Genomic DNA, 57671 nt, shown 5'->3' on the forward strand with positions numbered 1-57671 from the left:
CTTCTCTTCCGCGTCCTTCTTCTCCGCGGCGAACACCGGGCGCACCTTCTCGGTGCCCGGCTTGCCCACGCCGAGGTCCTCGCGGCTGTACAACGCAGGATCGCGGATGATCTCGGCGGCGAGCGCGGCGACCGACTGGCGGGTGACCACCGTGCCCCGGAACTCCTCGTCGCGTTTGGTTACCGCGTAATCGACCTCGTCGCCCTCGATGAACCACGCCGGCCGCAGCACCGTGTAGTCGATCGCTGAGCCCGCGATCTCCTCCACGGCCTTGCGGTACGGCTCCAGCGCCCCGCCGAGCTGCTCGCGGTTCCACTCGCCGAACTCCCCGGGCACCTCGTCGTGGATGCCGAGCGCGGCGGTGAAGATCAGCCTGGTCACGCCCCGGCCGGTCATGGTGGTCACGATCGCCTCGGCCATCTTGTCGACCTCGCCGACCAGGCCTGCGTAGACGACCTCCTGGCCGCCGACGGCCTCCCAGAGCGCCTCCTTGTCGAGCACGTCGCCCTCGATGACGTCCACACCCTCGGGGACCTCGCCCAGCCGGTCGCGCGAGCGCGCGAACAGGGTCAGGTGCACGGAGTTGTCATCTGCCAGGAGCTTGGTCAGGCGCCGCGCGATCCGTCCGCCGGCGCCGAGGATCAGGACGTTGCGCATGTTTCCCACGTTACCGACGCCCCGGTGGACAATGGCCCCATGGACATCGAACGTGGCGCGGGCGGCACCCGCCCCGCCATCCACGGCCGGGGCGTCGACGCCGAGGGGCGCTGTGCGCACTACGGCGGGACGAGGGACGTCGTCGGAAATCTGTGTGTGACCTGCGGGAAGTACTGGTCCTGCCACCGCTGCCACGAGGAGGCGTGCAACCACTCCTTCGGGCGCGCGCCGCTGGACGCGCCGGCCGTGGTGTGTGGTGTGTGCGGGCACCTGATGAATTACACGGAGTACTCCTCCACAGACTCGTGCCCGGCGTGCGCCCACGGTTTTAATCCGGGCTGCTCACTGCACACCCACCTCTACTTCCAGGTGTGAGCCCCGCCCGCGCCGCGTGCCCGGGACGCCGCGGCGGCACAATGGGGGAGTGGTGCCCGGCCTGGCCCCGCACCCCGATAACCACAACTTTTAGACACGAAGGACCCGGCCCGTGACCGACCCCGCCGCAACCGACACCGCAGACTCGCGCCTGCGCACCCTCTTCGACGCCCTCGGGCCCACCCGCGCCGAGCGCGAGGAGCTCTACAAGTGGTTCCACCGGCACCCCGAGACCGCCTTCACTGAGTACGAGACCTCGCGACGCATCGGCGAGGAGCTCTCCGCCCTCGGGCTCTCCCCGGTCAGTGTGGGCACCACCGGCAAGGTCGCCGTGCTGGCCAACGGCGAGGGCCCCGTGGTGATGATGCGCGCCGACTTCGACGCGCTGCCGTGCGCCGAGGAGTCCGGCAAGGACTACGCGGCCGACCCGCAGCTGGGTCGCATGCACGCCTGCGGCCACGACCTGCACACCACCGCGCTGCTCGGCGCCGTGCGCGCGCTGGTGGAGAACCGCGACGCCTGGCGGGGCACCTTCATCGCGCTCTTCCAGCCGGCCGAGGAGATCGGCCAGGGGGCCTCCGAGATGGTCGCCGCGGGGCTGACCGAGAAGGTCCCGCACCCCGACGTCGTGCTCGGCCAGCACGTCTTCTCCACCCTGCCCGGCGGCACCGTCGGCGCGCGCCGGGGGCCGGCGCTGTCGACGACGACGCAGCTGCGCGTGGTCATTCACGGCCGCGGCGGCCACGGCTCGATGCCGCACACCACGATCGACCCTGTGGTCATCGCCGCCGCGGTGATCGGCCGGATCCAGACGATCGTCTCCCGCGAGCTCGAGCCGGGCACCTTCGGCGTGGTCACCGTCGGCTCCGTGCACGCCGGCGACGCCCCGAACACCGTCGCCGACTCCGCCACGCTGCGGCTGAGCACGCGTGCCTACGACGAGGACGTCGACGCCCGCCTGCTCGCCTCCGTCGAGCGCATCGTGCGCGCCGAGTGTGCGGCGGCCGGCGCCGAGCGCGAGCCCGAGTTCACCGTCGAGGGCCGCGGGCCCCTGACGACTAACGACGCCGCGGTCACCGGCGCCGTGATGGGCTCCTTCCGCTCGGCGTTCGGCGAGGCGGGTGTGCACGAGCCGGGGCGGTGGACCGGCTCGGAGGACTTCTCCAACATCCCGCGCGCCTTCGGCGCGCCGTACTGCTTCTGGGCGCTCGGCGGCTTCTCCGACTGGGAGAACGCGCCGTCGAACCACTCGCCGCAGTTCGCCCCCGACCTGCAGCCGAGCCTGGACCGCGGCACCGAGGCGATCCTCGCGGGGGCTGCGCCCTGGCTGATCCGCTGATCCGCTGGGGCGGGCGGGAGCGGCGCGGGCGGGCGCGGCGCAGACGCGCGGCCGGCCTGCGTGCGGCGCCGGGGCGGCGCGGCGCCCGTCCGGCCGGTGCGCGCCGGGGCGGCGTATCGCACCTGGTAGTTGACGTGTCAACACAACCGAATTAACCTATAAAGGAGTGGACGGGCGCCACGCCGCGCACCGCCTCGCGCGCCGTTACCGCGCGGGGGAGGGGCGCGGCGTCGGCAATCGCCCGGTAGAGACGCACCCGCGAGAGGAATCCCCAGACAATGAGCATCGCATCGACCATCCTGCGCGCCGTGACCGGCGCGTTCATTCTCAACTCCGGCTGGAACAAGAAGGACCTGCCCGCCGAGGCCGCCGGCGGCCTGCAGGAGATGGCCGCCACCGGCATCCCGCAGCTGAAGGACATGGACGCCGACACCTTCGGCAAGTTCATCTCCTACTCCGAGATGGGTGTCGGCGCCGCGCTGCTGGCCCCGTTCGTCTCCAACCGTCTCGCCGGCGCCGCGCTGACGACCTTCGGTTCCGGCCTGCTGACCATGTACTTCGGCAACGACGACATGACCGAGTCCGACGGCATCCGCCCCTCGCAGGAGGGCACCGCGCTGGCCAAGGACTCCTGGCTCGTCGCCATCGGCGCGGCGCTGCTGCTGTGGCCGAACGACAAGGCCCGCGCCAAGAAGGCCGAGAAGCGCGCGAAGAAGGCCGAGAAGAAGGCCGACAAGGCTGTCAAGGCCGCGAAGTAGCCCTTCAGTAGCTTCGCCTTCCGGGGTCTTCCCCGTCCCGCCCCCCGTCACCTCCCGCGAGGTGGCGGGGGCGCTTTCCTTTGGGTGGCGGCGGGGTGTGGCGTGCCGGCGGGGTGTGGCGTGGCGGTGGGGTGTGGCGTGCCGGCGGGTCGGGCGGAGGGTCGGGCCGCCGGGTCGCGCTGGTGTCGTCCGCCGATCCGCGCCTCCTCCGGCTCGACCCAGCAAGGCCCCGTATAGCAAGGGCGGTTTTCTACCCAGCAAGGCGTCCGCCTGCTGGGTAGGGGCTTGCTGGGTAGGGGCGCGGCGCCCGTCCTCGTTCGCTCGCGCCTCGCCCGCAGCCCGGGCCCGCCCCGCTCCATCTTCCGCATGACCGCAACCAGGGGTGAACTCTGTTCAAGTCGAATTGAACAGCGTTCTGGCGCAGTCGTATGCTGCACCGTGAAGACTCGCTTTCTCGTCACTAAGGAGCACCACCGTGTCCACTCCGGAAACCGCGGCCGGCCCCGAGCCCGCCATCCTCACCAAGGCCCGCGAGCTCGCCCTCGAGCGCGGCGAGGGCCTCAGCGAGGCCCAGATCCTCGAGATCCTCCAGCTCGACGAGGAGCACATCCCCGCTCTCCTCGAGCTCGCCCACCAGGTCCGCCTGCGCTGGTGCGGCGACATGATCGAGGTCGAGGGCATCATCTCGCTCAAGACCGGCGGCTGCCCCGAGGACTGCCACTTCTGCTCGCAGTCCGGCGTCTTCTCCGAGTCGCCCGTGCGCGCGGCCCGCCTCGACATCGAGGAGCTGGTCGAGGCCGCCAAGCAGACCGCGAAGTCCGGCGCGACCGAGTTCTGCATCGTCGCCGCGGTCAAGGGCCCCGACGAGCGCCTGATGCGCGAGGTCGAGGCCGCCGTCGACGCGGTGGCCGCGGAGGTGGACATCAACATCTCCGTCTCGATCGGGATCCTGACCCCCGAGCAGGCCCACCGCCTGGCCGAGCGCGGCGTGCACCGCTACAACCACAACGTCGAGACCGCGCGCAGCTACTTCCCCGAGATCGTGACCACCCACACCTGGGAGGAGCGCCGCGAGACCCTCAACCTGGTCCGCGCCGAGGGCATCGAGGTCTGCTGCGGCGGCATCGTCGGCCTGGGTGAGTCGCTGGCCCAGCGCGCCGAGTTCTTCGCCCAGCTCGCCGAGATCGACCCCGAGGAGGTGCCGATCAACTTCCTCGACCCGCGCCCGGGCACCCCGCTCGAGGACCAGGAGGTCATCGACACCCCCGACGCGCTGCGTGCGATCGGCGCGCTGCGCCTGGCGCTGCCCAAGGCCGTCATCCGTTACGCGGGCGGCCGTGAGCTGGCACTGGGTCAGGACGGCACCGAGGCCGGCCTGCTCGGCGGCATCAACGCGCTGATCGCGGGCAACTACCTGACCACGCTCGGCGACCCCGCCGAGCGCGACCTCGACATGCTCGGCCGCATGCAGCTGCCGCTGAAGGTGCTCAACCGTGTCGTCTAGGGGACTGCGCGAGGTCTCCGACGAGCTCGCCGCCGCCGTGCTGGCCGGCGAGCGCCTGCCGTTCGACCTCTTCACCGGCGTGCGCCTCGAGATTGACGACGCCGCGCCTGCCGCCCCAGCTGCGTCCGTCGCCGCGGGCGCGGGTTCCGGTGTGGACGAGGGCGCCGGCGCTGCCGGTGCCGAAGGCGCCGCCTCAGCCTCGGAGTTCGGCGAGGGACCGCGCAACGCGGCCGGCGCTGTTGGCGTGGACCCTGCGCCGGAGTTCGGCGAGGGACCGCGCAACGCGGCCGGTCGCCTGCTGCCCGAGGCCTGGCAGGCCGCCTACCTGGGCGCCTACGAGGGCACCAACCCCGGGGTGCGGGCCGGGTTCGACCCGCCGCGCTACTGCGGGCTGTGTGGCCGGCGCATGATCGTGCAGGTGCGTCCGGACGGTTGGTCGGCGCGCTGCTCCCGCCACGGCGAGCTCGACTCGGCCTGGCTGGAGCGCTGAGGTGGAGAGGCAACCATGAGCCTGCATATGCTCGTCGTCCTCGTCCTGGCCGTCGTCGTGCCGGTCGTCGGCCTGGTGTTGAGCCGGAGGCGCACCGACGCGGGCCCGCGGCGCATGTGGGTCGGCGCCACGGCGCTGTTCGCGTTGCCGGCGGCGGTTCTGCTCGGCGTGGCCTGGACCCGCGGATGGAATGACCTCTCGCTGGGCACCTGGCTGGTCGTCGCGGTCTGCGCGATGGCGGTCAGCGTCGTCCCGGGCCTGCTGGACAGGGGCTCGACCGGCCGTTAGGCGCACCCACCTGGTGCGCCTATACGCTCGACGAGCCGCCCGCGCCCGGAGGACCGTCCGGTTACGCCTAGAAGCTCGACGAGCCGCCCGCGCCCGAGAACCCCGAGGAGAACGAGGTGTTGACCGCCCCCGAGGTGCCCGCGGCAGCCTGGGTCTGCGTGTTGGAGGTGTGCCAGGCGGCCATGGTCCAGAACGGCACGAAATTGTACACGCCGTAGCCGGGCCGGTAGTCAGGCTCGTAGATGGCCGGGGCGCGCAGCTCGGTGGCCTCGGACTCGTCGATGTCGTCGAACTTCTCGTCCTTAAGCCGGGCCAGCGCGGTGCGGTAATCGCCGAGTAGCTGCATGTAGGAGTCGAGGAACGCGGCGTCCTCGTTCGCGGGGGAGGCTACCGCACCGGTGCCGTCGCCCTCGCGCGTGGCCAGGTCGGCGTCCATCCACTCGGCGCGTTCGCGCAGCGTCTGCAGCTCGCGGTAGAGCCCGGAGCCGGCGTCCTTGATCTCGACCTGGGCGGCCACGATGTCCTCGCGCAGCGCCTGCAGCTCCTCGCGGCGCACCGTGGCGTCGCCGTTCTCCATGCGGAACAGTCGGTCGATGTTGTCCTCGGCGTAGGAGACCCGGCGCACCGCCCGGGCGGCCTCGGTGATCTCCCCGCGGCGCTCGTAGAGCGCCTTGTCCGCCTCCTCGGCGGCGCGCCGGTCCGCCGCCGGGCCGGTGTGCCCGGCGGCCGTACCTGCGCCCGCACCCATGGCCGGGGAATCGCCCGCACCCACGGCGCGGGAACCGCCCGCGCCGGGCCGCGCGGGCGTCGTCAATTGCAGGGCACCGAGGCGGTCGACGTCGTCGTGCAGGGACAGGAAGCGGTCGCGCACCTCCTCCCACTGGCGGCGCATCGTGGCGTCGACCAGCGGGGAGGTCAGAGAGTGGGCGCGCACGTCGATCGCGTCGAGGCGCCCCGCCAGCTCGCCGTACTCGCGGGTGAGAAGGTCCAGTTCGGCGCGGGCCTGGGCGAGCGCGCGGGCGCGTTTGTTGCGGCCCGCGATGAAGAGCCCGGAGGCGGTCATGCCCCCGACGGCGCCGCCGACCGAGCCCAGCACGACCCCGACGGTGCGGTCCTCGCGGGCGGTCTCGTAGGCGCGCTCACCGGCGGTCTCGGCGTCGGCGGCCTCGTGTGCGCCGGCGAAGAGCCCGCCGCGCAGGTTGCCGTCCTTCACACCCGGCTTGATCGCCTCAATGCTCGCCTCGAGGTGGTCGCTGTCGTCCCTCAGATCGAGATCGTCGGCGACGTCCTCACCGGCGAAGACGAACGCCTGGCGCGGGTCGAGGCCCACGCCGACGACGAGCACGCCGTCGGCGAAGTGGTCCTCGCCGATGAGCTCCGGCTCGTTGTCGCGCAGGTAGTTCTCCACCGTGTCGTTGACGTTGGAGTCGTTTTTGGCGAAGACGAGGTAGCGCAGCTCGCGCACGACCTCGGGGGCGTGGATGCGCGCGGCGTCGGCGACGATGCCGCGCTCCTCGTCGTCCGAGAGCACGTCGTCCGGGTCCGAGACCTCCGCGTGCAGCTCCTGGGCCGCCGGGGCGACCACGTAGTCCTCCCGGACCGGCCGGTCGATGCCCAGCGCGATGGGCCCGCCGACGAGCGCGGCCCCGGCGATGCCCGCGCCGAGGAACGCCGCGAGCGAGCGGCCGCGCCAGCCGCCGACTCCCTTGGTGGCGGCCTGGTACTCCTCGTCGGTCAGCGCGGTCTCCGGAGTGGCCTGCGCGGTGTCGCCGGCCTGGTCGCGGCGCTCCTGCCGGTCGTGCTGCCGGGCCCGCTCCGCTCGCACGGCCTGGGAGCGTTCCCGGCGGTCCGCGCGTGCCTGCCTGCGGATCTCCTGGCGCCGGGCGCGCCGGGCTCTTCTGGGGTTGTCCTCCGCGTTCATGGGAAAAGAGTAGCGCCGCGGGCGGGGCGGCGCAGGGGTCGGCAGGCGGGGCCTCAGAAGTGGGAGGAGCCGCCCGCCCCGGAGAACCCCGAGTCGGAGAACGAGCCGCCCGACTCGCCGGTGTTGGTGCTGTCGCCGGGCGCGCGCCAGGAGTAGGCCTTCTTCATCGCCTCGAAGGGCACGAAGCCGACGGCTGGGTAGCCGGGGCGGTAGCCCTCCTCGAAGAGCGCCGGCGAGTGCGGTGGCGTCGCCTTCGAGCCGGGAGACTTGGCCTCGCGCAGCCGGTCCAGCGCGGCGCGGTAGTCGCCGAGCAGCGCGACGTAGGCGCGCAGGAACGCGCTGTCGAGCTCAACGCTGACCTGACTCGGTGCGTCCGCCGGACCCTGCGCGTCGGCCTGACGGGTCACGGTGCCGCGCAGCCGTGCGGTCCGCTTGCGGATCCCCACCAGCTCCCGGTGGACCGCCGTCTCCTCCTCGGGCGCGGAGTCGTGCGTGGCGTTGGGGGCGGCCAGCTGCGCGGCGACGACGCTGTCGCGCAGGTCGTCGAGCTCCTCGAGGCGCGTCGTGGTGTCCCCGCGCTCCATCAGGTCGATGCGCCCGATGCTCTCCGCGGCCCGGCCCAGGTCGCGCACCGTGCGCGCCGCCTGCGCGATCTCCCCGCGGGCGTCGTGGAAGGCCCGTCGGCGGCCTGCCGCCGGCGCCGCTCGGCGCGCGACGCCTTCTTCCGCGCCCGCGGGCTGACCGGGACGATCGTGCGGGGCCTCGTCAGCCGGCGCCTCCCCGCGCCCGTCCTCCCCGTCGGGATCCGTGGCGGCCTCCAGACCGACGAACCGGTCGATCTCGGGGCCCACGTCGTGGAAGCGGTCGCGCACTTCGGCCCACTGGCGGTGCATGGTCTCGTCGGCCAGCGCCGAGGCGAGCGCGCCCACCTGCGCGTCGACGCGGTCGAGGCGTTCGGCCAGCGGCGCGTATTCGTCGGTGATCACGTCGAGTTCGGCGCGCGTCCGGGTCAGGCGGCGGCCGCGGATGTGGCGGCGGGTGCCGATGAGCCCCACCGAGCCACCCGCCAGGACCAGGCCCACCGCCCCGGAGACCCCGGTGGCGCGCAGGCGCTCCTCGGCGGCCGCGTCGTGGCGGGCCTGCGCGATGGCGTCGGGGTCGACGACCTCGCCCAGTCCGGCGAGCAGTCCGCCGGTGAGGTCGCCCGCGCGCACGTCCGGTTTGATCGCCTCCAGGGCGGCGTCGAGGTGGGCGTCCCCGGCGTTGAGTCCCAGCCGGTCGGCGACGTCGTCACCGGCGAAGACGAAGGACTGCCGCGGGCTGAGCCCGACGCCGACGATGAGGACGCCGTCGGCGAAGCGGTCCCCGTCGATCAGCCCGGGCTCGCCGCCGCGCAGGTGGTCGACCACCGTGCCGATGACCTCGTACTCGTTCTGTTCGAAGACCATGAAGCGCAGCTCGTGGACCACCTCGGGCATCTCGAGGCGCGCCGCCTCTCCGAGCAGGCGGTCCTGGTCACCTGCGTCGAGCAGACCGTCCGGGTCGTCGACGCGCGCCGTGGGTGCGGTCTGTGCGAAGTCGACGGAGATTTCCGACGCCGCGGGCACCGGGTTCTTGAAGAAGGCGCCGCCGGCCGCGATGCCGGCGCCGAGCACCGCGGCGGCCGCCGCGGTGGCGATGACCCGGGTGCGCGAGGGGCGGGTGGCGTCGGGTTGGGTGTGGCCGGGTTGCAGGCGCGATGACCCGGGTGCGCGAGGGGCGGGTGCGCGCGTCGGCGGCCGCGAGCTCGTCCGCCGTCAGGGCGGAGTCCGCCGAGCCTGGGCCGGGGCGGTCACCACCGGCGGACTGCGCGCCGTTCATGGTGCTCAAGGATAGTGCGCGCACCCGGTCCCCGCGCGCGTCGGAAATCACGCCCCCAGGAAGCGCTCCACCAGACGGGAGTAGGCGCCCACGGTCAGGCGCAGGTCCTCGAGGTGCAGGTGCTCGTCGTGGGCGTGCAGCTGGCGGTTGGCCGCCGCCAGGTCGCGGCCGCGTGCGTGCAGCGCGAAGCCGTAGCCGTTGCCGCCGAGGCGGCGGGCGAAGCGCAGGTCAGAGCCGCCGGTGGCGTAGACGGGCACCACCACGGCGTCGGGGAACTCCTCGTGGATGGTGGCCACCATCGCGTCCCACAGCGGGCCCTCGGCCGGCGACTCGGTCGCCGGCTCGGTGATCAGGTGATCGATCTCGACCTCGTCGGCGAGATCGCCCAGACCCTCACGGATCAGCTCGTCGATGCCCTCCTGGGTGTGCCCGGGCAGCGGGCGGATGTCCATCTCCAGGCTGGCCTTCGACGGCAGCACGTTGATCGCCCCGCCGGCGCGCAGCACGGTCTGGGCCAGCGTGAGGTGGGAGAAGGCGTGCGCGTAGCCGGCCAGGTCGCCGAAGACGGCGTAGTCGGCGGCGTCCGAGCCGGTCAGCAGGGCCTTCTCGGTGACCGGGTCGAAGCGGAAGGCACGCACGAAGCCCTGCCAGATCGGGTTGTCGGTCACCGGCGGCTCGATGGCGGCGATGCGCGCGGCGACCTCGCCGATCTTCGCGACCGCCGAGTCGCGCCCGTAGGGTGTGGAACCGTGGCCGGCCTCGCCGCGCACGGTCAGGCGGCGCTGTCCGGCGCCCTTCTCGCCGACGTAGACGACGACGGCGTCCGAGCCGTCGGCCACCGGAAGGTGCGCCCCGCCGGTCTCCGAGAGGCAGTTGCGCCAGCTGAACGCCTCGGCCGCGTTCTCTGAGAGCCACTTGCCGCCCAGGCCGCCGCGCGCCTCCTCGTCGGCGAGCGCGGCGAAGGTCAGCTCCCCGCGCGCGCCGCCGCGCTTAGCGACGTCGCGGGTGACCGCGGCCATCGTCGCGGTGATGAAGAGCATGTCCACCGAGCCGCGGCCGTAGAGGACCTCCTCGCCGGCGGTATTGGTGACGATCTCGGCGCCGAAGGGCTCGTGCTCCCAGGCGTCCTCGTCGACGGGCACGACGTCGGTGTGGCCCATCAGGGTCAGCGGCTCGGCGTCGGGGTCGGTGCCCGGCACGGTGAAGATGACCGAGACGCGGCCCGGGTGCGGCTCGAACTCCTGGACGCGGACGTTCGGGGTCTGCGCGAAGAAGGCCTTGAGGGTCTCGGCGTTGCGGCGCTCCTCGCTTGAGTCCGCGGTCAGGTCGTTGACGCAGGCGTTGCGGATGAGCTCGCGCAGCAGGTCGAGGGTCTCGGTGTACAGGGCTTCAGTGGTGGCCATGGCTCCGGAGTCTACGCGGGGCGGGCGGTGGTCCGAGGACCGGGGCGTACCGCTCGGACTGTCAGTGATGGACCGGTCGGTCTAGTAGGTGGTGGGTGGTTGTTGGTCGCCGGACTACGGGCGGCCGGACCAGCCCTGCGGGCCGTCGGGCGGGGAGCCGCCCGCCCAGCCGGGGTTGCCGCCCGGCTGCGGGCCGCCCGCGGGGAAGCCGCCGGGCTGGCCGCCGAACGGCGCACCGCCGGGGCCGGGCCGAGCCGGCTGACCGGGCTGATCGGGCTGGCCGCCGCCGAACGGCGCACCGCCGGGGCCGGGCCGAGCGGTCGCCGCGGCGTGGCTCTTCTTCTTGAGAGCGCCCGGCCACGCGAGCAAGGAGATGACGCCCCAAGCGATCGCCGCGACGGCCAGCAGGAGCATGAGCCACGCGCCCAGGTTCAGGTCGTAGGTGTAGTCCATGCCGCCGGTGTCGGTGGTGATCTCCGAGAGATCCGCCTCGATGGAGGCCTTCGTGCCGGCCATCAGGAACACGTAGTAGCCGGCCAGCGCCACGCCGGAGACGATCGTGACGATCGCGGCGGCGAGCCGGAGGCGCAGCGCCCACAGCACGGCCGCGGCGATGAGCGCGAGCACGATCAGGATCATGGCGACGATGCCGGCACCGACGCCCGACTCCTCCTCGAGGGACTGCTCCAGTTCCGTTTCCATCTGGTCCTGGTACTGCTGCATCTCCTGTTCGAGCTGCTGGTTCAGGCCGTCAGTGAAGCCCTCGAGGGAATCCTCGCCGAAATCGTCGCTGTAGGGGTCCTGCTGCACCGGAACGAAGGAGGGCGCCGGGGAGCCGTGGGAACCGAAGCCGAATTCACTCGAGTCGAAGCTGTCGGAACCGCCGTAGGAGTCCAGGTCGCCGAAGGACTCGGACTCGAGATCGGAGAAGGGGTCGGAACCGAGGCCGGACCCGTAGTCCTCGAGGCCCTCGAAGGGGTCGATCTCGCCCATGTCGAAGGAGCCCGTGAGCTCGGACGAGACGTTGTTCCAGCCGTTCTGGGTGACCTTGACCTCCACGCCGAACATCGACAGGATGGTCGTGTTGACCGGCAGGAACGCCGCCAGGGCGACGAAGATCGCGAGCACACCGGTGATCGCCGCGGCGACGAAATCGGAGGAGCCGCCGGAGCCCGCGCCGGCCTGGGCGGGCGCGCCGGGACCCGCGGGGCCACCGGGGGCGCCCGCACCGATGGGGCCGACGGGCGCGCCGGGAGTCGAGGGGTTTGCGGGGTACCCGGATCCGCCCGGGAAGGCGTTTTGGTCCGGGGTGCCGGGGCGTCCCGGCTGGTCCTGCCATCCACCTGGTCGGCTCACAAGGCTCTCCTAGATAAGTTGTGGGGAATTTGTCCCACAACTTATCGGAGTGTGAGTGTCTTCGTCAGCTGAACCTTCCGCGGCCTCGCGGAGACCGCGGGCCGAAGGGCGGCGGCAGCGGCGATTCGCGCCCGGCGAGCCGCGGCCGCGCCTACCGCAGGATCCGCTTGCCGAACTTCAGCGCCGCCGTCACCGTCTTGGCGAAGACGTCCGGGTCCACCACCGTGTTGCCCGAGATCGACATAAGATGCTGGACGGCCACCGTGCGCGCCTCGGTGTACTTGAGCATGCCGCCGTCGCCGTGGCGGCGGCCGACACCGGAGTCCTTCCAGCCGCCCATCGGCGCGCCCACCGAGGACCACGCGGCGGCGAAGCCCTCGTTGACGTTGACCGTGCCCGCGTGCAGCCGCGAGGCCAGCTTCGAACCGGTCACGGGATTGGCCCACACGCTGGCGTTGAGCCCGTAGCGGGTGTCGTTGGCCTTGATCACGGCCTCGTCGAGCGAGTCGACGACCTCGATGGCAACCACCGGGCCGAAGGTCTCCTCGCGGAAGAGTTCGGCGTCCTCGGGCACGTCGGCCAGCAGCGTCGGCGCGTAGAAGGCCGGGCCCAGGTCCGTCAGGCGCCGCCCGCCGGTGAGCACGCGCGCGCCCTTCGCCACCGCGTCGTCGACCATCGCGGCGACGTGCTCGCAGTGCTCCTCGGAGATCAGCGAGCCCATGTCGGTCTCCCAGTCGTGCCCGCCGCCGATGCGCATGCCGGCCACCGAGTCGACGAAGGCGGGGATGAACTCGTCGGCGATGCCGCGGTGGACGTAGAGCCGCTCGATCGAGATGCACAGCTGGCCCGAGTTGGAGAAGCACGCCGCCCGCGCACCGGGGACCGTGCGCTCGAGGTCGGCGTCGTCGGCGATGATCATCGGGTTCTTGCCGCCGAGCTCCGCCGAGTAGCCGATCAGCCGCTCGCCGGCCTGTTTGCCCAGCATCCGGCCGGTGGCCGTCGAGCCGGTGAACATCAGGTAGTCGCACTGGGCGACGATCTCCTGGCCGACCACCGAGCCGGAGCCGGTGACCGCCTGGAAGACGTTCTCCGGCAGTCCCGCCTCGCGCAGCAGGTCGGCGACGAGCAGGCCGGTGTAGGGCGTCTGGGAGTCCGGCTTGAGCACCACGGCGTTGCCCATGGCCAGCGCGGCGATCGCGTCGCCGGCGGTCAGGGAGAACGGGTAGTTCCACGGGGAGATCATGCCCACCACGCCCACCGGGTCGTGCTCGACGCGGGTGCGCGTCAGCCCCGGCAGCGAGGTCTTCGCGCGCTTGGGGCGCAGCAGCCGCCCGGCGGCGTAGCCGCAGTGGCGCGCGGTGATGGCGACGTCCATGACCTCCTCGAACGCGCTGGTGCGGTTCTTGCCGGTCTCGTCCTGGATCAGGTCCAGGATCTCGTCGCGGCGTTCGAGGACCAGGTCGTGCAGTTTCAGCAGTACCTTGCGGCGCTCCTTGACGGAGGTCGCCTGCCAGCGCCGCTGTGCGGGCCGGGCGCGGTCGAAGGCGTGACGGGTGTCTTCGGCGGTGTGCGCGGTGACCTCGCCGAGTTCCGCGCCGGAACTCGGGGACACAACTGTGATGGTTGTCATATCGTTGACTATATGTCATCCATCTTCATTTCTGGGGCCGCCGAGGGAATCGGTCGTGCGGTCGCCCACCGTTTCCTCACCGAGGGCTGGACCGTCGGCGCCTACGACATCGCCCCCGTCTCCTACTCCCACCCGAACCTGGTCGCCGGCCACCTCGACGCCTCCGACGTCGAGAGCTGGGACGCCGCCCTCGCCGACTTCACCGCCCACACCGGCGGCACGCTCGACGTGCTCGACAACAACGCCGGGGTAATTGCCGCCGGCGCGCTCGCCTCACTGCCGGCGACCAAGGTCGCCGCCCAGATCCAGGTCAACGCCCTGGGCGTCACGCTCGGCGCGCGGGCCGCGCACCGCTACCTGGCGGCCACCGAGGGCTCGCAGCTGGTGAACATGGCCTCCGCCTCGGCGATCTACGGCCAGCCGGACATCGCCGTCTACTCGGCGACGAAGTCCTACGTCGGCGGGCTGACCGAGGCCCTCGGCCTGGAGTGGGAGCTCGACGGCATCCGCGTGATCGACATCTGGCCGCTGTGGGCCAAGACCAAGCTCAGCGACAACGACGCGACCTCGGTGCGCCGCCTCGGCGTGCACATCACCCCGGAGCAGATCGCCGAGGTCATCTGGGACGCCACCCACCCGGCCAACCGCTGGCAGCGCGGCAAGATCCACTACGGCGTCTCGCTGCTGGACAAGGCGATGTACTGGGCGCGCTCGGTCAGCCCGGACCGCACGGCCCGCTTCGTCAACCGCTTCATCTCCGCCTAGGGCGGGGGTCCGCCCCGCCCGGGGAAACCGCCGCCCGGCCCCGAACACAGCCCCGCCCGGGGAAACCGCCACCCGGCCCCGCAGACGCCGAGACGCCCCGCACACCGGTGATGTGCGGGGCGTCGGCAATTGAAGGGCGTCAGCGCACGTCGACGAACTTGCGCAGCACCCACGGGCGCAGCGCGATGAGGATGACGCCGAGCACGATCGCGGCGATGGCGACCGTGATGAAGAACGCGCGCTCCGCGGACGGGTCGGTCGGGTCGTAGAACTGACCCAGCACGCCCGACAGCGAGGTGCCCATGGCCACGGCCATCAGCCACACGGCGAAGAGGCGCGACTTGAACGCCTGCGGGGCGACCTTGGTCGCCAGCGCGTTGCCCACCGGGGACAGCAGCAGCTCGCCCATGGTGAACAGGAAGAGGATCCACACGATGACCAGCAGCGGGGTGCCGTTCTCGCCGGCGGACGAGTACGGCAGGAAGAAGACCAGCGAGACACCGATGATCAGGTTGGCCACGCCGAACTTGACCGGCGAGGACCACTGCCGGTCGCCCAGCTTGGTCCACAGCGCGGCGAAGACGCCCGCGAAGATGATGATGAACAGCGGGTTGAAGGCCTGCACCTGGCTCGGGGTGATCTCGAAGCCGAAGAGGCTGCGGTCCAGGCGCTGGTCGGAGTAGACGGCCAGCACGGTGAACTGCGACTGGAAGATGGCGAAGAAGAGCACGCCGCCGATCAGCAGCGGGATGTAACCGATCAGGCGCGAGCGCTCGACGGCGGTGGTCAGCGGGGACATGCACATCTCGACGAGCAGCACGGCCGCGGCGACGAAGGCGATGACGGCCATGATCGTCGAGAGCCACTGGACCTTGATCAGGCCCGTGCCGATGGCCAGGCTCACCGCGACGATGACGACGACGGTGCCCACGGCCCACGGCATGTACTGCTTGCGCGGCAGCGGGTTGGGCACCTCGGAGCCGGCGGCGCCGATGGTGGTCTTGCGCATCAGGATGTACTGGGTCAGGCCGGCGGCCATGCCGATGGCGGCCAGGCCGAAGCCCCAGTGGAAGCCCTGCATGCCCCAGACCCAGCCGGTGAGCAGCGGGCCAAAGAACGCGCCGATGTTGACGGCCATGTAGAAGATGGAGAAGCCGGCGTCGCGGCGCGGGTCCTCACGTGCGTAGAGGTCGCCGAGCACGACCTGCGAGGCGGTCTTGACGCCGCCGGAGCCGACACCGATGCACACCAGGCCGATGGCCAGGCCGGCGAAGGAGGGGATCAGGGCCAGGGCGATGTGGCCGCACATGACCAGGATCGCCGAGTAGAACAGCGTGCGCTCCGCGCCGAGCAGGCGGTCGGAGACGAACGAGGCGACCAGCGAGCAGACGTAGACGAAGCCGCCGTACGCGCCGACCAGGGAGACCGCCTCCGCCTCGGACATGCCGAGGCCGCCCTCGGAGGCCGAGTAGTACAGGTAGAAGGTCAGCAGGCCCTGCATGCCGTAGAAGCTGAAGCGCTCCCACATCTCGATGCCGAAGAGGTTGGCCAGGCCCCACGGCTGGCCGAGGAACTTGCGGCTCTTCTTCACCGTGGCGGTCAGGGAGGTCACGTCGCTGCCGTGGAAGCCGGAGTCGGCGTCGGTGGCGGACTCGGTGGTGGCGGCGCCCGCGCCGTGCACGCCGGCCGTGTGGGTCCCGGTGTACGCGGCGTCGTGGGCGTGCGGGTCCGCGGCGGCGTCTGCGTGCGAGGCGTCAGCCGCCGGATCGCCGGACCCGGGCTGTCTGGGGTCTTGGGGTGTGGAAGTCATCGCGGCTTATTATCCGCCCTTCACCAGGGGCAGAGGCAACTTAGGCCGCGGTGTAAGCCGGCTGGACGCGGGCTTCGAGTGTCGTGACGGGTGCGTGCGTGGTGCGCATCTGTGCAGGTCGCGTGCCTGCGTGGGTTGCTTGACGACGCCGCGTCGTCTTACCTCTGTGGTCTTGGTCCTGTTGTGTCCTGTACCTCGGGAAAGTGGACGTCCGCGCAGGCTGCCCCGCTTGTCAGGCCCGCGGTTTACCGGTGCGGGAGTCGCGCGCACGGGAGTCGCAGATGGTCCAGGGGTCGCCCACGCGGCAGAGCCGGTCCAGGTCGGCGCGCACCAGCTGGCGCGCCGGGCGGGCGCGGGTCATCTGGTCGTGGGTGATCACCGCGGTCTCGTCGAGCGAGTCGACCCACAGGTTGCGCACCGTGTCGTCGCCCGGGTCGCGCAGGAACACCGAGTTCGGCGGCTGGATCAGGGTGTCGAAGCGGGTGGCCAGGCACGTGTAGGTCACGCCCTCGACCAGCTCGTCGCCGGCGTTGACCGCCTCGACGACTCCGCTGCCCGCGTCGCCGCGGATCTGGTCGAAGCCGGCCGGACCGAACCAGCTGGTCACCAGCTCGCGCATGAGGCCCGCGGCCACCGGGCCGCGCACGGCCGAACTGACGATCCCGCCCATCGTCGTGCCGTGGTTCGGCGTCGCCAGGCAGACCAGGTGGCGGATCTTGCCGGCGCCGCCGCCGAAGCGCAGCCACCAGCGGGCCAGCAGCCCGCCCTGCGAGTGGCCCACGACGACGACCTTTTGCGAGCCGGTGACCTGTAGGACCGCGTCGATGTAGGCGCCGAGGTGACCGGCGGTCTCGGCCAGCGGGCCGGTCGCGCGCCCGATGAGGTCCGGGGCGAAGACGGCCCAGCCGTCCGCGCGCAGGTCCGCGCCGAGCTCCTCTCAGTCGCCCTTGGTCGCCCCGGTGCCGTGCACCAGCACCACCGGCCAGGGCCGTTTCTTCGTGGGCCGGGCGCGCCAGTCGTCCTCGAAGCGACCGTTGGGGCGCAGGCGGGACAGCAGCGGCACGCCGCTGGCCCCGCGGTCCAGGGTGGCGTCGGGGTGGTCGTCGGCGATGCGTCGGGCCAGTTCGTCGGGGATCTTCATCGAGTGCGGCGTGCCGGGCAGCTTCTCCACGGGCAGGTTGCGCCAGGCACGCCGCAGCAGGCGGACGAGTTCGGTGCGCAGGTCCTCAGCCATGGCCACGAGGATAGAGGCGCCCGGCCGCGCGCGTGCCGGGATTCGCTTTCCGCGCCCGGACGGGCGGGGCGCACGCCGGTACGCTCGGGGGCATGACTGGAGCCCACGGTGAGTTGGTCGAGGTCGACGGGGCACGCGCGGCCGTCGACAAGCTGGTCGAGCTGTACGAGACGGCGACGGCGCGCGCCCGGGAGATCCTGGCGAGCGGCGATTACGTCTCGTGGAACGAGGTGGTCTACCCCAAGCTCGCCGTCAACGTGCTCGAGTGGCGGCCCATCGACCGCTCCGAGCCCTTCGGATACGTCAACGCCGCCGGCCGCTACGTCGCCGAGTTCGCCCGGCCGCAGCTGCTGCGCGGCTACCTGCTCGAGCAGCTCGAGGCCCTGACCGGCAACTACCCCTGCCGCATCCAGGTCGGGCCCAGCCAGACGCGCATCCCGCCGGAGTACATCCGCGGCGTCGGCAACATCGACGAGGCGCGCCGAGCAGGGGACCTCGGCGACGCCGTGCCGCGGCCCACGCTCGACGACGTCCACGACGCCATCGTCGACGGCCACTGGGACGCCTTCCACGGCGAGGAGAAGCCGCTCTTCCAGTTCGGACCGCAGCGCTTCGACCTGGCCTGCGCGCGTATCGAGCACTACACCGGCATCGACGTCGACAGCGTGCAGAAGTACATCCTGTTCACCAACTACGCGATGCACACCTCGGAGTTCGTGCGCTTCGGGCTGCGAGAGATCGACGACCCGGACTCCCGCTACACCCGCCTGCTGCTGCCCAACGGCGAGGTGCTCGAGGCCGGCCACGGCGCCGAACTCGACGAGCTGGACCTGGCCTCGAGCCACCAGATGCCCCGCTACGACCTGGTCACCGAGGCCGGCGACGGGCTGACCATGATCAACATCGGCGTCGGGCCCTCCAACGCGAAGACCATCACGGACTCGCTGGCGGTGCTGCGCCCCGAGGCGTGGATCATGATCGGCCACTGCGCGGGCCTCGACGGGCGCATGCGCATCGGCGACCTCATCCTGGGCAACGCCTACCAGCGCGAGGACTCCATCCTGGACTCCCGGATCGCCCGCGACGTGCCGATCCCCGCGGTGCCCGAGGTGCAGCGTGCCCTCGAGGCCTCCGTCAACGACATCTACGGCGGCGACCGCTCGCTGATGCGTACCGGCACGGTGCTCTCCACCGGGGACCGCAACTGGGAGTGGCACACCCCGCGCGACCTGTGGGAGTGGCTGCGCGGCTCGACCGCCGTGGCCGTGGACATGGAGTCCTGCACGCTCGCGGCCAACGGCTACCGCTTCCGGGTGCCCTACGGCACGCTGCTCTCGGTCTCCGACCTGCCGCTGCACGCGGTGCCGAAGCTGCCCGCCCAGGCGCAGGCCTTCTACACCTCCTCGAAGGAGGCGCACGTGATGTGCGCGGTGCGCGCGATGGAGCGGCTGGCCAAGGACCCGACCAAGCTGCACACCCGCAAGCTGCGCCGCACGATGGGTGAGGTGCCGTTCCGGTAGGGGACGGGGGACCGGGGCGGTTTCGGCGGCGCCGGGAGTGCCGGACCAGGGCTTTCCGGGTTGGGACAGGGGTTTCGGGGCGGTTTCGGCCCCGTTTGCCGCGCTCCCGGGGTCTTGTCGGTGGAGCGCTGTCAGAGTGTGCGACCACAGCGTCGCACACTCTGACGGTCACACGACCGTTACGCGAAAACCCGCAGGTCAGAGCTTCGCCGAAAATCGGGGCGTCAGAATGTGCGACCTAGACGTCGCACAATCTGATTAGGACGGGGACCGCCGGTGGTAGCTGCCCACCGGTGGGCCATGACTCGGTTCGCGGCCGGGCTACGGCCCCGCGACCCACTCGCCGCCGATGCAGAGAAGGACGTGGCCCGCGGCGTCCTGGCCGCCGTGCTCGCCGTCGACGCACTCGCCGCCGACCTCGGCCGTTCCGACACCCTGCGGCTCAGGTCCGTAGACCCACGTGTACTTCGAACCGCCCATGAAGGTGCAGACCAGCGGTTCGCCGGCGCCGTCGCGCGCGGGCATGCCCACCTGCGAGGCTGAGCAACCGACTCCGTACGCGGGCGCCCCGCCGGCGGCCGCGCCTGTCGCGCTGTCGGAGCCGCCGGCGTCCCCGCTGTTCTCCTCCGCGGTCGGAGTGGAGGTGGACGCGGAACCTTCCGCACCTGCGTCGGACTCCGCGGCGTCGGCACCCGTCGTCGGGTGCGGGCCCTTGCCCTTGGGGCGCTCGGAGTCGATGCGGTCGATGGAGATGTAGGTCAGGTCGTCGAAGGAGTACTCGGGGTTCGCGAAGCCGAGCGCCGTGACCTTCCGGTCCTTCGGTACGACGAAAATCCAGGTCATGGTCGTGTCGAAGCCTGCACCGAGGTAATCGCTACATCCCGGGTTGCCGGGCACGCGGTGCAACTCGTGTTCAGGCCCGTATTCGGCCTGCGGCTCGGTGACCAGCTTCGCCTGTACTCCCAAGGAACAGGTCAGGTCCATGTCCTGGGTGCCGTCGTTGCGCACGGTCGTGTCGACCACGACGTACTTGCCGCCCTCGCGGACCTTCTCGGTGACGTTCGGGTCGGCGGTGGAGTGATCGCTGAGGAGCTCGATCGTGTCGGTCTCGGTCACCGCGTCGACGCGGAGCGCGACGCCCTCGGCCTCCACCATCTGACCGACGGTGTGCTCGGCCTGGGTGCTCGACGTGGTCTCGGTGTCGGCCGGCGCATCGGAATCACCGCCCCCGCCACATCCCGCGAGCGTCAGGGAGGCGACGGCGGCGAGCGCGAGAAGCAGGCGTTTCACTGTGGGTCCTTCAGGTCGGCGGACGGGGACGGTCCCGGGCCCGGGGAGGGGGGCACCCCTCCGGCGCAAGCTTGGCGGCACCTGTGCTCCATCGTATCGGAGCCTGGGCAGGGGTGGATTCCGCGAGCGCGCGCAGGGGAGCGGCAGGGCAGGGCCCGCCCTAGGCCTTCCCGCCGAGGGAGACGCTGGCGCGGGCCGGACCGCCGCCGGCCGGAGCGAAGCTGACCTTCTCAGCCTCCGTGTTCTCCGAGAGCAGGAACGCCAGGGCGACGTTGCCCTGCTCACCGGGGTTGACGGCGGCGCCGTCGGTCGGGTTGCCGGTGATGCGCTCGGGCTCGCCGAGCGAGGCGTGCGGGGAGCCCGCCACGTCGGTGACCTTGACGTCCAGCGCCCCGGCGCCGAGGAGGGTGAGAGGCTGGCTGCCCCGGTTGACCTGCTTGATGTTCAGGATCAGGAACCGCTGGCCGCCCGGGGCCATCGCGGTCGAGGCGGGCGAGGAACCGGACTGGGACGGCTCGCCCAGCTGGATCTCGCCGGCGAAGTAGGCGTCGGTGACGGTGACCGCGACGTCGTCGAAGGAGACCTCGTCGCCGATGCCGGCGTCGCCCGGGCTCGCGACGGTGGTCAGCGGGGCGGAGGACACCGCGTCACCGGACCCGCCGAGACCTGCGAGACCGCCGCTCCCGCACCCCACGAGCAGGCCGGTCAGGGAGAGCACGACGGCCGCGGTCACGCGGCGGCGGATCCGGTGGACGCGCATGGGGCTCCTGGGGGTGAGACGGCTGGCTTTCTGTCTGGGAGTTTAGCGTCCGCGGAAAGTGAGATGGCCGTCCGCGCGGAGAATGCTCCGCTTCCGGAAAGCGTCCATACGCCACGACTGAGAGATGGCCGTCCGCGCGGAGAATGCTCCCCGGAGGCTGGGAGGATGTCGCGCGTGCCCGTTAGTGTTTAGGGCATGGACACTACTCGCAGCCGCAGGTTCCCGGCGGCGGTCCTCGCCGCGGTGAGCGCCCTGCTCATCGTGGTGGGCTGCTCGTCCGCCCCGAAGGAACCTGAGATCCTGGCCGCCCCGAACCCGAACATGCCCACCATCGGAGACTTCGTCTCGGTCGGCGATCTCGAGGTGCGCGTCGACGACGTCGACCAGCGCCGCAGCTTCGATCCGGCGGACTACGACATCCCGGACCTCGTGGACCGCGCGGCCGTGACCACGCTCTCGGACCGCAGCCCTGAGCGCGACTCGGACTCTGACTCAGACTCCGATTCGGGGTCGCACGGAGATTCCGACTCGAAGTCCGGTTCCGACCGTGGATCGGACTCCGGATCCGACTCGGGTGCGTCGGCCCATGGGCCGCGTCCGACCCTCGCCGACGGCACGACGGCCACGCGCGGCGACGGTGGCTCGGGAAGCTCGAGCGACTCCGACAAGGACCGGGACAGCGACTCAGGCAGCTCGGACGACCCGCGGGACCGCGACGACGACGGTGACTCCGGCGCCCACGGTGGGGCAGACGCGACGTCGGCAAGCGAGGGTGACACCCCGCCGACCGAGAAGATGGAGGCCGAGGACGGCGGCAGCTTCGGCGTCATCCCCGCATCGGTGTGCCTGGGCGAGGGGCAGTCGGTGGAGCCCGGCGTGCAGCTGGCCATCCACGCGGACCTGTCCACCGTCGCCGCCAGCGGTTATCGGCCGATGTCGGGACTGAACGCGCTCGTGATTGAGCGGGTCGACGGAGACGACGGCAACGACTGCAACGGTCTGATGCTGAGGATCCTGTGGGTCTTTCAGCTGCCCGAGGACGAACGCCCCTCGAGCATCGGCCTGAACGGGGCCGACCAGGGCATCGAGGACCGCAAGGTCGTCGACCTGGGTGCCGGCGGTGGCGAGCAGTGCGAGGAGTACAACCTCGACCTGATGGAGACCGAGCTCGGGTACTGGCTGCAGTCGGGCAGGCTGTGGGTCGATCGGCCTCGCCGCGGTCTCTCGGCGGAGATCCTCAGCAACCAGTTCGACCCCTGCGCGCCGCTGAGCTGGGTGACCGTGCACCTGGAGAGCGACCGGCTCGAGCCGATTGAGACCGTGGTCTTCTTCCACGGTCCCGACCTGGTCACCGACCCCGCCCCGCTCACCGGCTCCAAGGTCATGGATGTCACCCGCGAGGGCGCGGACGCGGTGAGCGTCGGTGTCAAGGGAGGAACCAGCTCGGACGCCCCGACGACGACGGTCGACTACCGGCTCGAGGGCGACAAGCTGGTCGAGAGCGCATGGGACGGGGACGACGCTTACCCGCGCATCGACTTCGATCGTCAGGTCACGCCCGGTGAGGCGCGCATCGGTTACCTGGGCAACGCCCGCAATGCCGCCTATGACTACCGGATCGACTGGGACGGCCGCGGGACGTACGGTGTGCGTGTGCCCGTCGGCGAGGACGGGGAGGCCTACCTGAACTGCCGGCTGGGTGGGCGGGTGACCGTGGCATGTGACGCACCCGACGGCAAGAACTGGACGGCGAAGGATCTGCTGTCCGGGCCGCAGAACGACACCCCGGAGGGCGAACCGGCGAACCGCTTCGAGGTGGCCCTCGGTCTCGGCGGCGGGGCGCGCACCTACGCCGCGGACGGCAGCCTGTCCGACGGCGGCGAGGAGCTGCCGGACGAGTCCGTGATCAGGTTCGGCCCGTACGTCCTGAGCACCCACGGCCCCGGGCTGACGGTGGGCAGCAACTCCATCGGTTACTCGGCAACCCTCGGCGGGCCGGTCGAGGAGACGGATCCTCCGGTGAAGGTGTCGAAGTCGCGGTGGCCGGATCCGGAGTCACTGGAGAGCTGGCAGAGCGCCTAGCGGCCCGTGGGGTCGGGCCACACCGGCCCGGCCCCGCCGGGGTGCGCCTAGGCCTGCGGAATGACGACCCAGGCGACGATGTAGAACAGGATCGGCCAGCCCATCGCCAGTCCGAGGGCGGCGACAGCCAGCCGCACGATGACCGGGTCCCAGCCGTAGGTCTCGGCGATGCCGCCGCACACACCTCCGATCCAGCGGTCGACGGGCGAGCGGTGCAGACGGGAGTTGGACATGGTGGGCCTCCTCTGGCTCCGACCGGGGGCGAATCCGCCGGTTGCGGCTTCCTTTTCCGGTTCACTTCCCAGTGAACCAATTTCCGCCGACGAATGCATCGGGGAGCATCCCGGTCTTACCCCTAGGGGTCGCCCACCTACAGCTGCGCCGCCGGGTAGTCGGTGTAGCCGCGCTCGAGGTGCGCGTGCGGGTTCTCGTAGGGCGGGTAGATCGTGTCGGTGACCAGCTCGTTGAGCTCCACCGACCCGACGCGGCGCGGCCAGCCGTCGCCCGAGGCGTCGGCCGCCCCGGCCCCGACCCCGCCGCGCGCGTCGGCGGCGAGCACCCGCTCGGCCAGGTCCGGGTTCGCGATGTACGCCTTGCCGAAGGCCACCGCGTCCACCGTGTCGGCCTCGATCAGGCGCTGGGCGTCCGCCGCGCTCATCCGCTCATTGCCGATCACCGGCCCGCCGAAGGCCTCCTTGATCGCCCCGACCACCGAATCCTCCGCCTCGTGCTCGCGCACGCACAGGTAGCCGACCTTCCCGGCCAGCGAGCCCGCCACGTGCGTGAACAGTCCGGCGAGGTCGCTGTCACCCATGTCGTGCTCGTCGGCACGCGGCGCGAGGTGCACGCCGACGCGCCCCGGCTCCCAGGCGTCCGAGCACGCGCCGACGACCTCGAGCAGGAAGCGCTCGCGGTTCGACATCGGCCCGCCGTAGGCGTCCGTGCGCCGGTTGGTGGAGTCCTGCAGGAACTGGTCGATCAGGTAGCCGTTGGCCGCGTGGATCTCCACGCCGTCGAAGCCGATCGCGCGCGCCCGCGCGGTGGCCGCGCCGTAGTCGGCGACGGTCGCGTTGATCTCGTCGAGCGTCATTTCCCGCGGGGTGACGTATCCGCGCATCGGCCGCAGCCTGCGCACCCGCCCGGCCGGCAGCACCGCCGAGGGCGCGACCGGGGTCATCCCGCCCAGCAGGTCCGGGTGCGAGATGCGCCCCACGTGCCAGAGCTGCAGCGCGATGCGCCCGCCGGCGTCGTGCACGGCGCGCACCACCGGCTCCCAGGCCTCGGCCTGCTCGTCGCTCCAGATGCCGGGGGTGTCCCGGTAGCCCACCCCCATCGGGGTGACGGCCGTGGCCTCGGAGATGATCAGCCCGGCGCCGGCGCGCTGCCGGTAGTACTCGGCCATCAGCGCGGTGGGCACCTGGTCCACGGCGCGGCTGCGTGTCAGCGGCGCCATGATGATCCGGTTCGGGATCTCGAGTGATCCCAGCGATAACGGTTCGTTCAAGATACTCATGGTCCCGTTTGTACCGCCCGCCGCGGCGTTACGCTGGTGCCATGAACGCCCGCCCCGCCCTCGCCACCGCCGCGCTGCTCGCCGTCGCGGCACTCACCGCGTGCTCCTCGCCCTCCGGCGAGCCCACGCCCGCCCCCCAGGCCGAGGAGGCCAGTGTGCACCCGTCGCCCTCGATTTCCGACGTCCCGTCCGACACCTCGGCGCACCCGACGACGTCGGCGGGGGAGGCCGCGGCTGCGCCGCGGCCGACCGGCGGCGCGCAGGACTGCGCGCCGGGTGCCACGGGCACCGCGGCGCCGGGCTCCGACTCCGCGCACGGCGCAGGGCACGGCGCGGGCGAGTCCGGCGTGTGCACCGGCTCCGGGGGCGCCGGGACCGGCCCGGCGGGCGCGTCGCAGGCGGGTGGCACCGGGGAGCGCACGCTCACGGTGCCGGAGACGGCCTCGGCGCGCGACGCGATCGTCGTCAATCTGGCAGGCCACACGGTGACCTGCAGTCTCTCGGCCTCCGAGGCTAGCGGGGTGTGCACCGCGGATGCGGCGGTGTGGCCGGACGAGTCCGGCACCGCGCGTAATCAGGCGACGTTCTCCTTCACCGGCGGCGGCGTGGACGTCCACGACGGCCAGGGCGGCGGGGGCTACGCGCGCACCGTCGAGCTGCAGCCGGGCGAGACCCTGGTGGCCTACGGCTTCTACCGGGTCACCGCTGGGGCGGACGGGCTGACCATCACCACGCAGACCCCCGACGACGGCTCGCCGGCCGACCCGTCGGTGGTGGGCAAGACCGTGCGGCTGACCGCGAACGCGGCGAGCTACCAGGGGTAAGGCCCGGAGCGCGGGGCCCGGTCGGCCGCGCGCCGGGCCTCGGAGGGCAGACCCCGGGGCGCGGCGCCGCCACGCTCAGGCCCAGCGGGAGGCGTCCAGGCCGTAGGGGTTCGCCGAATTGTCGAGCGGGAGGTCCTGGACCTGGGTCTCGTCGATCCGGAACTCCCGCGCGTTGTCCCGGGTGGCGAAGAACATGCGCACGGCGCCGTCGGTGGTGTCCACGACAAACACCGAGTCGACGAGCACCCGTGAGCCCGGGGGAAAGACGTGGGGATGCCCGATGTTCCTTTCGGCGGGCGCGAGGCCGGGCTTGAGCTCGATCCGCGGGGAATCGGTGATCGCGGTGGAGACCTCGGTGAAGATCGCGCTGGCGGCGTCCCCCTCGGTACCGTCCGGGAAGGACCAGATCTCGGTGAGCGGCTCGGCGGTGTGGGCGTTGCCGAAGGGGATCGGCACGCGGGAGCCGGGACCCGAGACATCGGGCAGCGCCTCCGGGGCGAAGTCGATGCACCCGTTCTCGCGCGGCGGCTCGTCGGGATCGCTCGCGCCCGCGGTCGTATAAGGGACGGTGACGAAGGGGTCGGGCCTGTTGAGATACGCGTTGTAGCTCAGCGTGACCTCGTCGGGGGCCGTGCGTCAGACCTCGCCGATCTCGCGGTAGACGCTCATGTCGAAGTCCACGAGATGCTCGTCGGTGAAGAAGACGACGGCCGTGCGCTCATCGTCGTACGGGTCGCCGCGCGTGTCCCGCATCGGCATGCCGGTGACGGTCACCCAGCTCAGCTCGGCGCACGGGTCGAACGGGTTGTCCACCACGCGCAGGTGGGACAGGTGCGTGAACCCGCTGTCTGCCAGCGGAAGTTCCAGGGCGGCGAGGTAGGCGCCGAATTCGGTCTCGGAGAGGTCGAGGTCCGCCGCCTCGCAGGTGCCCGGGGCGTCCTCGCCGCCGCCGACGTCGGTGGTCGCGGTCTCGCCGGTGGCCGGGTCGGCCCAGCGCACCCAGCCCGGGTCGTCGCCGGCGGGGATGCGGTAGGCGGCCATGCCGGGCATCGCCCCGCCGGGCTCGGCGACCTGGTCCTCGGGGCCGGCTTCGATGAGTGTGCCGCAGGCGGGCGTGGCGCGGGTGCCGCCGACGGTCTGCAGGCTCATCGTCGGCGGCGTGGTCTGACGGAAGTCGACCGGGGAGTCGCCGTTGTTGCGCAGGGTGACCTTCATGATCACCAGGTCGGTGGTGCCGGTGGTGACGGTGCCCTCGCCGCCGCCTTCGCTGCTCGCGCCGGGCTCGGCGAGGCAGCCGGTGACCGCCTCGATGGCGGCCCCGCCCAGGACGGTGCGGTAACCGGCGGCGGCCTCCTCGGCGCCCGCGGGATCCTCCTCGGTGATCTCGTCGACGCGGACCTCGAGGACGCCCAGCGAGACGTAGTCGCCGATGTCGGGCATGTCGTCGGAGCCGAGCGCGAAGACGTCGGGGTCGATGACTTTGCGCGAGAACGCCGTGGTGGCGAGCATCCCGAGCAAGACGAGGAGGACCGCGATGATTGCGATCAGGACACGGTTCCGGCGGTTCTGCAGCACATCTTCAGCCCATCTATGGCTGTTCACCGAGGAAGGGGCCTGTGGGGAGCGCTGCCTAGCTCGACCAGCCTTCCGGGGAGCCCCGGCGAGTACCCGACCCAGCAAGCTCGTACCCAGCAAGGACACGCCTTGCTGGGTACGGAAGAGCCCTTGCTATACGGGGCCTTGCCGGGGAGCCGGGTGGAACGCCCCGCGATCAGGCGACGCGCTCGCCGGTGAGGTAGGTCGCAGCGGTGACCGGCATGCCCGGGCGGTACGCCAGGTCGATCGCGGTGGCCGAGCGCAGCACGTGTAGGTTCGCCGCCGCGCCCTCGACCAGCGTGCCCACGGCCGGGCGGCCCTGGGAGTCACGGCCGCCGCCGACGTCCTGGCGGCGCAGCGCCACCGCACCGCCGTGGGTGCCCGCGGCGATCGCCTCGTCCAGGGAGAGGTGCTGCTGGAGCACCGCCGTGGTCACGCAGAAGTTCATGCTCGACGTGTACGAGGTGCCGGGGTTGAGGTTGCTGGCGATGGCCACCGTGGCCCCCGCGTCCAGCAACCGGCGCGCCGGGGCCAGCGGCATGCGCGTCGACAGGTCGCAGGCGGGCAGGATCGTCGCGACCGTCTTCGAGGCGGCCAGCGCCTCGACATCCGCGTCGGTGAGGAAGTTGACGTGGTCGACGCTCGCGGCGTCGTAGTTCACGGCGAGGCTCACCCCGGGGCCCTCGCCGAGCTGGTTGCCGTGCACGCGCACGCCCAGGCCCTTGGTCTTGCCGGCCTCGATGACCCGGCGCGACTGGTCCTCGTCGAAGGCACCGCGCTCGCAGAAGACGTCGATCCAGCCGACGTGCGGGGCCACCGCGTCGAGCATCTCGCCGCAGACCAGGTCGACGTACTCGCCGGCGTCGGCTCCCGGCGGCACCAGGTGCGCGCCCAGGAAGGTGACCTCGTCGACGTGGCGCCCGGCGATCTCGGCGGCCTGCTTCTCGCTGGCCGTGTCCAGCCCGTAGCCCGTCTTGGTCTCCAGGGTGGTCGTGCCGCCGGCGCGGGCGGCCGCGACGCGAGCGGCCACCAGCTCGTCGAGGCGCTCCGCCCCGGCCGAGCGGGTCGCCTCCATGGTCACCGCGATGCCGCCGGCGGCGTACTCGCCGCCGGACATGCGGGCCTCGAACTCCTCGGCGCGGTTGCCGTCGAAGACCATGTGGGTGTGCGAGTCCACCCAGCCGGGCAGCACGGCTGCCCCGCCGAGGTCCTCGGCCCGGTCGGCCTCGGGGGCCTTGGCGGCTTCGCCGATCCAGGTGATCACGCCGTCCTCGGCGACGATTGCGGCGTCGTTGAGGGTGCCACGCTCGGAGACCGTGCGCAGCTCGCCGATGTTGGTGAACAGGGTGGAGGTCATGGGGTCCTTTCTGGGGTTCGCGGGAGCTAGAAGGGGGCGGGGACGAGGGTCAGGGAACAGGGGTCACACCTACGGTCTATCCGCCCGTGACGAGGAACGCGACCGGGACGGTGATGATCAGGGTCAGGACGACGCGCTGGAACCAGATGACCACCATGTGCCAGATCTTGATCGGGATCTCGGTGCCCAGCACGGCCGGGATCATCGACGAGAAGAAGAAGATCTGTGAGATCGAGACCACGGCGACGATGAAGCGCAGCGTCTCGCTCGGGGCGCCGGCGACCAGGGTGGCCGGCAGGAATAGCTCGGACAGGCCGATGGCCAGCGCCTCGGAGGCCAGCTGCGGGCCTGGGACCTGCAGTGCCCAGGTGAACGGCAGGAAGAGGAAGCCCAGCCAGGTGAACACCGGGGTGTAGAAGGCCAGCGTCAGGCCGATGAAGCCGACCGACATGATGCCCGGCAGGATCTGCATGGTCATCAGCACGCCGTCGGCGAAGTTGACCCACAGCACGCGCAGCACGCCGGGGCAGCGCTTGAGCACCTCCTCGGCCTCGCCCCAGGCGCGGCGCAGGCGGTTGGAGGTGACCTGCTCCTCCGGGTCCGGGTGGGAGCCGGGGTAGTACTCGTCCGGGATGCGCGACAGCGGCGGGATCCACACGATGATCGCGCTGACGATGAAGGTGATGATGAACGTCGCGGCGAAGTAGATGCCCCAGATCGGCATGAGGTCCAGGGTGCGCGCGATGACGACCATGAAGGTCACCGAGGCCGTGGAGAAGCACGAGGTGATGATCGCGGCCTCGCGCGCCGTGTAGCCGCCGGCCTTGTAGACGCGGTTGGTGATCAGCAGTCCCAGCGAGTAGCTGCCCACGAAGGAGGCCACCGCGTCGACCGCGGAGCGCCCGGGCACCCGGTAGGCCGGCCGCATGATCTGCTGGACGAGCACCCCGATGAACTCCATCAGACCGAAGCCGACGAGAAGGCCCAGGAACACGGAGCCGACCGGGACGAGCAGGCCGACCGGGATGACCAGTTTGTCCATCAGGAAGGGGCCGAGGTCCTCGCGGAAGAGGAAGTCCGGGCCGAAGTTGAACACGAGCATCGTCGCGACGGCCGAGCCCAGGACGTTGAGGAAGGCGAAGACCCGGCGGGCCATCGACTGCTTCCAGCGCCCGGAGGCGAACTGGAAGACGGTGCCGGCCAGGATGATCGCGTAGGCGACGAACTTGTTGGCGTCACCGAGCAGGTCGTCGATGACCGTCACCAGGTGGTCCAGGAGGATCGAGTTGGAGCCCTGGTAGGAAAACGGCACGAAGAAGGCGAAGATGCCGATCGCGCTGTAGACGAAAAACCGCCAGCGCCCGCGCACGGGCTTGTCCATCCGGCGCGCGCCGGGCGCCTGCGTGGGCGCCTCCTCGGGACGCACCGGATCAGCGGTGGAGTTCTCGGACATGGTGTCCTCCGTTCGGGGATGGGCCGGGTCAGCGGTCGACGGAACCGGACTCGTCGGGGACGCGCTCAGGCTCGGCGAGCCAATCGGCGATCAGGTCGTTGTGCTCCCCGAGCCCCGGAGCCGGCCGCGGGGCGACGGAGCCGTGCAGCTTGATCGGGGAGGCGAGGGTGCGGAAGCCGTCGGACTCCTCGGCGACGACGCCGCGCTCGCGGCCCAGCTCGCCGGTGAGGGCGTCGTGGACGTCGTGCACGCGCGAGGTCGGGACGCCGTGCTCGGCGAGGTGCTTGAGCGCCTCGTCGGCGGTGTAGTCCGCCAGTTTCTCCTCGAAGAGGCGGCGGACCTCGTCGCGGCGCTCGCGGCGCGCGGCGTTGGTGTTGAAGCGGGGGTCGTCGACCATGTACTCCAGGTCGAGCGCGTCGGCGACGCGGCCGAAGAGGGTCTCGTTGGTCACGGCGATGACGACCTCGCCGTCCTTGGCCGCGTAGGTGCTGAAGGGCACGGTCATCGCGTGGTCGTTGCCCACGGCGGTGGGGGTCTCGTCCTCGTAGAGCTCACGCATGGCCACCGATTCCAGGACAGAGACCAGCGAGTCGTACATGGCCAGGTCGACGTGCTGGCCGTGGCCGGAGTGGTTGCGCTCGAGCACCGCGCCGAGGGTGGCGATCGCAGCGTAGAGGCCCGGGATGAGGTCGCCGAGGCTGACGCCGGTGCGCGTCGGGCGGCCGCCGGGCCAGCCGGTGACGGACATCAGGCCGCTCATCGCCTGCGCGACGAGGTCGTAGGCCGGGGCCTTGCTCATCGAGCCGGTCTGGCCGAAGCCGCTGATGCTCGTGATGATCAGGCCGGGGTTGGCCTCGAGCAGGTCCTCCGGGGCGATGCCGAGGCGCTCCATGACGCCGGGGCGGAAGTTCTCCACCAGCACGTCGGCGCGCTTGGCCAGCTCGATGAGGGTCTCGCGGTCCTCGTCGGACTTCAGGTCGAGGGTGATGCCCTTCTTGGTGCGGTTGAACAGGCGGTAGTAGGCGGAGTGGTCCTCCCAGAACGGGCCGAACTCGCGGGAGTCGTCGCCCCAGGGGGTCTCGATCTTGATCACGTCCGCGCCGAGGTCGGCGAGGATGGAGGCGCAGAACGGTCCGGCGAGGACCCGGGACATGTCGAGGACCCGGATGCCGTCGAGCGCGCTGCGGTGGCCGGCGGTGGTCATGGTGGTCTCCTTTCGGTCGGCCGCGGGCGGGGCCCGATGCCGTAGGGCCCGCCGGCCCGGACTGCGGTGCGGTCCGGGCCGGCGGGCTCGAGGGGGTGGCTAGACGAAGGCGGACTCTCCGGTGATGGAGCGGGCGACGATCAGCTGGTTGATGTCGTAGGTGCCCTCGTAGGAGTAGAGCGCCTCGGCGTCGCAGAAGATCTTGGCCATGTGGTAGTCGGTGACCAGGCCGTTGCCGCCCTGCACCTCGCGGCCGAGGGCGACGGTCTCGCGCATCAGGTGGGTGACCTGGGCCTTGGCCAGGGCGGAGTGCTCGTTGTGGTCGGCGTCGCGGTCCTGCATGCGGTTGAGGGTGTACATCATCGACTCGGAGGCGATGAGGTTGCCCAGCATGGTGGCCAGCTTCGACTGGTTGATCTGGAAGGAGCTGATCTTCCTGCCGAACTGCTCGCGCTCATCGGCGTAGTCCAGGGTCGCGTCGAGCGCGCCCATCTGCAGGCCGACGGCCTGCCAGCCCACGGTCGCGCGGGCGGACTTGAAGACCTTGTTGGTGTCCTTGAAGGTGTTGGCGCCCTCGAGCTTGTCGGCGTCCGGCACGAAGCAGTCGGTCAGGTGGATCTCCGCGTTCTGCACGGCGCGCAGCGCGATGCGGTTCTCCATCAGCTCCGCGCGGTAGCCCTCCGCGGAGGTGTCGACGACGAAGCCCTTGACCTGGTCGTCGGCGATGTCGCGGGCGTAGATGACCGCGTAGTCGGACCAGGTGGCGTTGCCGATCCAGCGCTTGGTGCCGTTGAGCTTCCAGCCGCCGTCGACCTTCTCGGCGGTTGTGTGCATGCCCTTGGCCACGTCCGACCCGGCCTCCGGCTCGGTGATGGCCAGCACGCCGGTCTTGCGCACGGCGTAGAGGTCCGGCAGCCAGCGCTGCTTCTGCTCCTCGCTGCCGAGCAGCTCGATCGAGCCGGTGAACAGGCCGTCGTGGCCGCTGAAGAACGTGCCCACCGAGGCGTCGGCACGGTGGATCTCGGCGGTGACCAGGCCGGCGAGCAGGCGGCTGCGGCCCTTGTGGCGCACCAGGCTGATGATGTCGAGGTCCGCGATGGAGTCCATCAGCTCGTGGGGGAACTCCCAGCGGTTCCAGTAGTCCGCTGCGACGGGCTTGACGGTGTTCTGCGCCCAGTCGCGCACCTTCAGCAGGATCCTGCGCTCCTCGGCGGAGAGCTCCTGTTCGAATCCGTAGAAGTCGCCCTCGGGGTAACGTCCGGCCATTGTCTCGGTCCTTTCTCTGCGGCTTTGCGGCTTGTCGTCTGCTGCTGTTGTCTTCGTGTCTCTCGGTTCTTCTTCGGGTTCGCGCCACCGGCGGGGTGCGCGCTGCGCCACTAGCGCCGCGCCACCGGCGCGCTGCGCCACCGGGACGCGGCGCCCACGCCGCAGCCGACGCGCCCGACGTGGGGCACGCGCGGCGTCGGCAATCGGATCAGTCGCGCTGGTTGAAGTCCATCGGCACGCGCACACCGCGCTCGTCGGCGACCTCCTTGGCGCGGGAGTAGCCGGCGTCGTAGTGGCGCAGCACGCCCATGGCGGGGTCGTTGGTGAGCACGCGCTCGAGCTTCTGGGCGGCCAGTTCGGTGCCGTCGGCCAGGGAGACCTGGCCGGCGTGGATGGAGCGGCCCATGCCCACGCCGCCGCCGTGGTGGATGGACACCCAGGTCGCACCGGAGGAGGTGGCGGTCAGGGCGTTGAGCAGCGGCCAGTCGGCGATGGCGTCGGAGCCGTCGATCATCGCCTCGGTCTCGCGGTAGGGGCTGGCCACGGAACCGGAGTCGAGGTGGTCGCGGCCGATGGCGATCGGCGCGGAGATCTTGCCCTCGGCGACGAGCTCGTTGAAGCGCACGCCGGCCTTCTGGCGCTCGTCGTAGCCGAGCCAGCAGATGCGGGCGGGCAGGCCCTCGAACTCGACGTACTCCTCGGCGGCGTCGAGCCAGCGGTGCAGGTGCTCGTTGTCGGGGAAGAGCTCCTTGAGGGCCTCGTCGGTGACCTTGATGTCGGCCGGGTCGCCGGAGAGCGCCACCCAGCGGAAGGGCCCGAGGCCCTCGCAGAACAGCGGGCGGATGTAGGCGGGCACGAAGCCGGGGAACTCGAAGGCGCGGTGGTAGCCGGCGTGGCGGGCCTCGTCGCGGATGGAGTTGCCGTAGTCGAAGACCTCGGCGCCCTCGTCCTGGAACTCGACCATGGCCTGGACCTGCATGGCCATCGACTCGCGCGACTTCTTGGTGAAGGTCTCCGGGTCGTCGGCGGCCTCGCGGTGCCAGTCCTCGACGGTGATCTCGCTGGGCAGGTAGCTCAGCGGGTCGTGCGCGGAGGTCTGGTCGGTGACCACGTCGACGGTGATCTCGCCGGCGCGGTGGCGGTTGAGCAGCTCGGGGAAGACGTCCGCCGCGTTGGCGACGATGCCGATGGAGACGGCCTCCTTGTCCTCCTTGGCCTGGCGGGCGCGGGCGACGGCCTCGTCGAGGTCGGTGTAGACCTCGTCGAGGTAGCGCTTGGACTGGCGGCGCTTCAGGCGGGTCTCGTCGACGTCGGCGATCAGGCAGACACCGCCGTTGAGGGTGACGGCCAGGGGCTGGGCGCCGCCCATGCCGCCGCAGCCGCCGGTCAGGGTCAGGGTGCCGGCGAGCGTGCCGTTGAAGCGCTTCTGGGCGACGGCGGCGAAGGTCTCGTAGGTGCCCTGCAGGATGCCCTGGGTGGCGATGTAGATCCAGGAGCCGGCGGTCATCTGGCCGTACATGATCAGGCCCTCGGCCTCGAGCTTGCGGAACTCCGGCCAGTTGGCCCAGTCGCCGACGAGGTTGGAGTTGGCGATGAGCACGCGCGGGGCCCACTCGTGGGTGCGCAGCACGCCGACGGGCTTGCCGGACTGGACGAGCAGGGTCTCGTCCTCCTCGAGGTCCTTGAGGGTCTCGACGATCTTGTCGAAGGCCTCCCAGCTGCGCGCGGCCTTGCCGGTGCCGCCGTAGACGACGAGGTCCTCGGGGCGCTCGGCGACCTCGGGGTCGAGGTTGTTCATCAGCATGCGCAGCGGCGCCTCGGTCTGCCAGCTCTTGGCGCTGATCTCGGTGCCGCGCGGGGCGCGCACGGTGCGCGGGCCGGACTGGGTGGTGTCGGTGTTCTGCTCGGTCACTGTTCCTCCTCGGGTCGGCGACATCCAGGCGCGGCCGGTGCGGCGCGCTATGTCGTGGATCAACTGTGTCCGTGACGGTAACGGCGGTCACATGTGGCGCGGTAGATTCGTCGAGGGGGTGGTGTCTGGTATTCGAGACAGTGCAGGCAAGCGCGGTTAAATTGCCGACGTCCCGGTGGTCGCCGGCGGCGGTGACGTGCGGGCGGGCGCGGGGCGGCGTGGGCGTCGGCGCGGGTGCCGGGGGCTGGGCGTGCGTTCTGTCGCGGGGGTTGGGCGCGCCCGGCCGCGCGCCTCAGCGCGCGCCGAAGACGGCCGCGCCGAGCGCGGCCGAGGCCTCCCGCAGGCTGCGCACCAGGCCCGCGCGGCCGGCCTCGTCGAGGCTGTCGACCGGGTGGGTGACCGTGATCGCCGCGGCCGGGCGGCTCAGGTGGTCGCGCACGGGCACGGAGACGGACTCCTGGCCGCGGGCGACGGCCTCGCGCTCGAGGGCGAAGCCGCGGGTGCGGATCGCGTCGAGCTCGGCGAGCAGCCGGCGCAGCGTGGGGCGGGTGGTGTCGGTCGATGCGGCGAAGTCGCCGGAGGCGGGGGTGGTGGCGTGGTCGGTGTCGTGGTCGGGGCCGGGCGCGGCGGCGTCCGCGCCGCCCGCCAGCGACGGTGCGGGAACCGGGGCGGGGCCCGACGGGATGTCGGGAAGGCTGGCCAGCACGGCTTTCACCTGGGCGTCGTTGAGCACGGAGAGCATCGCCAGGCCGGAGGCGGTGCGCAGGGCGGGAAGCCGTACGCCGACGTCGGTGATCAGCGCCTGCGCGCCGGGCGAGCGGACCTCGACCAGGTAGACGATCTCGGGGCCGACGAGGCGTGAGAGGTGCCCGGAGCCGCCGGCCTGCACGGCCAGCTCGCGCAGCCGCTTCTGGCCGAGGCGCACCAGCGGCTGCTGGGTCGTGTAGGCCTGGGCCATCTCGTAGGCGGCCACGCCCAGGCCGTAGGTCTGCTCGCCGGGGATGTGCATGACGAATCCGGCGGCCTCCATCTCGCGCAGCAGGTGGTAGGTGCTCGAGCGCGGCAGGTCGAGCTCGGCGCGGATGCGCGCGGCGGAGACGGGCACGTCGATTCGCGAGAGCAGCGCGAGGATGCGCAGCGTGTTCCGGGCGGCGGGGACCTGGGCCATGGGTCAAAGTCTCGCATCCGAGACGCGCCGGTGGGCCGAGGCGCGGCGCGCCGGGCGCGCGGGAACTAGGGTGCGCGGCATGTACACCCCCTTTGACCCCGCAGACTGGACCGGACGCGACGACGGACCCGGGCGTGAGCACGCCCGCTGGCACTCGGTGATCGAGGGCCTCGACCCGCGGGAGGCCTCGGGTGCCGGGACCGGTGCGGGCGCCGGAGTGTCCGGCTCCGGGTCCGGTGCGGGGGCCGGTGTGGCTTCCGGGGCCGGTGCGATTACCGGGGCCGGCGCGGCCGGGCTCGCGCTGCTCGGCTTCGCCAGCGACGAGGGCGTGGAGCGCAACGGCGGGCGCCGGGGCGCGGCCGCCGGCCCGGCGGCGCTGCGGAAGGCGCTGGCCAGCCTCGCCGTCCACGACGAGGTGGCTCGCGCCGACGCCGGCACCGTGCGCACCGAGGACCCGAACCTGGAGGGCGCGCAGCGCGAGCTCTCCGACGCGGTGCGTGACCTCGTGCGCGCCGGGCGCCTGGTGGTCGCGCTGGGCGGCGGCCACGAGATCGCTTGGGCCACGCACCGCGGTCTCTTCGAGGCGGTGGCCGGTTCGGGTGTTGAGGGCTCCGGCGCGGACGGTTCCGGCGCTGCGGGCTCCGGTGCCGCCGGTTCCGGTTCGGAGGGAGACGACGCCGCACCCGCGCCGGCGGGCGAGCGCGAGCGGATCGCGGTGGTGAACCTGGACGCGCACTTCGACCTGCGCGCCGCCGACCGGCCGACCTCGGGTACGCCGTTCCTGCAGATCGCCCGCCTGCACGGCGCGGGTGGTCCGGCGGCAGGTGCCCCGATCCCGGACTCGAGACCCGCTGCGGAGCAGGGCGCCGCCGGTCCGGACTCCGCCGGCCGGCCCGAATCACACGACTTCGACTACACGGTGCTCGGCATCTCGGAGCCGAACAACACCCGAGTCCTCTTCGAGACCGCCGAGGCCCTCGGCGTGCACACCGTCCTCGACGACGAGCTGGCGGAGATGACCCCGCAGCAGGCGGGCGAGCTGGTCGCGAAGGCCGTGGCGGATGCGGATCACGTGCACCTGAGCATCGACCTCGACGGGCTGCCGGCCTCGGTCGCGCCCGGCGTGAGCGCCCCGGCGGCGGTGGGCGTGAGCCTGGCGCATTACCGGGCGATGGCGCGCGCGGCGGCGGCCTCGGGCAAGCTGCGCCTGGTCGACGTCGCCGAGCTCAACCCCGAGTTCGACGTGGACAACCGCACCGCGAAGGTGGCCGCCCGCCTGATCAGCGACATCACGAGCGTCGCCGGGAAGTAGCGGGCCCGGCCCCGCGGATTCCTCCCGCCTGGCTCTCCCGGGCAGCCTCGTCTGTGTCTGCTTACCCCTGCCCGCCCTCGACCCAGCAAGCTCGCGCATAGCAAGGGCACGCCTTGCTGGGTCGAAAACCGCCCTTGCTATACGGGGCCTTGCTGGGCAGGCGGCCCCGGGCCCGGCTGACAGCCGCCCCAACCCCCGGAAACAACAAAAAGAGAGGGGACCGCCCGGGCACCCCGACGCATGGAGTCGAGGCACCCCGGCGGCCCAGGTCTCTAGAACGGCACCCCGCTGCGCAGGATGACGTTGGCGTAGGGCGTGGTCTCGCCGGTGCGGACCACGAAGCTGGCGTCGGCGACCCGGGCCTTGAGCTCCTCGTGGTCGACCTCGTCGAGCTCGACCTCGGCGGGCACGATCGCGCGGATCTCCTTCGGGGTCTGGGTGGCGATGGTGGCGTGCTCGATCTCGAGCACGTCGGTCAGCGCGTCGAGGACGTCGACGAAGCGGGGGATGCCGAAGACGAGCGCGAGGTCAACCACGGGCACGTCGGCGGGCACGGGCAGGCCGCAGTCGGCGATGACGACGGTGTCGGTGTGGCCCAGCCGGGCGAGGTGCCCGGCCAGCGGGGCGTTGAGGATGCCCTTTTTGAGCATGGTGTTCTCCTTTACTGGTGCCTACTGGTGCTCGGCGACGTTCTCGGCGGTCACGGTGACCACGTCGACGGGCAGGACGTCGGCGACCTCCTTGCCCTGCAGCAGCAGGGCGGCCTGGTCGACGGCGGCCACGCCGAGCTGGTCGGGCTGCTGGGCGATGGTGGCGGCCATGGTGCCGGCGGCCACCGCCTCGAGGCCGTCGAGGGTGCCGTCGAAGCCGACGACGGCGATGTCCTTTCCGGCGCGCCCGCCGACGGCCTCGATTGCGCCGAGCGCCATCTCGTCGTTCTCGGCGAAGATGCCCACGACGTCGGGGTTGGCCTGCAGCAGGTTGGATGCGACGTCGAGCCCCTTGGTGCGGTCGAAGCCAGCGGTCTGCATGCCGACGATCTCGATGTCGGGGTACTTGGCGATGCCCTCCTTGAAGCCCTGCCCGCGGTCGCGCGAGGAGGACGAGCCGGCGATGCCCTGCAGGACGATGATCTTGCCCTTGCCGCCGATGGCCTCGGCCATGGCGTCGGCCGCCTGGCGTCCGCCGGCGATGTTGTCGCTGGCCACGTAGGAGGTCAGCTCGCCGCCGTTGGAGGTGCGGTCGACGGCGACGACGGGGATGTCGGCCTGGTTGAGCGCGGTCACGGAGTTGGCCACGGCGTCGGAGTCGACGGGGTTGGCGATGACCACGCCGGTGTGCATGGCCGCGGCGTTGTTGAGCTGGTCGGCCTGCTTGAGGGCGTCGTCGCCGGCGTCCTGGATGTTCAGCGGGATGCCGAGCTCCTCGGCGCGTTGCTGCGCGCCGTCGCGTACCTGTACGAAGAACGGGTTGGACTGCGTGGACAGCGCCAGCGTGATCTCCTGCTCGGCTTCGCCGCGCCCGCAGGCGCTTAACGACGTCGCGAGTGCCACGGCGGTGACCAACGCTGCGGCCCGGCGGGCGGGACGGGCTGCGCCCGTCCGACGGCCGCGTGACCGGTTGATGAAGGTGAACATGTTGTGCTCCTCTGTCCTTTCCGGTTGCGGCCTCTACTGGGCGATGGTCTTGTTGCGGATGACGTCGAAGCCGACGGCGGCGGCGATGACGATGCCGATGACGATCTGCTGCCAGAAGGAAGAGACGTTGAGCAGGTTCAGGCCGTTGCGGATGACGGCGAGCAGCAGCGCGCCGACGAAGGTGCCGGTGGCCTTGCCGCGGCCGCCCGACAGGGAGGCGCCGCCGATGACGACGGCGGCGATGGCGTCGAGCTCGTAGCTGACACCGGCCTGGGGCTGGGCGGAGGACAGGCGGGCGGTCATGACCAGGCCCGCCCAGGCGGCGAAGAGGCCGGAGAGGGTGTAGACGGCGATGAGGATCTGGCGCACGGGCAGGCCGGACAGCCGGGCGGCCTCGATGTTGCCGCCGATGGCGTACATGGAGCGGCCGAGCACGGTGCGCGAGAGCACGAACCAGCAGATCAGGCCGGCCAGCAGCATCATCACGATGGGCATCGGCAGGAAGCCGAGGTCGGTGCCCATCCAGTTGACGGCGTCCGGGCTGGGCTGCGGGGAGCCCTCGGAGACGACCAGGGTCAGGCCGCGGGCGATGGACATCATCGCCAGGGTGGCGATGAAGGCGGGCAGCTTGCCGTAGGCGATGGAGGCGCCGGCGATGGCACCGCAGGCCAGGCCGGTCAGAAGGCCGAGGATCAGGGTGATCCAGCCGGGCAGGCCCATCTCGGCGAAGGAGTAGGCGGTGACCATGCCGCCGAGGGCGGCGACCGCGCCGACGGACAGGTCGATGCCGCCGGTGACGATGACGAAGGTCATGCCGAAGGCCAGGATGGCGATGGCGGCGGCCTGCACGCCGACGTTGATGAGGTTGTCGACGCTCAGGAAATGCGGGGTGGCGATGACCAGGATGACGATCAGGGCGATCAGGCCGACGAGGGCGCCGTTGTCCATCGCCCAGTTGCCCAGGCGGCGGCCGAACGAGGGGGACTTCTCCGCCGCGGCGGTGGCGCCGCGGGAGGTTGTGGTGGTGGTCATTGCTGGTTCTCCTTCTCGGCGGTGTCGGTGCCGGTGCGCCCGGAGGTGTCGGTCGTGGCGGTGCTGGCGGTGGTGGCGGTGGTGGTGTCGGCGGGGCCGGCGGTGGTGTCGGAGAGGCGGGAGACCGCCAGTGTCATGACCTCGTCCTGGGTGGCCTCGGGGGCCAGTTCGCCGGCGAGGCGTCCGCCGGACATGACGAGGATGCGGTCGGACATACCGAGGACCTCGGGCAGGTCCGAGGAGACCATGAGCACGGCGCCGCCGGTCTCGGTGAGGGCGTTGATGATGTTGTAGATCTCGACCTTGGCACCGACGTCGACGCCGCGGGTGGGCTCGTCGAGCAGCAGGACCATGGAGTTGGCCATGACCCACTTGCCGAAGACGGCCTTCTGCTGGTTGCCGCCGGACAGATCGCGCACGGGCTGGTCGATGCCGGCCATGCGCACGCGCAGCTTCTCGGCGACGGAGCTCGCCAGGGTGCGCTGGCCCTTGAGGTCGGCCAGACCGGCGGTCGCCGAGGACGACAGGGTGGCCAGGCCGATGTTCTCGCCGACGGAGGCGTCGAGGACGAGGCCCTGGTTCTTGCGGTCCTCGGGCACCAGACCCACGCCGTGGTCGATCGCGCCCTTGACGTCGCCCTTGCGCAGCTTCTTGCCGCGCACGGTCACGGTGCCGGAGTCGTAGGAGTCGGCCCCGGCGATGGCGCGGACCAGCTCGGTGCGCCCGGCGCCGACCAGGCCCGCGACGCCGACGACCTCGCCGCCGCGGACGGTGAGGCTGACGTCCTCGAACTTGCCGGCCGAGGAGAGGTGCTCGACGACGAGCAGCGGCTCGCCGGGGGTGCCGGCCTGGCGCGGGTACTGGTCGTCGATGTCGCGGCCGACCATGAGGCGGACGAACTCGGCCTCCTCGGTGTCGGGGGCGACCTCGGCGACGAAGGAGCCGTCGCGCAGGACGCTCACGGAGTCGGAGATGCGCGCGATCTCGTCGAGGTGGTGGGAGATGAAGATCATGCCCACGCCGGCGGCCTTGAGCTCGTCGACCACGCGGAAGAGCTGGTCGATCTCGTGGCCGGTCAGCGAGGCGGTCGGCTCGTCGAGGATGAGGATGCGCGCGTTCGTGGACAGCGCCTTGGCGATCTCGACGAGCTGCTGGCGGGCCACGGACAGCTCGCCGACGGGGGTGTCCAGGTCGATCTCGAGGCCGACGCGGTCCAGCGCCTCGGCGGCGCGGCGGCGCAGTTCGGTGAAGTTGACCAGTCCGCCGCGCGCCGGGGTGCGCCCGAGCATGATGTTCTCGGCGACGGACAGGGTGGGCACCAGGTTGAGTTCCTGGTAGATGGTGGCGATGCCGAAGGACTCGGCGGTCTTGGTGTCGGGGATGCGCACGGGTTTTCCGTCGACGAGGATCTCGCCGGAGTCGGGTTCGTGCACGCCGGCCATCATCTTGATGATGGTGGACTTTCCGGCGCCGTTCTCGCCGAGCAGGGCCTGTACCTGGCCCGGGCGCACGGCCACGGAGACGTCGTCAATCACTCGGACCGGGCCGAAGGACTTGCTCACGTGGCGCAGCTCGATCAGCGGCGCGGTGTCTGGGGCGGTCATCGTTCACCTCCTGGGGTGGGGGCTGATGGTGGGGAGAGTGGGGTCGGTGTTCTGGGTTCAGTTGGATTTGGGTACGGAGCGGCGGGTGATCAGGCGCGTGGGCACGCGGATGTGCGCCGGGCGGCCGGTGTGGTCGGTTTCAGTTGTGGTGTCGCCGGGGGCGCCGGTGACGAGGTCGGCGAGGATCTGCAGGGCGGTCAGCGCCATGCGGCGCACGTCCTGGTCGATGACGGTGATGGGGCGCGGCTGCAGGTCGAACAGGGGCTGGTTGTCGAATCCGATGACGGCGATGTCGACGCCGATCTCGAGGCCGCGGCGGTGGCAGGCCTCGATGACGCCGACGGTCATCATGGAGTCGCCGGCGAAGAGGGCGGCCACGCCCTGGTCGATGAGTTCCTCGGCGCCGCGGCGCCCGAGTTCCTGCTCGTAGCCGCCGCGGAAGACGTGGCTGGTATCGAGGCCGAGCCCGGCTGCGGCGGAGGTGAAGACCTCGAGGCGCTCGCGGCCGGTAGAGGTGGACATCGGCCCGGACAGGTAGCCGACGGGCAGGCTGCCGGCGTCGGCGAGCAGCTCGAGGGCGGCGGTCATGCCGGGGCGCGGGTCCGAGGTCACCGTGGGGATGGCGGGCGTGGCCTGTGGTCCAGGTCTGCTTGCCGACGCCGCGTCCTCGGCGGTGTCCGACGTCGGCGGTGCCGGGTCGGGCAGGGTGCGGTCGACGAGGACGACGGGGGTGCCGCCTGCGGCGAGTGCGCGGATCTGGGCGGCGCAGTCCTCGTGGGGCACGCAGATGATGCCGGCGACGCGCTGGTCGGTCAGGGCGTCGAGGGCCTTGGAGTGCTCTTCGGCGGACTCGTTGGTCGCGGCGACGATGGTGGTGATCCCGCGGGTGGCGGCGTGCTCCTGGATCGCGGTGACCATGGCGGCGAAGTAGTGGTTGACCAGGCTGGGCACGACCACGGCGATGGTGGTGGAGCGCGACATGCGCAGTGCGCGGGCCTGGATGTTGGGGCGGTAGCCGATCTCGGCGGCGGCCTGCGCGACGAGATCGCGGGTGGCCTGGGAGATGCGGTCGCTGCCGGAGAGGGCGCGGGAGGCGGTGGACACGGAGACGTCGGCGGCGCGTGCGACGTCCTTCAACGTCGGGCGGTGTGTGCGGCTGACGGTCATGTCGACTCCTCATCTCCCGTGCCGTGGGGGTGGTGTGCAAACGTTTGCATTAGGGTCAACGGTAGCCCGGATGTGGGACGGGGGCAAGGGGCGGGGGTGGGATGAGGCCGGATCGTGACCGGGGGAGGTTTTTGGTTTGGCGGCATGCTCGACCGGCGATCGGGTCGGCGTTTGCATGCGGTGACGCGATGACCCCGGGGCTGGGGTGGCATGCCCCCTAGATGGGGGTGATATTGCCAATCGATTCAGGCTTTATTGGCGATCGTTATTTTTCCAGACAATTCGATATTTTCGCCGGAGAATATGCGGTCGGCGGCGAAGTGTGTGGGGGGGTTGGGCCCGGCTTTTGCGAATGGCCAGCGACAATGAACATGTTGGGAATCTACTATGTCGGCAATCACAATATGACGGCCGTTCATTTTCGGAAGGAAGTGCTGACATGACTACCGACAACCTTGACAAGCCCCGTGTGGGTTTCCTCTGGGAGACGCTCTACGGTTGGCACGACACCGGTTCGGGAGGCGACGAGCCCTCTGACCCCGCCCGCGGACTTCAGCCGGTCAACCGACACTTCTCGGCTCCGGGGCCGAAGCGTCGACTGAACGAGATCATCCAGGTCTCGGATCTCCGTCAGCATCTCACGCATCTCCAGGCCACTCCGGCCACTGAGGAGCAGATCCTGAGGGCGCACACGAAGCGCCACTACGACTACATCGTCTCCCAGTCGGAACTGCCCAAGGGTGGTGACTGCGGTGACGGCGGGTCCCCCTTCGGCCACAATGCCCTGCAGATCGCGCAGCTTTCGGCGGGTGGAGCGATCACCGCGGTCAACTCGGTGCTCGACGGCGAGGTTGACCGCGCCTACGCGTTGATCAACCCGCCCGGACACCATGCGGAGCGCGATCGTTCCCTGGGCTTCTGCCTCTTCAACAACTCGTCGGTGGCGGTGGCTGACGCTCTCGAGCGGCCCGAGGTCTCCAAAGTCGCGATCATCGACTGGGACGTCCACCACGGCAACGGCACCCAGGACATCTGGTGGGAGGATCCCCGCGTCCTGACGGTCTCGATCCACCAGGACCGCAACTTCCCGGTTGACTCCGGCTTCATCGAAGAGCGAGGTGCCGGCGAGGGCCTTGGCGCAAACTTCAACATTCCGCTGCCTCCAGGTGCCGGCAACGAGGTTTACCTGGCTGCGATCAAGGAGTCGGTCATCCCGGCTCTCGAGGAGTTCCAGCCGGATCTGATCGTCGTCGCGACCGGTTATGACGCGGCCATGATGGACCCGCTCGGTCGGATGATGGTGACCACCGAGGGCTACCGGGAGATGACCGATTTGATGATCGGTGCTGCAAAGCGTCTCTGTGCAGGCAAGCTCGTCTTCATCCAGGAAGGCGGCTACTGCCAGTACTACGTCCCCTTCTGCGGGCTGGCGACCATGGAATCCCTCACTGAGCGATCGGCGGGCTTCGACGACGCGTACGCGTCGATCGTCGACGGGCAGATCCGCACCGAAATCACAGCTGAACAGCGCGAGCACCTGGATCGCGCGCGCGAGGCCTACTTCAGCGAAGCCTCGACGGGGCTGGGAGAGGTGGCGTCATGACGACGCCAGACTCGGGCCGCAGCCTGAAGACGCACCATGTCGTCTTCCTCGTGGTCGCCGCAGCGGCTCCGTTGACGGTGGTTTCTGCGGGCGCGACGGCGGCATATGCCACCTCCGAGATGGCGGGTGTGCCGGTCGGTTATCTGCTGTGTGGGGCACTTGTCGCGGTCTTTGCTGTCGGATTCTGTGCGATGGCCCGCGAAATCCCCAACACCGCAGCGTTCTTCTCCTACGTGTCGGCAGGTATGGGGCGAAGCCACGGTTTGGCTGCTTCCTGGCTCGCGATCGTCTCCTACATCGCGATGCAGACCGCGCTCTACGCGCTTCTGGGGTTCACGGCCCAAGGCCTTATCGCCTCAGTCGCGGGCGTGAACATCTCCTGGGTGATCTGGTCGTTGCTGGCGGCGGCAGGCGTGGCGTTTCTCGGGGTGCGTTCCGTGGACGTCGCCTCCCGCATCCTCGGAGTGTTGCTCGCATTGGAATTCCTCGCCGTCCTGATCTACTGCGTGGTCTCGCTCAGTCGGCCTGCTGAAGGCATATACACATCGACTTTGATGCCGTCTGCTCTCTTCGGTGCCGGCACCGGTACCGTGCTGGCCTTCACGATCGCCGGGTTCATGGGCATTGAGAGCTCCGCGATGTACTCCGAGGAGGCCCAACGACCGGAGAAGACCATCCCGCGGGCGACACTCATCGCGGTCACCCTGATGGCCGGTTTCTACTCGTTCTCTGCGTGGGCCATCGCGCAGAGCGTGGGCGAGTCATCGATCATCGCGGCGGCTCAGGATGAAGGAGCGGACCTCTTCTTCAACTTCCTCGCTGACAACGGCCTTGGCGGACTGGTCCCGTTCATCCGGCTGCTGCTTCTGACTTCCCTCTTCGCTGCGGTTACCTCGTTCCACAACACCGTGGCCCGGTACTTCATGGCACTCGGTCGTGAGCGGGTCATCTGGCCGAAGCTCGGGACGATGGGGCAGGGCGGAGCGCCCGTCAACGGTTCGCTGGCTCTGTCGGTCTTCAGCGCTTGCGCGATCGTCCTCGCGTACATTGCAGAAAAGATCATCGGCTACGGCGACGCTTTCCCCGCGGACATCGTGTTCTCGTGGATGAGCAACGCCGGCGGGTTCGGGTTGATCTTCCTTCTGCTCATCACGAGCATCTCGGTGATCCTCTACCTCCGGAAGAACGACAACTCCTACTCCGTGTTCATCACCACGATTGCGCCGGCGATCGCGACGGTCGGCTTCGGGACGATGTTCTTCGTCGTTCTCGCGAACTTCAACAAGCTCATCGGAGACGAAGGACTGTGGTACCTCGTCTTCATCATCCCGGGCATCATCCTCGCCTGCGGCGTCGCGGGCTACATCCGGGGAGAGTTCCTGCGCTACCGCCGGCCTCATATCTACCGGAACATCGGCTCCGGCCATGCGCCGACCCTGGACCGGGGTGAAGACCTCGGAGACGCCGACGGGATTGACGAGAAGGTCAGCTCGCGGGCGTAGCGGCGGCGAAGAACGCCTCCGCGAAGACTGCCGGATCGCCGAGATCGAGTTCGCAGATGCGCTGGATCTGGGCGATCCGGTTGCGTGTGGTGTGCCGGTGCACGCCGAGGGCCTCCGCGGTGGCGGAGAGCTGACCGCCGTGGCGCAGATACACGGTCAAGGTGCGGGCGTACTCGGTGCCGTGGGTGGCGTCGTGCTCACGCAGAGGCCCGAAGATCTCCGCCGCTCGAGCGCGGAAGGCGGAGCGGACGGCGGGCTCGGCGAGCCAGGACATGTCCGTGTCCGTCGGGCCCAGATGCTCACCCACGCCCAGGTGGAAGGCGCGGGTGGCCAGAGAGCTGACGTAGTCGGCGTCGATCTCGTCGACGGGAACGAGTCGCCCGATCGCGATGCGCACCTTGGTGGCGGTGGGGCCGAACATGTCCAAAAGGGTCTCCGCCGACTGTCCGGGCCGGCACAGTGCGATGAAACAGGTGGATGAAACGTTCAGCGCATAGAGGAACCGGCCCTGCTGCTCCGATGCGGCGTCGAAGGCGTGCCGGGCCCGGGCGAGCAGCCGGGCGTTGTCGGCGGCCACCACCACCGGTCGGGTCATGCCCTCGGCGTCGACGGGCCAGTCGCGGTCCGCGGGTAGCTGGAGTGGGCCGTCCGAGAGGTCAAGGCGCAGCGCGAGCGCGAGCGAGTTGATGTCGTTGCGTGCGCTTCGCAGGTCCGCGGGCCGGGCGAGCAACATGTCCGCCAGGCCGGTGCAGTGCCGCACCAGTGCCTGGTCCTGGGTGTTCAACGCCTTCGCCGAGCTGACCTCGAGGCTGTGGTGGCGGTCGGCGCGGGAGGCCATTCTGTAGGCGGAATAGAAGGTCCGCTCGCCCGCGGTTTCCGCGCGGGTGAGCTCCGGAGAGACCGCGGAGTCGATCATCTCCCCGTCGGCGTTCCTGAGCACCAGCCGGGCGGCCAGGAGCTCGGCGCCTGCCGTGAGCAGCCCACGCAGCGAGCCCGTCACCGCGGTCGTCGTCAATCGGGCCTGTGCGTCGACCAGGCGTTGGTACTCCAGCTGTTCGCGCCGCCGCTGCTCCTGGCCGGCGGTCGTGACGATGGAGATGAACGGGACGTGCCGGGGCACCTCGAACACACCCACACCGCGCCGCCGTGCGGTGGTCAGGACCTGCTCCGGAACCGTGGGGAACCCGACGCCGGTGCCGAAGCCGATGGCCACGGCGCCGGCGTCGATGAGGTGCTCGATGTACCGGGGCAGTTGCTCGGGGCGGTCCTGAAAGGCGATGCCGACGGTGAGGACCAGCGAATCCGGCTGGATGAACTCGGAGGCGTCCTCCAGTTCGCTGGGCTGGACGAAGCTGAACGTCTCCACCGTCGGGCGACACAGCTGTCGCAGGGAGAGTGACCGTTGCGCCAGCAACCACCCGAAGCTGAGATCCATGCAATCGCCGCCTTGTACAAATTGGTGGAATATCTTCGCCACAGCGTACATGGCGTGAATCACTAATCAGGCTCCATACTCACTGGAACCAAGCCAACGTCCCGTGTGAACAGGAGCCCACAATGAAGGATCTCGACTACCACGTTCCGCAGCAGCGGACCATCTCCACCCAGGGCATGGGCCCGGTCAGCAGCGAGCTCGACGCCCGTCGCCAGAACGCCGTCGCCCGCGCCCTCTCTCCCGGCCTGCCCGGTTACGTCGTCGCCGCCGACGGTGGCGTCCTCGTCGACGCCGACGGCAACTCGTTCATCGACTTCGCCTCCGGCATCGCCGTGACCAGCGTCGGCGCCTCGAACCAGCGCGTCGCGGCCGCCGTGGCCGAGGCCGCCGCCCAGTTCACCCACACCTGCTTCATGATCTCGCCCTACGAGTCCTACATCGCCGTGTGCGAGAAGCTCGCCGAGCTCACCCCGGGCGACCACGCCAAGAAGTCGGCCCTGTTCAACTCCGGCGCCGAGGCCGTCGAGAACGCCGTGAAGGTCGCCCGCTCCTACACCGGCAAGAACGCGGTGGCGGTCTTCGACCGCGCCTACCACGGCCGCACCAACCTCACCCTCGCGATGACCGCGAAGAACAAGCCCTACAAGACCCTCTTCGGGCCGTTTGCCTCCGACGTCTACCGCGTGCCGTCGTCCTACCCGCTGCACGACGGGCTCACCGGCCCGGAGGCGGCCGAGCGCACCATCAAGGTCCTCGAGCAGGAGATCGGCGCGGAGAACCTGGCCTGCGTCGTCATCGAGCCGATCCAGGGCGAGGGCGGCTTCGTGGTCCCGGCCGAGGGCTACCTGCCCGCCCTGGTCGAGTGGTGCCGCAAGAACAACGTCGTCTTCGTCGCCGACGAGGTCCAGGCCGGCTTCTGCCGCTCCGGCGAGTGGTTCTCCGTCGACCACGAGGGCGTGGTGCCGGACGTCGTCGCCACCGCCAAGGGCATCGCCGGCGGCATGCCGCTCTCCGCGGTCACCGGTCGCGCCGACATCATGGACGCCCCGATCCCGGGCGCCCTCGGCGGCACCTACGGCGGCAACCCGGTCGCCTGCGCCGCCGCGCTGGCCGCCATCGAGGAGATGGAGACCCACGATCTCGCCGGCCGTGCCCGCGAGATGGAGACGATCATCCGCCGCCACCTCGAGCCGCTGCTCGAGCTCGATGTGGTCCGAGAGGTCCGCGGCCACGGTGCGATGATCGCGGTCGAGCTCGTCGACGGCGAGATCACCGGCGCCGTCGCCGCCGCCTGTAAGGCCGCCGGCGTGCTCATCCTGACCTGCGGCCTGGACGGCAACGTCATCCGTCTGCTGCCCGCCCTGACCATCCCGGAGAACCTCCTGGTCGAGGGCCTCGAGATCATGGCGGAGGCGATCAACACCCAGGCGAAGGAGCGTGCCTGATGATTCTCTCCGAGCACCTGCCCCAGGACATCCCCACCGGCGCGGAGCCCTACTTCGACGTCCGGGACCCCGCCACCGAGGAGACCGTCGCCCACGTCCACGACTCCGCCGCCGAAGAGTGGGACGCCGCGCTGGCCGCTGCCGTCGAAGCACAGGCCGCGTGGGCGAAGGTCAGCCCCCGTGAGCGCGCGGTCATCCTGACCGACATGTACCGGGCCCTCGTTGAGCGCACCGAGGACCTCGCCCGCACCATCACCCTCGAGATGGGCAAGCCGCTGGCGGAGGCGCGCGGCGAGGTCGCGTACGGCGCCGAGTACTTCCGCTGGTTCGCCGAGGAGGCGGTACGCCTGCCCGGCAGGTTCTCCCCCTCGCCCTCGGGCGCGGGCGACATCCTGGTCACCCGCACCCCGGTCGGCCCGGTGCTGGCGATCACCCCGTGGAACTTCCCGCTGGCCATGGCCACCCGCAAGATCGCCCCGGCGCTGGCCGCCGGTTGCCCGATCCTGGTCAAGCCCGCCAGCGAGACCCCGCTGACCATGCTCCTCGCCGGGAAGATCATCACCGACGTGCTCGCCGAGGCCGCTGCACCAGAGGCGCTGGTGAGCATCCTGCCGACCACCGACGACGCCGGTCTGTCCAGCCGCCTGATGGCGGACGAGCGACTGCGCAAGATCACCTTCACGGGATCCACCGCCGTCGGCAAGCTGCTGGTCCGTCAATCCGCGGACAACCTGCTGCGCAGCTCGATGGAGCTCGGCGGCAACGCCCCGTTCCTCATCAACGCCGACGCCGACCTCGACCGCGTGCTTACCTGCGCCATGCAGGCCAAGATGCGCAACGGCGGCGAGGCCTGCGTGGCCGCGAACCGCTTCCTCGTCCACGAGCACGTCGCCGAGGAGTTCACCCGTCGGCTCGTCGAGTCGATGGCGGCGCTGCGGCCGGGACACGGCCTCGAGGAGGATTCGACCCTCGGCCCGGTCATCACCGCCAAGCAGCGCGACCGCATCGCCGAGCTCGTCGATGACGCGCTGGCCGCCGGCGCGACCGCGCTCACCGGCGGCGGCAGCGACGCGGTCGCCGAAGGCCCCGGCCACTTCTACCCGGCGACCGTGCTCACCGACGTGCCGGCCGACGCGCGCATCCTCCACGCGGAGATCTTCGGTCCGGTCGCCACCGTGGTGACCTTCGCGGACCTCGACGAGGGCATCGCGCTGGCCAACGACACCGAGTACGGCCTCGCGGCCTACGGGTTCAGCGACAACATCGACACCTGCCGACGCCTGGCCACCGAGCTCACCGCCGGGATGGTCGGCATCAACCGCGGAATGATCTCGGACGCCGCGGCGCCCTTCGGCGGCGTCAAGCAGTCCGGCTTCGGCCGCGAGGGCGGAACGGAGGGCATCGAGGAGTACCTCGACACCCGCTACGTCGCCCTCTGACCCCGGCGGGGCGCGCGCCACCCGCCACGCCCCACCTCTACCCGGCCGACCCGCCCGATCAGCGCCAGCTGATCGGGCGCGACGCGATCGGCCACCGAGGACCCACCACCCACGACACCGTAAACCAGCAAGGACACCGAGACCATGACAGCCACCCAGAATCTGCCCGCCGCCTCGGCCACGCCCCCGCAGGGCGTCAGCAAGCCGAAAGGCGCGGCGAACCCAGCCACCCCGGCCGACACGGACCAGGACCTCGACTACCGGGCCAGCACGATCACCCCGCTGCAGGGCGTGGCGCTGATCTTCGGGACCAACATCGGCGCCGGCATCCTCAGCCTGCCCTACGCCGGGCGCAACGGTGGCTTCCTCGCCCTGGTGCTCGCGCTGCTCATCGCGGGCACGCTGACGACGATCTCGATGTTCTACGTCGCCGAGGTCTCCCTGCGCACGAAGCGCCCGCTGCAGCTCTCCGGCCTGGCCGAGCACTACCTGGGCAACTGGGGCCGGTGGGCGGTCTTCATCGCGATCATGGTCAACGGCATCGGCGCCCTGATCGCTTACGCCGCCGGTTCCGGCGAGCTGATCCACAACCTGACCGGCGCTCCGGAGATCGTGGGCACGCTGATCTTCTTCGCCATCGGCACGGCCATCATGTACAAGGGCCTGGAGGCCACTGGCGTCACGGAGATGCTCATCACCGCCGGCATGGCGACGATCATCCTCATCCTCTGCGGCTGGACCTTCATCGGCCCGGGCATCGAGATGGCCAACGTCGTGGTGCTGCACCCCTACTTCATCATCCCGATCATGAACCTGGCCGTGTTCACCTTTATGGCCCAGTACGTGGTCCCGGAGATGGTCCGCGGCCTGGAGCAGGACCACTCCGCGCAGATCTCCAAGGCGATCATCGCCGGCATGGTCATCACGGGCTTCACCCTTTCGCTGGTGCCCTTCGCCGCGCTCGGCCTCATGGGTGAGAAGGTCTCCGAGGTGGTCACCCTGTCCTGGGGCGAGGAGCTCGGTCCGGCGGCCTACTACCTGGCCAACGTCTTCGCTCTGTTGGCGATGTTCACGTCCTTCATGGCCATCGGCTACACGACGATGCGCAACATCCTGGACATGGCCCACTGGCCCCAGCACGGCTGGCAGCGTGGTCTGGCCGTGGCGCTGACTGCGGTGCCGCCGTTGATCATCTGCTTTGCGGGCATGGGCGGGTTCGTCTCGGCGCTCAGCTACGCCGGCGGCCTGGCGGGCGTGGTCATGTCGATCGTGCCGGTCATGCTGCTGCGTGCCTCCCGGGCGCGCGGTGATCGCGAGCCCGCGTGGCAGGTCGGCTGGTCGGCTCACCCGCTGATCCAGTGGACGATCATCGCCGTCTACGGCCTTGCCGGGCTGTACTCCGTGGGCACGATCCTGGGCCTGGTCCCCGCCGGTTGGCAGTGACCTGAGGGTCGAAAAGGCGCTCCCCGTCGCGGGGAGCGCCTTTTTGCTTGCCGACGCCCGCGCCGGGCGGCGCGGGCGGGTACCGGCTACTTGGCCACGTAGTACATCTGCTTGTTGACGAACTCGTCCATGCCCAGCGGACCCAGCTCGCGGCCGTAGCCGGAGCGCTTCACACCGCCGAAGGGCAGCTCGGCGCCCTCACCGGCAGGGGTGTTGACGTTGGCCATGCCGACCTCGAGGCGGGCGGCGACGCGGCGGGCGCGCTCCTCGTCGGAGGCGAAGACAGCGCCGCCGAGGCCGTACTGGGAGTCGTTGGCCAGCTCCACGGCCTCCTCGTCGGAGGAGACGCGGTAGACCTCGGCGACGGGGCCGAAGAACTCCTGGTAGTAGGAGTCCGAGCCGCGGGGGATGTCGGTGATCACGGCGGGCGAGACGTAGGCGCCGGTCTCGGAGAGCTCGCCGCCCACGCGCAGGTTCGCGCCCTCGGCCACGGCGGCCCGGAGCTGCTCGTTGAGGTCCTCGGCCGCCTGGCGGGAGGACAGCGGGCAGTAGGAGTTCTCGTCGACCTGGTCGAAGGTCGTCGGGCGCATCCCGGAGGCCAGCGAGACCAGCTCGGAGACGAAGTCCTCGTAGATGTCGTCCATGACGATGATGCGCTTGTTGGAGTTGCAGGCCTGGCCGGTGTTGACCATGCGGGTCTGCCAGGCGAGCTTCGCGGCCGCGGCGATGTCATCGGTGTCGAGCACGATGTAGGGGTCGGTGCCGCCCAGCTCGAGGACGACCTTCTTGAGGTTGCGGCCGGCCTGCTCGGCGACGGCGGCGCCGGCGCGCTCGGAGCCGGTCAGGGACACGCCCTGGATCTTCGGGCTCTCGATGATCGTCGAGACCTGGTCGTGGGAGGCGAAGACGTTGTTGTAGACGCCCTCGGGAAGACCTGCCTCGGCGCACAGCTCGGCGATGGCCTCGGCGGAGCCGGGGCAGATTTCGGCGTGCTTGAGGATGATCGTGTTGCCCAGCATCAGGTTGGGCGCGATGAATCGGGCGACCTGGTAGTAGGGGAAGTTCCACGGCATGATGCCGAGCAGCGCACCGATCGGCAGGCGGCGGATGACGGCCTCGCCGTCCGGGGTGGGGATCGACTGGTCGGCGGCGAAGTCCGCACCGTTGTCCGCGTAGTAGTCGATGATCTCGGCGGAGAACTGGATCTCCTCGATCAGCTCCTCGTAGGGCTTGCCCATCTCGGTCGCGGAGAGGGTGGACAGCTTCTCCTCGTTGTCGCGCAGGGCCTGGGCGAGGCGGTGCAGGGCTGCGCCGCGCTCGTCGAAGGACTTGGCGGCCCAGTCCGCGTAGGCGCCGGCGGCGTTGTCGATCGCGCGGGTGATTTCCTCGTCGGTCGCGGTTGGGTAGGTCTTGACGGTCTCGCCGGTGGCGGGGTTCTGGATGCGGTATTCGGTGGACATGAGGTTTCTCCTTGTCAGTTAGTGTCGGTCAGTCGAGAAGGGGGGTCTGTTCGTCGGTGGTGGATTCGTTGCGCGGCAGGGTCTCGCCGCGGAAGAAGGCGGGGTGCGCGATCCGGGTGAAGAGCATCGCCGCCACCCCGAGCAGCAGGATGCCCATGCCGAGGACGAACACGGCGCCGACGCCGAAGATCGAGGTGCCGGATCCGTAGGCCGGGTCGAGGGAGTCGATCGCGGTGACGGCGAACATCAACAGCAGGAAGCCGCCGCCGAGTCCGGGGAAGATCAGCCGGAAGACGACGCTGCGGACGCTGGTGAACAGTTCGCGGCGGAAGTACCAGATGCAGGCGACCGCGGTGATGCCGTAGTAGAAGCAGATCATCAGCCCGAGGGCGGTGATCGTGTCCCACAGGGCGTTCTCCGAGACCAGGCGGGTGGCGATGTAGAAGACGCCGGCGGCGATCGCGGAGGAGACAGTGGCGGTCGACGGACTGAGGTAGCGCGGCGAGATCTTCGCGAAGGCCGGGGGCAGCGCCCGGTAGTGGCCCATGGCCAGCAGGGTGCGCGCCGGGCCGACCATGGTCGACTGCAGCGACGCGAAGGAGCTGGCCAGCACCGCGAAGTAGATCAGGATGGCCAGGGGCCCGAGAACCGGGTAGGACAGGGCCGCGAAGATGGACTCCTGGTTGTCCGGGTTCCCGGCGCCGAGCCCGGTGTCGCCGGTTCCGGCCCACACCACGATCGCCACCGCGGTGAGGACGTAGACGGCGATGATGACCAGGACGGTCACGGTGGCCGCCCGACCCGGGGTGTGCTCGGGGTCCTTGGTCTCCTCGTTCATCGTCAGGGTGACGTCCCAGCCCCAGAACATGAAGATCGACAGCGAGATGCCTGCGGCGATCATGGTGAAGCTGCCGATCTCCAGCGGGTTGAACCACTCGAGCTCGAACGCGGTGAAGTTGAAGCCCCCGCCGTTGTAGGCCTGGCGCAGGGCGACGACGTCGAAGACGAGCAGGGCGGCCAGCTGCAGCGCGACGAGCACGTACTGCAGCTTCTGGGTGGAGTCGAGTCCCCGGTAGGAGATCCAGCACGCGATCGCCAGGAAGACGACCGTGGTGGGGATGTTGATGAACAGGTTGCGGGTCCAGTCCGCGATCTCGGGGTGCCCCGTCAGCTGTGCGATGAGCAGGTAGAAGAAGTCCACCGCGACGGCTGCGAGGTTCGAGATGACCAGGATGGTGGCGGTGATCAGTCCCCAGCCGCCCATCCAGCCGACGTAGGGCCCGAAGGCCTTCGTCGCCCAGGTGAAGCTCGTCCCCGAGTCCGGCACGGCGTTGTTGAGTTCCCGGTAGGCGAAGGCCACGAGCAGCATCGGGATGAACCCGAGCAGCAGGATGGCCGGGACGTGGCGTCCCACCTCCGAGATGGTGGGCCCGAGGCCCGAGGTCAGGGTGTACGTCGGGGCGATGCAGCTGATGCCGATGACGACGGCACCGATCAGGCCGACCTTGCCGGTGGACAGGCCCTTGGACGAGGTCGTCGGGCCGCTGGTCCGAGCGGTCTCGGGTGTTGCGGGTGCGGTGCTCATGGGGGTGAGGTCACCTCCTTACTCGTGCGCTCCGGTGGTGTATCCGTTGGGAACGGCGATGGCGGGCGCCGGGGTGTGGCGCAGGATCTGGGTTGCGGTCGAGCCGAGGAAGAGCCGGCCCTCTGGGGCGAGGCGGGCGGAGCCCATGTAGACGACGTCGCCGGCTGACCAGTCGAGCCGGCCCACGGCGCTCTCCACGTTCGGGGCCTCGATCACCTCGGCCGTGGCTCGGCCGGTGAAGATGAGCTCGGCGGCGCGCCGGGCGGGCCGGTCGCCTGCGGTGGTGCGCAGGGCGGCCACGGCGTCGGTTCCGGTGCTCTTCTCGCCGGTGATGGCCAGGGAGACGAAGCGGACGGGCACGCCGAGGTCGGTGCTATGGCGCAGCCCCACCTCGACGATGTCGGTGGCGCCGGGCTTGGGACCGAACATGACGGTGATCCGCTCCACCGGACCCGGGTGGTTGTAGCCCTTCGGCGCGAGCGCGACGGGTACCGGGCTGGCGTGCAGCAGCGAGTTGACCACGCTGCCGAGCGTCAACCGCTTGAACATGCCGCCGCCCTGCGAGCCGACGACGATCGTCTGTGCGTTGAGCTCGCCGGCCTTGTCGATCAGCGCGGTGGCTACCGAGCCGCCGACGACGATGTGGCCGGTGACCTCGATGTCTGCGGGCACCTCGGCCGCCGCCTCGGCGAGCCAGCGGCCCATCTGCTCCTCGACCAGGCCGGAATAGCCGTGGTCGTGCGGGTAGATGCCCGGGGCGACCTCACCCTCGGTGGCGACCATGACGATGTCGATCGCCGCTCCGCTGTTCTTGGCCAGGGTTGTGGCCAGTCGCAGGGCGTCGATGCCGCCGCCGGTGGCGATGTAGGCCACCATGATCCGCGGGGGGTTCGTCATGGCTGGTCCTCAGTTGGCGCCGTTGCGGGCGATGATGTCGAGGGCGACGGCCTCTCCCACGCGCACGGCGCCGTCGACGTGCTGGTAGCCCTCGCCGGCGATGTCCGAGCAGGCGTAGTGGATAGGCCCGGTCGGCTCGTTCTGCAGGTGGCCCCAGCGCGAGAGCCCGCCGAGGTCATAGCTGGTGGCGTAGGCGCCGCGGGTCCACTCCTCGGCGGCCATGTCGGAGAGGTAGAAGGCGATCGGCTCACGGGTCTTCGGCCCGAGGTAGTCGGCGATGGCGTCGAGGATGGCGGCCTTGCGCTCCTCGGCCGGCAGGGCCCACATCTTCTCGGCGTAGACGTCGGAGACGAAGCCGACGAGGGTGCCGTAGGTGTCTTCGCCGCGCTCGGCACCGAAGTAGTTGGTGTTGTCGTAGACCTCCTGGACGAGGCGGCCACCGCCGAAGCCGGTGCCGGAGAGCCCCTCCTCGCGCCAGAACGGGGTCTCGTAGACGGCGTGCACCTTGATCACCAGGCCCATGGAGATGTGCTGGTGCGCGATGTGCTGCTCGCGGGGCAGCGGGGGAGTGAAGCTGATGCGCGAGTAGAGGTTCGGCGGCACCGCCAGCACGACGTTGCGGGCGTGGAACTCGAGCTCGTCGGTGCGGACGGTCACGGAGCCGGCCTCACCGTTGTCGGCCACGCCGTTGCGCACGTCGGGGGCGATGTTGTTGACCGGGTCGCCGGTGGTCTCGTCCGGGGTGGTCCACTCGATGTGGCGGACGGGCTGGGAGAGGTAGACGTCTTCGCCCAGCTTCTCGGCCAGGGTCAGGGAGACGGACTGCATGCCGCCGACGACGCGGCGGTCGAGGATGAAGTCCTCGTCGACGAGGTTGCTGAAGGAGCCGGCGGAGGCGGCCATGAGCAGCGCCTGCAGCGCGGAGAACGTGTAGGAGGGCTTGGTCAGCATGCCGGAGGCGATGTAGATCGAGATGTTGTCGATCGCCTCGGGGTCGTCGGAGAGCTCCTCGAGCCAGGAGCGGAAGGAGACGGCGTCGAGCTCGGCGGCGCGCGGGTGCTCCCAGGGCTTGGCGGGGTCGATCTCGGCGGCGAGCTCGTCGAGGATCCCGGTGAGCTTGTCCATCTCAGCGATGGTCTTCTCGGAGGCCGGGAACGTGGTGCCCTCGTACTCGTGGCGGGTGCCGTCGGGGGAGACGTAGATGGACTTGCCCTCGCGGTAGCGGGGGAAGGTCTCCAGGCCGAGCTCCTCGACGAGCGCGGTCAGGCGGGTCTGGTCGGGGGAGATCCACTGTCCGCCGAGCTCGATGAAGTGGTCGTTGCCCTCGGCGTCGCGGGCCAGGCCGTTCCAGGTGCGGCCGCCGACGCGGTCGCGGGCCTCGACGACAGCCACCGAAAGACCCTTGTTGCGCAGGGTGTATGCAGCGGTCAAGCCGGCGGGACCGGCACCTACAATGACAACGTCGCGTTCAATTGCGGTCACGTTTCCTCCTTGCGTCTGCCCGATGGTTGAGGGCGTTCGGTTGATCAAGACGGGCAAAATGAATAGTCATCATTTTGCGTTGCAGGTCACAGTACACGACCGCGTGTGACATGGAAAGGGTTATTTGTGTCTAACGGACAGCGCGCTCGCGGCCGCCCGACGAAAGCGGTGGTGACGCGGGAGAAAATTGCCGACGCCGCGTTACGCGTCGTGGTTGCGAAGGGTTACGCCGCTTTGAGCATGGCGGCCGTCGCCCGTGACCTGGGCGTGGCGCCGAGTGCGCTCTACAACCACGTCGCCGGCAAACAGGAGCTGCTCTATATGCTCGAGGACGCGGTCATGGCGCAGGTTGACGTGACTGCGCTGACGGATTGCCTGGCGGGATCGCTCAGCCCGCGGGAGGCGGTCACGGAGTGGGCTATCTCCTATCGCGACGTGCTGGCCAGACACACGCCGTTGATCGGGACGGTGGCCGTGATGTCGATCTTCGGTACCCGGGAGACCGCGGTCATGTACGAGAACGTCGTGCGGGTGCTGCGCCTGGCCGGGGTCGCCGATGAACAGGTGATGGCCGTCATCGTGGCGGTGGAGTCCTTCGTCTTTGGGTCCGCCTTCGATGCCGAGGCTCCGGCGGACATCTTCGATGTGCCGGAGGGCGCTCCGGAAGGGGACAACGAGACGCAGGACGAGCGCGTCGAGACCGAGGCGCTGCGCTCCGTTCTGGCGCACCGACCGGCTGGCGGGGAGAACACCAACCCGTACGCTGACCTGCCGTTCCGGCTTGGTCTGCAGGTCCTGGTCGAGGGGCTCATCCCGGGCTAGTCGAAGATGGAAGAACGCTGAGGTAGCGGATAGTCCTTCCCTCCAGCTTGATCGACGTCAGCGGTGGATTTGCCCAGCTTCGAGTACCAAATGCGTTGATAGGATGGCGCCGTGACTGATGACCGTGTTCTTACCGCACTCCGGGAATTCGCGGCGGAGCGGAATTGGGGCCAGTTCCACAGCCCAGAGAATCTCGCGAAGTCGATCTCCATAGAGGCGGGAGAGCTTCTCGAGTGTTTTCAGTGGGGCGACAGTGGCGATGCAGAGGCGGTTCGGTTGGAGCTCGCCGATGTTCTGACGTACTGCTTTTTCCTGGCGGATCGTCTCGGGGAGGACCCCGGCGAGCTCATCCTGAAGAAGCTCGAGATCACCCGGGCGAAGTATCCCGTCGACAAGGCCTACGGAAAGTCCACGAAGTATGACCGTCTCTGATCAGTTGTCGCCAGTTGGGCGCACCATGGTGCAACGGCT

50 protein-coding genes (2 of these 50 cut by a window edge) are annotated in these 57671 nt (G+C 70.4%); 19 read left to right on the forward strand and 31 right to left on the reverse strand.

Annotated features, from left to right (window positions below; translation table 11 throughout):
* On the reverse strand, positions 1-657 hold the 5' portion of the coding sequence (locus QP119_RS03945; RefSeq protein ID WP_284773776.1) for an NAD(P)H-binding protein. The gene continues 81 nt to the left of window position 1, outside the view; only the first 657 of its 738 coding nucleotides appear in the window; it begins with the start codon at positions 655-657; the stop codon falls past the left edge of the window.
* A gap of 39 nt (positions 658-696) precedes the next feature.
* Here QP119_RS03945 and QP119_RS03950 point away from each other — a divergent pair, with 39 nt between their 5' ends.
* From QP119_RS03950 to QP119_RS03975, 6 genes are all read left to right on the forward strand, one after another.
* Positions 697-1032: a CHY zinc finger protein gene (locus QP119_RS03950; RefSeq protein WP_284773777.1), complete on the forward strand. Its 336-nt coding sequence runs from the start codon at positions 697-699 to the stop codon at positions 1030-1032.
* A 112-nt stretch (positions 1033-1144) separates the two neighbouring features.
* Positions 1145-2371, forward strand: coding sequence for an amidohydrolase (locus tag QP119_RS03955; protein ID WP_336620402.1), 1227 nt, complete (start codon positions 1145-1147; stop codon positions 2369-2371).
* Positions 2372-2649: 278 nt separating this feature from the next.
* Positions 2650-3129 (forward strand): hypothetical protein, encoded by a 480-nt coding sequence (locus tag QP119_RS03960; RefSeq protein WP_284773778.1) that lies wholly within the window; start codon positions 2650-2652, stop codon positions 3127-3129.
* A gap of 475 nt (positions 3130-3604) precedes the next feature.
* Positions 3605-4633, forward strand: coding sequence for a biotin synthase BioB (gene bioB / locus QP119_RS03965; protein ID WP_423777751.1), 1029 nt, complete (start codon positions 3605-3607; stop codon positions 4631-4633).
* A 244-nt stretch (positions 4634-4877) separates the two neighbouring features.
* Complete coding sequence (locus QP119_RS11845) at positions 4878-5123, forward strand: hypothetical protein (RefSeq protein ID WP_423777756.1); 246 nt, start codon at positions 4878-4880, stop codon at positions 5121-5123.
* 15 nt (positions 5124-5138) lie between these two features.
* Positions 5139-5411, forward strand: coding sequence for a hypothetical protein (locus QP119_RS03975; protein WP_284773779.1), 273 nt, complete (start codon positions 5139-5141; stop codon positions 5409-5411).
* A gap of 67 nt (positions 5412-5478) precedes the next feature.
* Here the strand turns inward: QP119_RS03975 and QP119_RS03980 are convergent, their stop codons facing one another.
* From QP119_RS03980 to QP119_RS04000, 5 genes are all read right to left on the reverse strand, one after another.
* A complete protein-coding gene (locus tag QP119_RS03980) occupies positions 5479-7332 on the reverse strand; it encodes a DUF5129 domain-containing protein (RefSeq protein ID WP_284773780.1) in 1854 nt (617 codons plus the stop codon).
* A gap of 53 nt (positions 7333-7385) precedes the next feature.
* The gene (locus tag QP119_RS03985; protein ID WP_284773781.1) at positions 7386-8987 is read right to left on the reverse strand and encodes a hypothetical protein; all 1602 of its coding nucleotides are present in this window, start codon (positions 8985-8987) and stop codon (positions 7386-7388) included.
* Positions 8988-9239: 252 nt separating this feature from the next.
* The gene (locus QP119_RS03990) at positions 9240-10595 is read right to left on the reverse strand and encodes a M20/M25/M40 family metallo-hydrolase (RefSeq protein ID WP_284773782.1); all 1356 of its coding nucleotides are present in this window, start codon (positions 10593-10595) and stop codon (positions 9240-9242) included.
* A 114-nt stretch (positions 10596-10709) separates the two neighbouring features.
* Entirely contained in the window at positions 10710-11951 is a 1242-nt protein-coding gene (locus tag QP119_RS03995) for a hypothetical protein (RefSeq protein ID WP_284773783.1), read from the reverse strand.
* A 151-nt stretch (positions 11952-12102) separates the two neighbouring features.
* The gene (locus tag QP119_RS04000) at positions 12103-13563 is read right to left on the reverse strand and encodes a succinic semialdehyde dehydrogenase (protein ID WP_423777752.1); all 1461 of its coding nucleotides are present in this window, start codon (positions 13561-13563) and stop codon (positions 12103-12105) included.
* A 30-nt stretch (positions 13564-13593) separates the two neighbouring features.
* On the opposite strand from QP119_RS04000, the gene QP119_RS04005 reads away from it, so the two are divergent.
* Complete coding sequence (locus tag QP119_RS04005) at positions 13594-14346, forward strand: SDR family oxidoreductase (protein WP_284773785.1); 753 nt, start codon at positions 13594-13596, stop codon at positions 14344-14346.
* Between the two features lie 139 nt (positions 14347-14485).
* On the opposite strand, the gene QP119_RS04010 is transcribed toward QP119_RS04005, so the two are convergent.
* From QP119_RS04010 to QP119_RS04020, 3 genes are all read right to left on the reverse strand, one after another.
* Positions 14486-16156 carry a peptide MFS transporter gene (locus tag QP119_RS04010; protein WP_284773786.1) on the reverse strand — a complete coding sequence of 557 codons (1671 nt, stop codon included), beginning with the start codon at positions 16154-16156 and terminating at the stop codon, positions 14486-14488.
* Between the two features lie 232 nt (positions 16157-16388).
* The gene (locus tag QP119_RS04015) at positions 16389-17075 is read right to left on the reverse strand and encodes an esterase/lipase family protein (RefSeq protein ID WP_284773842.1); all 687 of its coding nucleotides are present in this window, start codon (positions 17073-17075) and stop codon (positions 16389-16391) included.
* An 18-nt stretch (positions 17076-17093) separates the two neighbouring features.
* Complete coding sequence (locus tag QP119_RS04020; RefSeq protein ID WP_284773787.1) at positions 17094-17390, reverse strand: hypothetical protein; 297 nt, start codon at positions 17388-17390, stop codon at positions 17094-17096.
* Positions 17391-17482: 92 nt separating this feature from the next.
* On the opposite strand from QP119_RS04020, the gene amn reads away from it, so the two are divergent.
* On the forward strand, positions 17483-18910 hold the full coding sequence (gene amn, locus QP119_RS04025; RefSeq protein ID WP_284773788.1) for an AMP nucleosidase: 1428 nt from the start codon (positions 17483-17485) through the stop codon (positions 18908-18910).
* Positions 18911-19231: 321 nt separating this feature from the next.
* Here the strand turns inward: amn and QP119_RS04030 are convergent, their stop codons facing one another.
* Positions 19232-20200 (reverse strand): hypothetical protein, encoded by a 969-nt coding sequence (locus QP119_RS04030; protein ID WP_284773789.1) that lies wholly within the window; start codon positions 20198-20200, stop codon positions 19232-19234.
* A 160-nt stretch (positions 20201-20360) separates the two neighbouring features.
* Positions 20361-20960 carry a hypothetical protein gene (locus tag QP119_RS04035; protein ID WP_284773790.1) on the reverse strand — a complete coding sequence of 200 codons (600 nt, stop codon included), beginning with the start codon at positions 20958-20960 and terminating at the stop codon, positions 20361-20363.
* Positions 20961-21155: 195 nt separating this feature from the next.
* On the opposite strand from QP119_RS04035, the gene QP119_RS04040 reads away from it, so the two are divergent.
* Entirely contained in the window at positions 21156-23042 is a 1887-nt protein-coding gene (locus tag QP119_RS04040; RefSeq protein WP_284773791.1) for an LppP/LprE family lipoprotein, read from the forward strand.
* 47 nt (positions 23043-23089) lie between these two features.
* Here the strand turns inward: QP119_RS04040 and QP119_RS04045 are convergent, their stop codons facing one another.
* Complete coding sequence (locus QP119_RS04045) at positions 23090-23275, reverse strand: PspC domain-containing protein (RefSeq protein WP_284773792.1); 186 nt, start codon at positions 23273-23275, stop codon at positions 23090-23092.
* Positions 23276-23412: 137 nt separating this feature from the next.
* On the reverse strand, positions 23413-24555 hold the full coding sequence (locus QP119_RS04050; RefSeq protein WP_284773793.1) for an alkene reductase: 1143 nt from the start codon (positions 24553-24555) through the stop codon (positions 23413-23415).
* Positions 24556-24596: 41 nt separating this feature from the next.
* On the opposite strand from QP119_RS04050, the gene QP119_RS04055 reads away from it, so the two are divergent.
* Entirely contained in the window at positions 24597-25379 is a 783-nt protein-coding gene (locus QP119_RS04055; RefSeq protein WP_284773794.1) for a hypothetical protein, read from the forward strand.
* A 75-nt stretch (positions 25380-25454) separates the two neighbouring features.
* On the opposite strand, the gene QP119_RS04060 is transcribed toward QP119_RS04055, so the two are convergent.
* From QP119_RS04060 to QP119_RS04095, 8 genes are all read right to left on the reverse strand, one after another.
* The gene (locus QP119_RS04060; protein WP_284773795.1) at positions 25455-25835 is read right to left on the reverse strand and encodes a hypothetical protein; all 381 of its coding nucleotides are present in this window, start codon (positions 25833-25835) and stop codon (positions 25455-25457) included.
* A gap of 180 nt (positions 25836-26015) precedes the next feature.
* Entirely contained in the window at positions 26016-26888 is an 873-nt protein-coding gene (locus QP119_RS04065; RefSeq protein WP_284773796.1) for a hypothetical protein, read from the reverse strand.
* A gap of 262 nt (positions 26889-27150) precedes the next feature.
* Positions 27151-28332, reverse strand: coding sequence for an imidazolonepropionase (locus tag QP119_RS04070; RefSeq protein WP_284773797.1), 1182 nt, complete (start codon positions 28330-28332; stop codon positions 27151-27153).
* A gap of 76 nt (positions 28333-28408) precedes the next feature.
* A complete protein-coding gene (locus tag QP119_RS04075; protein WP_284773798.1) occupies positions 28409-29785 on the reverse strand; it encodes a YjiH family protein in 1377 nt (458 codons plus the stop codon).
* Positions 29786-29813: 28 nt separating this feature from the next.
* Positions 29814-30989, reverse strand: coding sequence for a CaiB/BaiF CoA transferase family protein (locus tag QP119_RS04080; RefSeq protein ID WP_284773799.1), 1176 nt, complete (start codon positions 30987-30989; stop codon positions 29814-29816).
* Positions 30990-31088: 99 nt separating this feature from the next.
* The gene (locus tag QP119_RS04085; protein WP_284773800.1) at positions 31089-32255 is read right to left on the reverse strand and encodes an acyl-CoA dehydrogenase family protein; all 1167 of its coding nucleotides are present in this window, start codon (positions 32253-32255) and stop codon (positions 31089-31091) included.
* A gap of 208 nt (positions 32256-32463) precedes the next feature.
* Positions 32464-34167 (reverse strand): urocanate hydratase, encoded by a 1704-nt coding sequence (gene hutU / locus QP119_RS04090; protein WP_284773801.1) that lies wholly within the window; start codon positions 34165-34167, stop codon positions 32464-32466.
* A gap of 292 nt (positions 34168-34459) precedes the next feature.
* Positions 34460-35335 (reverse strand): IclR family transcriptional regulator, encoded by an 876-nt coding sequence (locus tag QP119_RS04095; protein ID WP_284773802.1) that lies wholly within the window; start codon positions 35333-35335, stop codon positions 34460-34462.
* Positions 35336-35414: 79 nt separating this feature from the next.
* Between QP119_RS04095 and QP119_RS04100 the strand changes: the two genes are divergently transcribed.
* Positions 35415-36647 carry an arginase family protein gene (locus tag QP119_RS04100; RefSeq protein ID WP_284773803.1) on the forward strand — a complete coding sequence of 411 codons (1233 nt, stop codon included), beginning with the start codon at positions 35415-35417 and terminating at the stop codon, positions 36645-36647.
* Between the two features lie 272 nt (positions 36648-36919).
* Here QP119_RS04100 and rbsD read toward each other — a convergent pair whose 3' ends face one another.
* The 5 genes from rbsD to QP119_RS04125 form a co-directional block, all read right to left on the reverse strand.
* Positions 36920-37297, reverse strand: a complete 378-nt coding sequence (gene rbsD, locus QP119_RS04105) for a D-ribose pyranase (RefSeq protein ID WP_284773804.1) — start codon at positions 37295-37297, stop codon at positions 36920-36922.
* Between the two features lie 21 nt (positions 37298-37318).
* Positions 37319-38284 carry a substrate-binding domain-containing protein gene (locus QP119_RS04110; protein ID WP_284773805.1) on the reverse strand — a complete coding sequence of 322 codons (966 nt, stop codon included), beginning with the start codon at positions 38282-38284 and terminating at the stop codon, positions 37319-37321.
* A 33-nt stretch (positions 38285-38317) separates the two neighbouring features.
* The gene (locus QP119_RS04115; protein WP_284773843.1) at positions 38318-39232 is read right to left on the reverse strand and encodes an ABC transporter permease; all 915 of its coding nucleotides are present in this window, start codon (positions 39230-39232) and stop codon (positions 38318-38320) included.
* Positions 39233-39312: 80 nt separating this feature from the next.
* Positions 39313-40920: a sugar ABC transporter ATP-binding protein gene (locus QP119_RS04120; protein WP_284773806.1), complete on the reverse strand. Its 1608-nt coding sequence runs from the start codon at positions 40918-40920 to the stop codon at positions 39313-39315.
* Positions 40921-40977: 57 nt separating this feature from the next.
* Positions 40978-42087: a LacI family DNA-binding transcriptional regulator gene (locus QP119_RS04125; protein WP_284773807.1), complete on the reverse strand. Its 1110-nt coding sequence runs from the start codon at positions 42085-42087 to the stop codon at positions 40978-40980.
* Between the two features lie 439 nt (positions 42088-42526).
* Between QP119_RS04125 and QP119_RS04130 the strand changes: the two genes are divergently transcribed.
* Both QP119_RS04130 and QP119_RS04135 read left to right on the forward strand, forming a co-directional pair.
* Entirely contained in the window at positions 42527-43690 is a 1164-nt protein-coding gene (locus tag QP119_RS04130; RefSeq protein ID WP_284773808.1) for a class II histone deacetylase, read from the forward strand.
* The gene (locus QP119_RS04135; RefSeq protein WP_284773809.1) at positions 43687-45192 is read left to right on the forward strand and encodes an APC family permease; all 1506 of its coding nucleotides are present in this window, start codon (positions 43687-43689) and stop codon (positions 45190-45192) included. The genes QP119_RS04130 and QP119_RS04135 overlap by 4 nt, the downstream gene beginning before the upstream one ends.
* Here QP119_RS04135 and QP119_RS04140 read toward each other — a convergent pair.
* Positions 45176-46627: a PucR family transcriptional regulator gene (locus tag QP119_RS04140; RefSeq protein ID WP_284773810.1), complete on the reverse strand. Its 1452-nt coding sequence runs from the start codon at positions 46625-46627 to the stop codon at positions 45176-45178. The two genes, QP119_RS04135 and QP119_RS04140, sit on opposite strands and share 17 nt — an antisense overlap.
* A gap of 122 nt (positions 46628-46749) precedes the next feature.
* On the opposite strand from QP119_RS04140, the gene gabT reads away from it, so the two are divergent.
* From gabT to QP119_RS04155, 3 genes are all read left to right on the forward strand, one after another.
* A complete protein-coding gene (gene gabT / locus QP119_RS04145; protein WP_284773811.1) occupies positions 46750-48072 on the forward strand; it encodes a 4-aminobutyrate--2-oxoglutarate transaminase in 1323 nt (440 codons plus the stop codon).
* Positions 48072-49511 carry an NAD-dependent succinate-semialdehyde dehydrogenase gene (locus QP119_RS04150; protein ID WP_284773812.1) on the forward strand — a complete coding sequence of 480 codons (1440 nt, stop codon included), beginning with the start codon at positions 48072-48074 and terminating at the stop codon, positions 49509-49511. The genes gabT and QP119_RS04150 overlap by 1 nt, the downstream gene beginning before the upstream one ends.
* A 144-nt stretch (positions 49512-49655) precedes the next feature.
* Entirely contained in the window at positions 49656-50954 is a 1299-nt protein-coding gene (locus tag QP119_RS04155; RefSeq protein ID WP_284773813.1) for an aromatic amino acid transport family protein, read from the forward strand.
* An 86-nt stretch (positions 50955-51040) separates the two neighbouring features.
* On the opposite strand, the gene QP119_RS04160 is transcribed toward QP119_RS04155, so the two are convergent.
* From QP119_RS04160 to QP119_RS04175, 4 genes are read right to left on the reverse strand one after another with little or no spacing between them, the layout of a single operon-like run.
* Positions 51041-52414, reverse strand: a complete 1374-nt coding sequence (locus tag QP119_RS04160) for an NAD-dependent succinate-semialdehyde dehydrogenase (protein WP_284773814.1) — start codon at positions 52412-52414, stop codon at positions 51041-51043.
* A 28-nt stretch (positions 52415-52442) separates the two neighbouring features.
* Complete coding sequence (locus tag QP119_RS04165) at positions 52443-53999, reverse strand: APC family permease (protein WP_284773815.1); 1557 nt, start codon at positions 53997-53999, stop codon at positions 52443-52445.
* A gap of 18 nt (positions 54000-54017) precedes the next feature.
* Complete coding sequence (locus QP119_RS04170) at positions 54018-54896, reverse strand: universal stress protein (RefSeq protein ID WP_284773816.1); 879 nt, start codon at positions 54894-54896, stop codon at positions 54018-54020.
* Positions 54897-54905: 9 nt separating this feature from the next.
* Positions 54906-56378, reverse strand: a complete 1473-nt coding sequence (locus QP119_RS04175; RefSeq protein ID WP_284773817.1) for a flavin monoamine oxidase family protein — start codon at positions 56376-56378, stop codon at positions 54906-54908.
* Between the two features lie 126 nt (positions 56379-56504).
* Between QP119_RS04175 and QP119_RS04180 the strand changes: the two genes are divergently transcribed.
* From QP119_RS04180 to QP119_RS04190, 3 genes are all read left to right on the forward strand, one after another.
* On the forward strand, positions 56505-57200 hold the full coding sequence (locus QP119_RS04180; protein ID WP_284773818.1) for a TetR/AcrR family transcriptional regulator: 696 nt from the start codon (positions 56505-56507) through the stop codon (positions 57198-57200).
* A gap of 111 nt (positions 57201-57311) precedes the next feature.
* Positions 57312-57632 (forward strand): nucleotide pyrophosphohydrolase, encoded by a 321-nt coding sequence (locus QP119_RS04185; protein WP_284773819.1) that lies wholly within the window; start codon positions 57312-57314, stop codon positions 57630-57632.
* A protein-coding gene (locus tag QP119_RS04190; protein WP_284773822.1) for a DUF2075 domain-containing protein crosses the window boundary here: on the forward strand, positions 57619-57671 show its beginning. Its footprint extends 1819 nt past the window's final position; 53 of the gene's 1872 nt are visible here — the first part of the coding sequence; the start codon lies at positions 57619-57621; its stop codon lies beyond the right edge, outside the window. Before QP119_RS04185 ends, QP119_RS04190 begins: the two co-directional genes overlap by 14 nt.

The organism is Corynebacterium frankenforstense, assembly GCF_030211955.1.
Lineage (GTDB): Bacteria > Actinomycetota > Actinomycetes > Mycobacteriales > Mycobacteriaceae > Corynebacterium > Corynebacterium frankenforstense_A.

Excerpts from the sequence above, each read along its gene's own strand:
- QP119_RS03950 (WP_284773777.1), top strand. The coding sequence starts at position 697 with ATGGACATCGAACGTGGCGCGGGCGGCACCCGCCCCGCCATCCACGGC.
- QP119_RS03960 (WP_284773778.1), top strand. The coding sequence starts at position 2,650 with ATGAGCATCGCATCGACCATCCTGCGCGCCGTGACCGGCGCGTTCATT.
- QP119_RS03975 (WP_284773779.1), top strand. The coding sequence starts at position 5,139 with ATGAGCCTGCATATGCTCGTCGTCCTCGTCCTGGCCGTCGTCGTGCCG.
- QP119_RS03980 (WP_284773780.1), bottom strand. The coding sequence starts at position 7,332 with ATGAACGCGGAGGACAACCCCAGAAGAGCCCGGCGCGCCCGGCGCCAG.
- QP119_RS03990 (WP_284773782.1), bottom strand. The coding sequence starts at position 10,595 with ATGGCCACCACTGAAGCCCTGTACACCGAGACCCTCGACCTGCTGCGC.
- QP119_RS04005 (WP_284773785.1), top strand. The coding sequence starts at position 13,594 with ATGTCATCCATCTTCATTTCTGGGGCCGCCGAGGGAATCGGTCGTGCG.
- QP119_RS04010 (WP_284773786.1), bottom strand. The coding sequence starts at position 16,156 with ATGACTTCCACACCCCAAGACCCCAGACAGCCCGGGTCCGGCGATCCG.
- QP119_RS04020 (WP_284773787.1), bottom strand. The coding sequence starts at position 17,390 with ATGGCTGAGGACCTGCGCACCGAACTCGTCCGCCTGCTGCGGCGTGCC.
- amn (WP_284773788.1), top strand. The coding sequence starts at position 17,483 with ATGACTGGAGCCCACGGTGAGTTGGTCGAGGTCGACGGGGCACGCGCG.
- QP119_RS04035 (WP_284773790.1), bottom strand. The coding sequence starts at position 20,960 with ATGCGCGTCCACCGGATCCGCCGCCGCGTGACCGCGGCCGTCGTGCTC.
- QP119_RS04040 (WP_284773791.1), top strand. The coding sequence starts at position 21,156 with ATGGACACTACTCGCAGCCGCAGGTTCCCGGCGGCGGTCCTCGCCGCG.
- QP119_RS04045 (WP_284773792.1), bottom strand. The coding sequence starts at position 23,275 with ATGTCCAACTCCCGTCTGCACCGCTCGCCCGTCGACCGCTGGATCGGA.
- QP119_RS04050 (WP_284773793.1), bottom strand. The coding sequence starts at position 24,555 with ATGAGTATCTTGAACGAACCGTTATCGCTGGGATCACTCGAGATCCCG.
- QP119_RS04055 (WP_284773794.1), top strand. The coding sequence starts at position 24,597 with ATGAACGCCCGCCCCGCCCTCGCCACCGCCGCGCTGCTCGCCGTCGCG.
- QP119_RS04065 (WP_284773796.1), bottom strand. The coding sequence starts at position 26,888 with ATGCTCGCCACCACGGCGTTCTCGCGCAAAGTCATCGACCCCGACGTC.
- QP119_RS04070 (WP_284773797.1), bottom strand. The coding sequence starts at position 28,332 with ATGACCTCCACCCTGTTCACCAACATCGGCGAGCTGCGCACGGTCTCC.
- QP119_RS04075 (WP_284773798.1), bottom strand. The coding sequence starts at position 29,785 with ATGTCCGAGAACTCCACCGCTGATCCGGTGCGTCCCGAGGAGGCGCCC.
- QP119_RS04080 (WP_284773799.1), bottom strand. The coding sequence starts at position 30,989 with ATGACCACCGCCGGCCACCGCAGCGCGCTCGACGGCATCCGGGTCCTC.
- QP119_RS04085 (WP_284773800.1), bottom strand. The coding sequence starts at position 32,255 with ATGGCCGGACGTTACCCCGAGGGCGACTTCTACGGATTCGAACAGGAG.
- QP119_RS04095 (WP_284773802.1), bottom strand. The coding sequence starts at position 35,335 with ATGGCCCAGGTCCCCGCCGCCCGGAACACGCTGCGCATCCTCGCGCTG.
- QP119_RS04100 (WP_284773803.1), top strand. The coding sequence starts at position 35,415 with ATGTACACCCCCTTTGACCCCGCAGACTGGACCGGACGCGACGACGGA.
- rbsD (WP_284773804.1), bottom strand. The coding sequence starts at position 37,297 with ATGCTCAAAAAGGGCATCCTCAACGCCCCGCTGGCCGGGCACCTCGCC.
- QP119_RS04110 (WP_284773805.1), bottom strand. The coding sequence starts at position 38,284 with ATGTTCACCTTCATCAACCGGTCACGCGGCCGTCGGACGGGCGCAGCC.
- QP119_RS04115 (WP_284773843.1), bottom strand. The coding sequence starts at position 39,232 with ATGGACAACGGCGCCCTCGTCGGCCTGATCGCCCTGATCGTCATCCTG.
- QP119_RS04120 (WP_284773806.1), bottom strand. The coding sequence starts at position 40,920 with ATGACCGCCCCAGACACCGCGCCGCTGATCGAGCTGCGCCACGTGAGC.
- QP119_RS04125 (WP_284773807.1), bottom strand. The coding sequence starts at position 42,087 with ATGACCGTCAGCCGCACACACCGCCCGACGTTGAAGGACGTCGCACGC.
- QP119_RS04130 (WP_284773808.1), top strand. The coding sequence starts at position 42,527 with ATGACTACCGACAACCTTGACAAGCCCCGTGTGGGTTTCCTCTGGGAG.
- QP119_RS04135 (WP_284773809.1), top strand. The coding sequence starts at position 43,687 with ATGACGACGCCAGACTCGGGCCGCAGCCTGAAGACGCACCATGTCGTC.
- QP119_RS04140 (WP_284773810.1), bottom strand. The coding sequence starts at position 46,627 with ATGGATCTCAGCTTCGGGTGGTTGCTGGCGCAACGGTCACTCTCCCTG.
- gabT (WP_284773811.1), top strand. The coding sequence starts at position 46,750 with ATGAAGGATCTCGACTACCACGTTCCGCAGCAGCGGACCATCTCCACC.
- QP119_RS04150 (WP_284773812.1), top strand. The coding sequence starts at position 48,072 with ATGATTCTCTCCGAGCACCTGCCCCAGGACATCCCCACCGGCGCGGAG.
- QP119_RS04155 (WP_284773813.1), top strand. The coding sequence starts at position 49,656 with ATGACAGCCACCCAGAATCTGCCCGCCGCCTCGGCCACGCCCCCGCAG.
- QP119_RS04160 (WP_284773814.1), bottom strand. The coding sequence starts at position 52,414 with ATGTCCACCGAATACCGCATCCAGAACCCCGCCACCGGCGAGACCGTC.
- QP119_RS04165 (WP_284773815.1), bottom strand. The coding sequence starts at position 53,999 with ATGAGCACCGCACCCGCAACACCCGAGACCGCTCGGACCAGCGGCCCG.
- QP119_RS04170 (WP_284773816.1), bottom strand. The coding sequence starts at position 54,896 with ATGACGAACCCCCCGCGGATCATGGTGGCCTACATCGCCACCGGCGGC.